The organism is Streptomyces sp. NPDC055815 (genome assembly GCF_053616475.1).
Genome location: NZ_JBSHDU010000002.1, coordinates 142088 through 196735, shown reverse-complemented (window position 1 = coordinate 196735; position 54648 = coordinate 142088). Strand labels below are relative to the sequence as shown.

The following is a 54648-nucleotide window of genomic DNA, read 5'->3' as shown; positions in this document are numbered from 1 at the left end:
CACCCCGGTGCGGCGCAGCCGCGCCACCCGGTCCAGGCAGGTGGAGGGTGCGACGCCGACCTCGGCGGCGAGTTCGCGGTAGGTGCTCCGGGCGTCGTTCTGCAGGAGGCGAAGAATGTGCAGATCGACCGCGTCCAGTACGACAGAATCAGCCATCTGGCGAACGTAGCACGGCCGATTCGCACTACCTTCCGGTATCCGTTCACAGTGCCGCCATGGACGCCATGGATCACGGCCTCTCGGTCACCCCGAGGGCCCTTGCCACCGAAGCCGTGCACGCGGGCCGCGAAGACCTCGCCGGACTCGGGCTGCACGCCCCGCCGCTCGACCTGTCGACCACCTACCCCTCGTACGACGCCCGGGCCGAGGCCGCGCGCATCGACGAGTTCGCCACCACGGGCGCCCGGCTCGACGGGCCGCCCGTCTACGCCCGGCTCGACAACCCGACCGTGGCGCGCTTCGAGGAGGCCCTCGCCCGCCTGGAGGGCGCCGAGGCCGCCGTCGCCTTCGCCAGCGGCATGGCCGCCCTCACCGCCGTGCTCCTCGCCCGCGCGAGCCAGGGCCTGCGCCACGTCGTCGCGGTCCGCCCGCTGTACGGCTGCAGCGACCACCTCCTCGAGGCGGGGCTGCTCGGCACCGAGGTGACCTGGACCGACCCGGCGGGCATAGCCGACGCGATCCGGCCCGACACCGGGCTCGTCATGGTCGAGTCGCCCGCCAACCCGACCCTCGCCGAGGCCGACATCCGGGCCATCGCCCACTCCTGCGGCTCCGTCCCGCTGCTCGTCGACAACACCTTCGCCACGCCGGTGCTCCAGCGCCCCGTCGAGCAGGGCGCCCGCATCGTGCTGCACAGCGCCACCAAGTACCTCGGCGGCCACGGCGACGTCATGGGCGGTGTCGTCGCCTGCGACGAGGAGTTCGCCCGTACCCTCCGCCAGGTCCGCTTCGCCACCGGCGGGGTGCTCCACCCGCTCGCCGGCTATCTGCTCCTGCGCGGCCTCTCCACCCTTCCGGTACGGGTCAGGGCGGCGTCCTCGTCGGCCGCCGAGCTCGTCCGGCGGCTCGCCACCGACCCCCGGATCGCCCGCGTCCACTACCCCCGGATCGGCGGCGCGATGATCGCCTTCGAGGTGTACGGGGACCCGCACGACGTGATCGCCGGCGTACGGCTCATCACCCCGGCGGTCAGCCTCGGCAGCGTCGACACCCTCATCCAGCACCCGGCCTCCATCAGCCACCGGATCGTGGCCGAGGGAGACCGGCGTTCGGCGGGCGTCAGCGACCGGCTGCTGCGCATGTCGGTCGGCCTGGAGGACGTCGAGGACCTGTGGCGCGACCTGACCCAGGCGCTCAGTGCTCCGCCCGGCGCGCCCCTTCGTGCGGCTGCTGCTGCGTCCGGGCGGCCGGTCGCGGTGCCGGGGCCAGCCGGGCGGTGATGACCAGCGTGCCCTCCTCGATCTGGTAGTCGAGGGGGAGGTTCAGCGCCCGCATCGCGGCCACCATTCCCGTGTTGGAGGACTGCGTCACGGCGTACACGCTGTCGCAGCCGGTCTCCTCGGCCATCGCCACCAGTCGGCCGAGGAGCTCGGAGCCGATGCCGCGCCGCTGCCAGTCGTCCTCGACGAGGAGGGCGACCTCCGTCTCGTCGCCGTCCCACAGCAGGTGGCCGAGGGCGACGAGCCGGCCCGAGGCCGTCTGGACGGCGAGGGTGCGGCCGAAGCGGGGGCTGAGCAGGTGGTCGAGATAGCGCTCTGCGTCGCCGACCGGGCCGTGGTAGCGCAGGCCGAGCGTGCGGGCCGAGCAGCGGTCGTGCATGGCGCGCGCGGCGGCCAGGTCGCGCTGGTCGGCCCGGCGGACGGTGATCTCGTTGCCCTCGGGCAGGGTCAGCACGTCCTGGCTGCGCGGGACACGGGGGCCGAGCCGGGCGTCGAGCTCGACGAGGGCGCGGGCCCGGGCGAACTCGGTCGGGGTGAACGGCAGATAGGGCCGCTCGATGATGAGGGTGCCGCCGTGCGGGTCGCGCAGTCGCATCACGGTCTCCTCCAGGACGCCCTCGACCGGGGCCTGTTCGCCCGTGGGGCGACCCGTGAGGGAGACCGCCGGCACCGAGTGGAGGGTGCAGCGGCCCAGGAGCTGGCGCAGCGCGAGCGGGAGTTCGGCCGCGTCGAGGGCGGTACGGGTGGCCAGGCCGAGGACCCGGGTGGGGGTGTCCACCAGGTCGTGGGCGTCGGCCCGCTCGGTCCAGGTGTCGCGGCCACCGGCGGCCGCCGTCTCGCGGGCGAGTGCCTGCGCGGAGAGGTCGGCGGGGGCGCGCAGCAGGAACTCGTCGACCGTGCCGTCGCCGAGCGGGTGGGTCTGGAGGGTGAGGATGTCCACGCCCAGGCGGGCGAGGACCGTGCACAGCGCGGCGAGGCTGCCCGGGGTGTCCGCGACGGTGGTCCGCATCCGCCACAGCGTCGTCTCGGCGGGCGGCGCCGGCTCCTCCTTCTTGTGGTCTACGGGTGAGGTCACGGCCTCCGTGGTGGGGCGCCCGCCGGTGTCACGGGCGGGCGGGGCATGGCTGGCATGGCTGTGCCGCCGTGCCCACCAGGTGTGGAACCCGGCGGTGGCGATCAGCGCGATCGCCGAGAAGACCAGGAGGTAGGGGCCGTCGGGGCCCTTGGCGATGGTCTTGGCGATCGTGTCCGCCACCACCACGGCGGTGAACATGGCGGCGAGCTCGATCAGGTCGTGCCGCCAGTGGTGCGGGCGGCGGGTGCTCTTCGAGGACGTCACATCGGTCATGGCTTCACTGTGACCCAGCGGTGTTGCGTGATCACGAACGCTTTGTGACTGACGGGTTAAGCGCCGATCTGGCGGCTTAACGACCGATTCAGACCGTTTCCGTCAGAGGTTGATCGGCTCCCTGGCGGAGTGCGTTCAGCAGCCGCCTGGCCTGCACCACCAGCTGCGAGGAAGCCCGCCCGGAGGCGAGCGCGTCGAGCCCGGCGAGCTCACCGCGGGCCCCGCACCGCTCCACACAGTCGGCGGCGACCGCGAGGACCTCGCCGAGCCCGTGGACCGGTCTCGCCCGGGCCGGCAGCTTCGCGAGCACCGCCGCGAGGATCTCCCAGACCGTCCCGTACGCCCCCGTGACGGCCGCCGTACGGGCCGCGTCCGCCAGCCGGTTCGGCTTGACCGAACCCTCCGCGACCAGCCACGCCAGCTCCTCGCCGAGCCGCCGGGGATTCAGCTCGCCCCGCGCCGCCAGGACGAGCACGGCGTCCACCGCGCGCAGCCGGTCGTCCGCGTCCACACAGCCGAGACCGCACGCCAGGGCCAGCAGCACCGCCCGGCCCACCGGGCCCTCGGCCTCGGCCAGCGCGGTCAGCGGTTCGGTCGCGCCGCGCTCGTCCGCCCCGGCGGAGTGCGCGAGCGTCGGCAGGAGGCAGGCCGCGAGCAGCTCACGGTCGGCCGGCAGTACGGCAGCCCACTGCGCGCGGTCCTCGCTGCCGTGGTGGCAGGGCCAGGGGGTCGCCTCCAGGGCGCCACCGAGCCACTGGAAGGCGGGCGGGAACTCCGCCCGCACCGCCTGGTGCGCGCCGAGGTCGACGACGAGGCGGTCGATCAGGTGGTACCGCCGCAGGGACGTGTCCTCGTCCCGCCGGAGGATCCGTACGGTCGCCCCCACGGCCGCCTCCTCTCTCAGCCAGGCGGCCAGCCGCCGGCCGGCCGGAGTGCCGAGCGCATCCGCCTTCTTGACCGCCCGCCCCGCCGACGGACCGTCCCGCTCCACCCGGAGCAGGGCCTGCGCGAGATCGGCCGGAGCGGGCTCGACGCCCGCCTCCCCGTACAGTCGCAGCCGCTCCACCAGGACCAGCGGGTCGATCGCTCCCGTGTGCCGGGTCGGCGTGGCGAGGAGGAACGGCAGCGCGCCCGTGCCCACCAGGTCGGCGGCCTCCCACAGACGGGCGTCGAGGACCCCCGACAAGGCCTGGTGGAGACAGGAGTCCGCGCCGGGCCCCTTGGCCCGTTGGAAGGCGACGAGCGTCGGGTCCAGCAAGCCGATGACCCCCGCCAGCACCACATGGATCCCCTGCGCGGTGTGAATGAAGTCGTGGGTTCGCTGCTCCCCCCGAGCCGAGGGGAAAGCCTCCCGCACCGCCTCCGCGACCGCCGCCCGGTCCCGGTGCGCGAGCCGCACCAGACCGTCGAGCGCCCGCTCGAACGCCACGGGGTCCTCCGGGAGCCGCTGCACCACCAGCTCCGCCACCAGCGCCTCGATCGTCGTCGCCGGGGGCGGGACCGGCTGCGCCCCGGGCACCGGCGGCAGGATCTCCTCGTACGGAAGTGCTGCCTCCGGCTCCAGGTCCGCACCGAACAGCTCCTCGGCGGCCCGCCGGTGCGTCGGGCTCAGCAGCCCGGCTGCCTCGGCCAGCTCGCGCCGCACGCCCTCGTCCACGGAGTCCAGATGACGGCCCACCAGCTTGAGCGCCCGCTCCTGGATGTCCGTGTCCTCGCTCCCGAACGCCTCCGTCACGGCCGGCAGCAGTTCCCCGGCCGCGCCCGGCTCTCGCGCGAGCACCTTCCCGACCAGCGCCAACTGGGCCCGCACCAGCTTCTTCTCGGTACGGAACAGAACCCCCGACGTCATCTCGGCCAGCGCCCCGACCGGCACCGACCCCGCCGAGGCGAGCTCCACCAGGACGTCCTGGGCGTATCCGGCGACGACCGACGGCGCGTCGGCCGCGATCCCGACCCAGTCCGGGATCCGCGTCCGCAGCTCCTCCGCGTCCGGTGCGAGGAGCTGCACCACCTGCAGCGGGAGGCGCAGGTTCCGGACGGGACCGCCGCGCAGCAGCCGGGACACGCACAGGTCAAGGACCCGCGCACGGTCCAGGACCCCCTCCTCGACGAGGGTCCGCAGCGCCGACGGCCAGTGCCTCTCCGGCCGGCGCCCGACCGGCCGGGACAGCCGCTCGGGCGGCTCGGCCATCGTCAGGGCGTGCGCCACCAGGGCGGGTGTCTGCGGGTCCTCCCGGAGCCGCTCCACGAGCCGGTCGTCGTTCAGGTGCCAGGTCCACCCGGTGACGTAGCCGTCGGTCGGGGGAACGGTGTGTCCGGCGCGGACGATCAGCCCGTGGAGAAGCGGGTAGCTGTTCTCCGCCACGGCCCGGCGCCCGGCCAGCCGCCCCGCCAGGTCCGCCGCCCACTCCGGGTCGGGATCGCCGAGCGCCGCGAGGACCAGGGGCTTGTCCTCCTCCCGGATCTGCAGGTCGCGCGCGCCGAGCCAGCTCGCCGCGGCCACCGGCGTCGGGAGACAGCCGGCGCCCGCCACATACAGCGCGCTGCGGATGCGGCTCGGCACGTACGGAGGCGTCGCCCACTCCCCGGCGCGCACCTCGGCGCGCAGCACCTTCAGCCGTGCGAGCGCGGCCTTGCGCTCGGCGGCGTCCAGCGGCTCCAGAAGTCCAGGCACCCGGTTGGCCTCCCCGGCGAGCACCGCGGCCAGCAGCCCGTCGACACGGGACGGGCGCTCCGCGCCGGTTCCCGAGCCCGGGGACTCCGGCGCGGACGGGCGGACGGAGGAGAGCTCCTGAGCGGATCGCGTCATGGGAACGACGTTAGGACCCGCCACTGACAATCACCCGGTCCGCACCTCCGCCCGCCCCTGACCTGCGGTTACTGCCCGACCCGCCCCGGCTGGAGGACCTTGCTGAACAGCACCGTCCCGCCCTCCGCCCGCAGCCGTACCGTCAGCTCCCCGCTCCCGCCGTCGATGTCGACCTCGCCGAAGTACTGCGGGCTCTCCATCGGCGACAGGTTCGCCCGCTCCGGCGCCCGCACGAAGACCCGCTCCGGACCGAACGTCGCGTCGAGGGCGTTCGCCGGGAACCCGCCCGCCGCCAGCGGACCGGACACGAACTCCCAGAAGGGGGCGAAGTCCTGGAACGCCGCCCGCTCCGGCGCGTAGTGCTGCGCCGAGGTGTAGTGGACGTCCGCCGTCAGCCACACCGTCCCGGTGATCCGCCGGTGCTTCACGAACCGCAGCAGCTCCGCGATCTGCAGCTCCCGGCCCAGCGGCGCACCCGGGTCGCCCTGCGCGATCGCCTCGAAGTTCGCCGCGCCGTCCGTGACGACGAGACCGATCGGCATGTCCGCCGCGAGCACCTTCCACACCGCCCTGGACGCGGCCAGCTCCCGCTTGAGCCACGCCAGCTGCTCGGCCCCGAGGATGCCGGTGGTGTCGTCGGCCTGCCGGCCGGGCGAGTTGGCGTTCCGGTACGAGCGCATGTCGAGCACGAACACGTCGAGCAGCGGCCCGTACCGCACGACCCGGTGCATCCGCCGCTCGCGCCCCTCACCGCGCGGGTGGAGGGTGGAGACCGGGAAGTACTCGCCGAACGCGCGCGAGGCGCGGGCCGCGAGGACGTCCACGTCCTTCTCCGTGTAGCGGGCGTCGTCCAGGATCTGGCCCGGGTACCAGTTGTTCCGCACCTCGTGGTCGTCCCACTGCACCACCGACGGGACCTGCGCGTTGAAGGCCCGGACGTTGTGGTCGAGCAGGTTGTAGCGGAAGTTGCCCCGGTACTCGTCGAGGGTCTCGGCGACCTTCGACTTCTCCGGCGTCGTGACGTTCCGCCAGATCCGCCCGTCCGGGAGGGTCACGCTCGGCTGGATCACCCCGTCGGCGTAGATCGTGTCGCCGCTGCACAGGAAGAAGTCCGGGTCCAGCCGGCGCATCTCCTCGTACGCGCGGAAGCCCCCGATGTCCGGGTTGATGCCCCAGCCCTGCCCCGCGATGTCGCCGGACCACAGGAAGCGGACCCCGTCCCGGCGCCGGTCCGGAGCCGTACGGAAGGTGCCGAGGACCGGCTCGCCCGCCCGGCGCGGGTCGTCCGGGTCGACGAGCGTGACCCGGTAGTGGACCTGCTCGCCGGCGGGCAGGCCGCGCAGGGCGGTCGTGCCGGTGAAGTCCGTGTCCGCGCCGATCAGCGGCCCGAGGTGGCGGCGCGCGTGTCGGAAGGACTCCGTCGCAGAGGTCTCCACCAGCATCCGCGCCGGCCGGTCCGAACGCACCCATACCAGACCGGAGGAGGCCGTGACGTCACCCGCCTGCACACCCCACTCCGCCCGGGGCCGGCCCGACAGCGCGAACGCGGGGGCGGCGAGACCGGTGCCGCCGAGGGTGAGCGCCGCCGACGCGGCCAGCGAGCCGCGCAGGACACTGCGCCGGGCGGGGGAGGGGGAGGAGCCGGGCACGGAAAGGGACATGAAAAGGCCTCCGGGGTCGGGTCGTTCCGGTCGCGGACGGTGCGCCACCCCGTTGCTCACGGCCGGGGCGCCGCGCCGCACCCATGCCTAACGGCCGGGTGCGGCGCCCGCGCGAACCCTGCGTGAACAGAACGTCCTTGGGGGCTGGGGCGTGGATCCAATGTCCTGGATCCAGACATTGGATCCGGGATCCTGGATCCCATCTTCGAATCCCGGATCCTGGATACCGACTTCGAATCCGGGATATTGGATCCCACCTTTGAATCCCGGATCCTGGATCCCATCGTCGAATCCGGGATATTGGATCCCGACCTCGGATCCCGGATCCCGGAGCCAAGCCGGCCCAGTCACCCCCTCCCACACGCCTCCGCCACCAGCCTGACCCCGGTGCCGATCGCCGAAGGCGCCAAGTGCGCATACCCGATGACGAGCCGTACGTCCCCGTCCGCCGGTCGCGCCGTGCCGTACTCCTCCAGGGGGCGCAGCGCCACCCCGGCCTCCGCCGCCCGTGCCAGGAAGCGCTCCGGTGGCCCGAACCGCGCCGGTACGCGCGCGATGACGTGCAGTCCGGCCGCGATCCCGCTCACCCGGGTGCCGGGCAGATGGTCCGCGAGCGCCGCGAGGAGGGCGTCGCGCCGTTCCCGGTAGGCGCGCTGGCAGCGGCGCAGCTGCCGGTCGTACCCGCCGCGCGTCACGAACTCCTCGAGGACGGCCTGGTCGAGTACGGGATTGCCGAGGTCCATCGTCCGCTTGCGTTCGACGACCTCGGCGAGCAGGGCCTCCGGCACGAGCATCCAGCCCAGCCGCAGCCCCGGGGCGAGCGATTTGCTGACCGAGCCCGCGTAGGCGACCCGCTCGGGGTCGAGGCCCTGGAGCGCGCCGACGGGCGCCCGGTCGTAGCGGAAGTCGCCGTCGTAGTCGTCCTCCAGGACGTACCCGTCCACCGCGCGCGCCCAGTCGAGGAGCGCGGCACGGCGTTCCGCCGACCAGCTGATACCGGACGGGAACTGGTGCGAGGGCGTCACGACCACCGCCCGTACCCCGGAGTCGGCGAGCGGCCCCGGGCGCAGCCCCTCCTCGTCGAGCGGCAGCCACACCGTCTCCATGCCGGTGGAGGCGAACAGCCGTCCGTGCTCCGGGCTGCCGGGATCCTCGATCCCCACCTGGCGCAGTCCCCGCGCGCGCAGGACGAAGCCGAGGAGCGTCGACGCCTGCGCCACGCCCGAACAGACCACGAGACGCTCCGGATCGGCGACCACGCCCCGCCGCCGGGCCAGCATCGCGGCCAGTGCCTCGCGCAGCCCGGGGAGTCCGCGCGGGTCCGGGTAGCCGAGCGCCGGGTGGGGGAGCCGCGTGAGCACGGACCGCTGCGCCGCCGCCCACGCGCTCCTCGGGAACAGCGACAGGTCCGGGGTCCCGGGGCGGAAGTCCACCCGGACCCCCGGCGCCCCGGCGGCCAGGTCGCGGGCCGTTGGCACGGCCGCGCGGGCCGCGCCGCCCACCCAGGTCCCCGCGCCCCGGTCGCTGCGCAGGTATCCCTCGGCCGTCAGCTGTTCGTACGCCTCGGTGACGAGCCCCCGCGAGACGCCGAGGTCGGCGGCGAGCTCACGGGTCGACGGCAGCCGCGTCCCGGCCGCGAGCCGCCCCGAACGCACCGCCTCCCGCAGCGCCTCCTGCAACGCCCGCCCCCGCCGCCGCGCCGGAGCCCCGACGGCCGGCAGCAGCAGCTCCCAGGCCGCCTGCCCCTGACTCCCCATGCCGCATGGCCCTTCTCGCCGCCCCGCGCCGGGCCCCGCATTCGGTCCCGGTCGGGACCCATGATGCCGGGGCCGGTGCGGCGGCAGCTACGTCGATCGGGTGCATCGGCGGTGTGGCGTCGGCCCGTTCCGGGGCCGGTCGACTGCCATGGACGGGTGAGGGGACGCACGGGCAGCGGGCTGTTGGCGCGGATCGCGAACCGGCGCGAAGCCCGGCGGCGGCGCCGAGGTGCGCGTGACTCCGGCGCGGGCCGTGCGGGCCGCACGCAGTGGCCCGTGCTCGTGGTGGCCGTGCTGCCCGGTCTGGCCGCGATGGTGGCGCTGCTCTTCACCTGGCGGGAGGTACGGGTCACGGAACAGGGCCAGCTCACGAGCAGGTTCAACGACGCGATCACCAACCTCGGCTCCCCGTCGCTCGACGTGCGCTTCGGTGGCATCTACGCCCTCGAACGCATCATGCAGGACTCGCCGCGCGATCAGCCGAGGGTCGTCCAGGTCCTCTCGGCGTACGTGCGCCGCCATGCGAGCGTCCCGGCGACCGGGTTCGTGAAGGAGCCGGAGGAACCACCGGAGGGACAGGAGACACCCGACCACCGTCGTCCGCCGACGGACGTGACCGCCGTGGTGAACGTCCTGGCCCACCGCTCCGCCCGCCACGACGGCGGCACCCCGGTCGACTGGAGCCGGGTGGACCTCCGGGGTCTGTTCCTGACGAGCTGGGCCGTCAAGGACCTCGCGAAGGTGCCCGAGGGCGGTGCGTTCCCGCGCGAGCGTGCCCCGTTCGCGTACGTCAACCTCGAAGGCGCGGACCTGCGCCATGCCGACCTGTCGGGGATCGACCTGCGGAGCGCGTTCGCGGCCGAGGTCAACCTGAGCCGGTCGACGCTCCTGCGGGTCGACCTCGGCGAGGCCGATCTGAGCCTGGCCGACCTGTCCGAGGCGAATGTGCTGGAGACGAACCTGGTCGGCGCGGACCTCAGCGGTGCCATCCTGCGAGGGACCTTCCTGGGGACGACGGACGATGTCCCGCTGCGCGTCAAGCCGTCCGATCTGTCTCGTGCCGTGCTCTGGGACGCGGATCTCACCGGCGCGTATCTCGGCGGATCGACTCTGACGGGAGCGATCCTGGCCGATGCCGATCTGACGGACGCGTCCCTGGCCGGCGCCCATCTCCGTGGCGCACGGCTCAGCGCGGCCGACCCGTCCCTGCAGGCCGAGGTCGTCGCCGGCGTCGTGGCGGAGAGCGCGAACCTGACCGGCGCCGACCTGCAGGGTGCCGATCTGCACGGCGCCGACCTGCGCGAGGTGAACCTGACCCGTGCGAATCTCGCGGGTGCGGACCTCACCGACGCCGACCTCCGAGGGGCCACGCTGACCGGGGCCAGGCTCAACGGCGCACGCACCGACGGCGCGCGCGGGCTGCCCCGCTCCGCCCCCGCCCCCGACTGATCGTCACCGCCCCAGGTCCAGGGTCAGCTGCCCGGACAGCGCGCGCAGGAAGTCCGGCGCGTCGAACAGCGCGCCGGCCGAGGCGACTCCGGTCGTGCGGGTCCGGCCGGTGAGGATGCGGTGGACCGCCTCCACCGCGAGCGGTGCGCTGACGGCGTAGATGTCCTGGCCGGCGGCGACGGCCCGGCGTTCCGTGCCCCCGGAGCGCACGACGACGTCCACGAGGAAGGTCTGCGCGGACCGGCCGCGCTCGTCGACGGCGGTGGGTGCCGTCGCGTCCGGAGCCGACAGGTCCTGGGCGGCGTCGACCGCCATGTACGTGCGTACCTCGGGCACCTTCAGATGGCTGGGGACGGTCACCACGTCGGCCATGGTGAACTCGCCGATGACGGGCCGCGGGCCCAGCGGAGCGGGGAAGGGCCACTCCACGACCGAGAACGCGTCGTCGTGGTACTCGAGGCGTCCGCCGCTGTAGCGGACGTGCCGGCCGTTCCGCCGTTCCCGGGAGACCTTGCCCGCCGTGAGGGTGCCCGCCGTGGGGTGCCAGCTGCTCAGCCCGTACGCGACGTGCACCTCGTCGGCGGCCGTCCAGTCGCCCATGGCCGTGGTGGCGAGGAGGTCGCCGAGGCCGCCGAAGAAGGCCATCGCCGGGAGGACGACCGTTCCGGCGGCGCGGGCGCGGTCCGTGAAGCGGGCGAAGGTGTCGGCGTTGGCCTCGATCTCGGCGGCCACGTCCACGTACGGGATTCCGGCGCGCAGGGCGGCCTCGATCACCGGGGCGCCGGTCGCGGCGAACGGCCCCGCGCAGTTGATCACGGCCGCCGCTCCGGCCAGCGCGCGGTCGAGCGAGGCCGGGTCGTCGACCGACGCCGGGCGGACGTCGAGGCCTTCGTGCGCCGCGGCGAGCGTCTCCAGCCTGCCGGCGTCGCGGCCGGACAGCACCGGGACGTACCCCCGCTCCAGGAGCTCCGCCACCACGAAGCGCCCGGTGTGGCCGTAGGCCCCGAACACGACGACCCGCTGATCCGATCCCATGACTTCTCCCGCCGTTCCCGGTCATCACAAGTGCCCGGTTGTCGAATGTTGAACTACGTCCATCCTGGCGGTCGTTGGCGGCCACCGCGAGTGTCCGGAACGCCATGCCCCGTACAATTACGGACATGCGTACGCTCGCCCTGGCCGTCACCGACGGCATGCTGCACTTCGAACTCTCCCTCGCGTACGAGGTGTTCGGCTCCGCCCCGGACGCGGTGGACGTCCCCTGGTACGACGTGACCCTCTGCGGGCCGGGCCCCGCGCGCGTGGAGCGGTTCCGCATGGAGCCCGACCAGGGGCTCGACCGGCTCCCGTACGCGGACACGGTGATCGTCCCCGGCTGGGCCGACGTCGACGAGGAACCGCCCGCCGACCTGGTCGACGCCGTCCGCGCCGCCCACGAGGCGGGCGCGCGCGTGGCCTCCCTCTGCACGGGCGCGTTCGTCCTGGCCGCCGCGGGCCTCCTCGACGGCCGGCGCGCCACCACCCACTGGGCGCACACCGAGGCCCTCGCCGAGCGGTATCCCCGGGTGGAGGTGGATCCGGACGTCCTCTACGTGGACAACGGCAGCGTGCTCACCTCGGCCGGCAAGGCCGCCGCGATGGACCTCTGCCTCCACCTCGTCCGCCTCGACCACGGATCGGCGATCGCCAACACGGCCGCCCGCCGCCTGGTCGTGCCCCCGCACCGGGACGGTGGCCAGGCCCAGTTCGTCACCGCTCCCGTACCCACCCGGGAGGACCACCCGCTCACCGAGCTGCTGCCCTGGGCCGTCGCACGGCTCGGCGAGCCGCTGACCGTGGAGGACCTGGCACGCCAGGCGCGGATGAGCTCGCGCCACCTGGGCCGGCACTTCCGGGCGGCGACCGGCACCACCCCGCTGCAATGGCTGCTCACCCAGCGGATCCGCCGCGCCCAGGAGCTCCTGGAGACCACCGACGACAGCGTCGACGCCGTCGCGGAGGCCACCGGCATGGGCACCGCCACGACACTCCGCCGCCACTTCAACCGGACCGTCGGCGTCCCCCCGGACACCTACCGCCGCACCTTCCGCTCCCGGACCCGAACCGCGCTCGACGAGAAGTGGTCCCCGATGCCGTGACGGAAGTGGACCTCAAACGGGGCCGCGCCGGTCCCTAGCGTCGGAGGCATGAACGCGAACGCCTTGCGCGGGGTCTTCCTGGTGACCCTCGCCTACGCCCTCGTCGGTGCCTCCTTCACCGCCAACAGCCTGCTCGGCGCCTACCCGTACGCGGGGGGACAGGCGCTCCGGTACGGCGCCGCCTGCCTGCTCCTGCTCCCGCTGCTCGGCCGCGGCGGGCTCGCCCCGCTGCGGCTCCTGACCGCCCGTCACTGGGTGCGGCTCGCCGCCCTCGCGGCCGTCGGCATGGTCGGCTTCAACCTCGCCGTGCTCGCCGCCGAGCGGACCGCCGAGCCCGCCGTCCCCGGCGTCCTGGTCGGCTGCGCCCCCGTCGTCGTCGCGGTCCTGGTCCCGCTGACCGAGGGCCGCAGGCCCGCACCCGCCGTCCTTTACGGGGCGCTGCTCGTCGCCGCCGGCGCCTTCACCGTGCAGGGCTGGGGGCGGACGGACCCGGCCGGGATCGGCTGGTCGGTGGCGGCGCTCGCCGGCGAGGTGGGGTTCACGGTCCTCGCCGTCCCGGTGCTCCGGCTGCTCGGACCGAAGCTCCTGACGGCCGTCGTCTGCGGGATCGGCGCGGCCGAGGCGGCGCTCGTCGGGCTGCTCGTGGACGGCGCGGGGTTCGTGCGGATGCCGATGGCCGTGGAGGCGGGCGCTCTGGTCTGGCAGGCTGCCCTGGCCACGGTCGTCGGATTCGTCCTCTTCTACATGGGCGTCCAGCGCGTCGGTATGGAGAGGGCCACTCTCTACACCGGGGCCATCCCGATCGCCGCCGCCCTGAGCGCCGCCCTGGTCGGAGGCGGCGCCTTCGGCCTCCCGCAGGCGGCCGGCAGCCTCCTCGTCGGCGCGGGCGCCGCGCTCGGCACCGGCCTGTTCACGCGGAAACCCCGGCCCGTCTCAGCGGCTGCCGTCCAGGATGACGCGTGCGACCAGAGCAGGGTCGTCGTTCATCGGCACGTGCCCGCAGCCGGGCAGCCGGACCAGGCGCGCGGCGGGCAGGGTGTGCTTGGCGCGGACGCCCTGGCGGCGCAGCAGCAGCCGGTCGCGGCTGCCCCAGGCGACGGTGATGGGAACCGCGGGGACGTCGTCGCGGAAGAGGGCGGTCCGGCCCGCCGCGAGGGTCTGGTGGAAGCCGGTGGCCCCGCGCAGCGCCAGCGTCTCGGCGACGACGGCCTCGGGTGACCGGCGGCCGGGCCGCGCGTAGATGGTGCTGGTGAGCACCGTGCGCCCGGCGGCCGTACGGGAGAGGCGCTCGATCAGCGGCACGGGCAGCGACAGGGCGGCGCCGCGCATCGCCCGCAGCGTCCCGAAGGCGTACCGCCGCTCGGCCTCCGACCAGAAGCCGGCGGGGGAGAGGGCCGTGACCGAGCGCACCAGCTTCTCCCGGCCGAGCTCCAGGGCGAGCAGCCCGCCGAGCGAGTTCCCCGCGACGTGCGGCCGCTCGAAGCCGACGGCCTCGCAGAAGGCGCCGAGGACGGGGACGACGGTGGACAGGTCGTAGGGGACGCCTTCCGGCAGCCCGTCGGAGGCCCCGAAACCGGGCAGGTCGGCGGCGATCACCTCACGTTCGGCGGCGAGGACGTCGAGGACGGGTTCCCAGGCCTGCCAGTGGTGCCCGATGCCGTGGAGCAGCAGCAGGGGTTCGCCCGCGCCCCGCCGCTCGTACGTCAGGGACGTGGTGCGAGGACCCGCCGGGGTCTCGATCGTGAACGCGATCCGTGCGGGCATGCGGGCTCCTCGGTTCCTCGTGCAGCGCTTCGTGAACACCGGCAGGCGCCACCTTTTAGACGTCCCGTCAGTAAGAATTACCGCTCAGTAGCCAGGAGTTCAAGACGGGAGCCGGAAACTGGACACGGCCGACGGCGTGGGCTGGGATGGACGCGTGCCCACCGACATCGCAGCAGCCGTTCCCGCCCGCACCGACACCCTCACCGAACTCTTCGAGGAGCACCGCCCGATGCTCCTCGGCGTCGCCTACCGGATGCTCGGCCGCACCGCCGACGCCGAGGACGTCGTCCAGGAGGCCTGGCTGCGCTGGACCGCCGCCGACCGGGACGCCGTCCGGGAACCGCGTGCCTTCCTCGTACGGATCACCACCCGGCTCGCCATCGACCGGCTCCGCCAGGCGCAGGCCCGCCGCGAGTCCTACGTCGGCCCCTGGCTCCCCGAGCCCCTCCTCACCGACTTCGGCCCCGCCGCCCCCGACAGCGCCGAGCGCGCGCTGCTCGCCGACTCCGTCTCCCTCGCCGTCCTCGTGGTCCTCGAATCCCTCTCCCCGCTGGAGCGGGCCGTGTTCGTGCTCCGCGAGGCCTTCGGCTTCCCGTACGGGGAGATCGCCACCGCCCTCGACCGTTCCGAGGCGGCCGTGCGCCAGCTCGCCGGACGCGCCCGGCGCCACGTCGACGAGGGCAGACCGCGCTACGACGTCGACCCGGCCGAGCGCCGCGACCTCACCGAGCGCTTCCTCTCCGCCGCGGCCGGCGGCGACCTCGGCGAGCTCCTCGCGATCCTCGCCCCGGACGTGCGGCTCGTCGGCGACAGCGGCGGCAAGTCCAAGGCGCCGCTGCGGGTCATCGAGAGCGCCGACAAGGTGGGCCGCTTCCTCTTCGCCGTCGCCCGGGACTTCGCGGTCGGGTACGAGCTCCGCTTCCTGGAGCTCAACGGCGCCCCCGCCCTGCTCGTCCTCGCGGACGGGCGGCCCGACACCGTCTTCCAGATCGAGTCGCGCGACGGACTCGTCCAGTGCGTCCACATCATCCGCAACCCCGACAAGCTCCAGGGCCTCGCCGACGCCTGACGTCCCAGGCTCCAGGGTCACGCCATTCGGCTCGATCTCGCCCCGCCTCTCCTCCCGGGAGGCGGGGCCTTTTGCTGCGCGGGCCTCACGAGGGCGCGAACGTCCTGTGAACGATCTAGGTCAGAGGGTCACATTCAGGGGCGTTCGACGGAGGATTGGTCTTGACCAAGGGGGTGGCTCGCCTTATGGTCGCAGAGTTAGTGCAGGAACCTTTAATAAACAAGGGCGCGGAAAAACGCCGCGGGACACGGCGAATTGCGGAGGATCAGGGTGGGGACCACGCAGCTGGCATCGGTACCGGAGCCGAAGTACCAGCACCTCAAGACAGTGATCGGCGAAGCGCTCGACTCGGACTTCGCCGTCGGGGAGATCCTCCCCAACGAGCGCGAGCTCGCGGCCCGCTTCGGCGTCGCCCGCGCCACGCTCCGTCAGGCCCTGGAGCAGCTGGAGCTGGAAGGCCGCCTGCAGCGCCGCCGCGGCGTCGGCACCACGGTCGCCCCGCCCCGCGTCGGCGTCGACGTCTCCACCACCCAGCAGGCCTGGCCCGGCGTCGGCGACGACGTCTGGCAGCCCCAGGACTCCACCGCCGACGCGGCCCCGACCGCCGTCGCCCGCGTCCTGGAGACCGGCACCGACGAGCAGGTGCACGTCGTGCGCCGCATCCGCATCAGTCAGGGCCAGCCGGTCGCGGCCGAGCTGCTCTACGTGCCGGCCGGCTCCGTCCCCGGCCTCAGCGCCATCGACGCGCCCGCCGGCCCCGCCCGCGCCCGCGCCGTCCTGCGCGAACTCCAGCACCTCGCCCTCGACGGCCAGGACCGCTCCGTGGAGCTCGGCTCCGCCCGCGCCGACGACGCCAAGGAGCTCGACCGGCTGCCGGGCGCGCCCGTCCTCGTCGTGACGACCCGCTACCTCTCGGCCGGGCGCACCGCCGCCGTCTCCGTGGCCACCTACCGCGCCGACACCTGCCGCCTCACCTTCGGCGACTCGGTCGACCTGGTCATGGCCTCGTAGCAGCCACGCCTCGGCCCGCGGCCCGTCACCAGGAAGGCACCACCTTCCTAGCGGCGGGCCGTCACCGTTCCGTCGACGGCGAAGAGCTGCTCCTCGACGTGGTCGAGCGCGAGCCGCAGGGCGCCCGTGCCCACGGCGGCCTCGCCGAGCAGGGACAGCACGACCCGGGGCGGCCGCAGGCAGAACCGCGCCAGCTCCTCGCGGAGCGGCTGCAGCACCCCGTCGAGTCCGGCCGCCCAGCCGCCGACGACCACCAGCTCGGGATCGATCGCGAGGACCAGGGCCGCCACGTCGTGGACGAGCCGCTGGATGAACCGCTCCACCGCCGCCTGTGCGCGCGCGTCGCCCTTGCGGGCCAGCGCGAAGACCTCCGCGACCGCCTGCTCGTCCAGCGGGTGCAGCGGCTCGTCCGTGGTCGACAGCAGATGCTCGGGCGTGACGCCCCGGCCGAGCAGGTGCAGGGCGCCGATCTCCCCGGCCGCCCCGCCGAAGCCGCGGTGCAGCCGGCCGCCGATCAGCGAACCGGCGCCGGGGCTCAGGCCGGCCAGGACGAAGACGATGTCGTCGGAGTCGGTCGCGGCACCCTTCCAGTGCTCGGCGACGGCCGCCGCGTTGGCGTCGTTCTCCACGATCACCGGGCAGCGGAAGGAACGCCTCAGCCGCTCACCGAGCGCGAGTCCCGTCCAGCCGGGCAGCGCCGTGCCGAGGCGCACCGTGCCGTCGGCCTCCACGATGCCGGGCGTGCCGACACCGACCGCCCGCAGATTGGACCGGGGGACCCCGGCCCTGCGCAGCACGTCGGCCACCACCGTACGCACCCGGTCGAGACGCTCGTCCTCGGGCGACGTCTCCGACACCTCGCGGGACCCGGCGCCGATGACGCGCCCGTCCAGACCGGACAGCAGGGCGGCCACGCGGTGCGGGCCGATCTCGATGCCGAGCAGATGACCGGCCTCGGCGCGGAAGCGGAACCTCCGTGCCGGACGTCCCTGCCGCCGGGCCTCGCCCTCCTCGGGCGCCGACTCGACGACGAGACCGCCCTCCATGAGGCCCTCGACGACCCCCTCGACCGTGGGCCGCGACAGGCCCGTGATCCGGGTCAGGTCCGTGAGCGTGGGCGCGTCGGCGCCCCGCAGCGCATGGAGTACCACCGCGGAGTTGATCCGCCGCAGCAGAGACGGATCCCCGCCGGTCAGCCGCCCCACCGTGTGTCCTCCCAGCTCGTGCGCTTCTCAGGCGGATGGTACTCAATGGGCCCGGATGCGGCGAGAGCCGCCCCGGCACGGAACGGGCGGGGATCGCTCCCCGGCCTCCTGACGCGACGCCAACTGTCAGTGCCGGCCGCTTTACTGGTCCCATGACCACGGCAGGGCACCTGGCGACCATCGACTTACTCCGCTCGCTCGCCTTCCCGGCGAGACCGGAGCGCTCCGGACCCTTCGACAGCGGTCCGGGTTTCCACATAGGGGAGCTCGCGACGAGCGAGGACTTCTGGGAGGACGACGGCACCCGCAGACTGCTCGTCGAGGAGCAGTACGAGGCGGAGCGCGAGGGGCTCGCCGCCCTGCTCACCGCCCGCTGGGGCCCGCCGGAGGAGGTGAGCCTCTGGTCGGTCCTGGAGCGGAGCATGGACGGCGAGGAGATGCCGGAGCCGTGGTCCACGCTCAGCTGTCACATCCCGGACGTGTGGCTGTGGCGGGCCGACGGCCGCTGGACGGGCCTCGGCGTCTCCCAATGGGACAAGGAGCTTCCGTTCCAGCTCCTCGCCGTCATCACCGACGTGGACCCGCCGGTCCCGGGCCTGCCCGGCGCATCAGGCCCGGACGGACCCTAGGCCTCGGCCGCCGCCCGCAGCCGGGCGAACTCCTCGGCCATCGTCGCCGCCGTCCAGTGCGCGTTGAGACCACTCGGGTTGGGCAGCGCCCAGATCCGGGTGGATCCGATCGTCCGCTCCTGCGGCCCGATCGCGGCCTTCGGCTCCCCGAAGGCCGTGCGGTACGCCGTGACGCCGACGACCGCGAGCCGGCGCGGCGCGAGCCGCTCCACCTTCTCCACGAGCAGCCGCCCGCCCTCGCGGTACTCCTCGCGGCTCAGCTCGTCGGCCCGCGCGGTCGGCCGCGCCACCACGTTCGTGATCCCCAGGCCCGTACGAGAGGAGCTCCTCCTGCTCGTCCGGCCGCAGCAGCCTCGGCGTGAACCCCGACAGGTGCAGCACCGGCCAGAAGCGGTTGCCCGGCCGGGCGATGGGGGTACCCCCGGACGGAGTCTGGGGGAGGTGGCCCGTCGCCGCCGTCATCAGACCCGGGTTGATCCCGCAGAACAGCACGGAAAGGCCGCCCGCCACCACGTCGGGAACGACGCGGTCGCGGGCGGCCTCCAGCTACTCCTGGGTGAACCGGGGAGTCCGGGTCAGAGGATCGCCCCGGGGGTGTAGGCGGCGGCCTCCGGGTGCTGCTTGAGGATCTCCTCGATACGGGAGACCACCGATGCGACCTGGTCGGCGGCGGCGCCCGTGAAGGACAGCTTGTCCGCCATCAGCTCGTCGAGCTGCGCCCGGTCCAGCGGGATCCGCTCGTCGGCGGCCAGCTTGTCGAGGAGCTCGTTCTGCACGGTGCCCTGCTCGCGCATGGCGAGGGCGGAGGCGACGGCGTTCTCCTTGATGGCCTCGTGGGCGACCTCGCGGCCCACGCCGGCGCGGACCGCGCCCATGAGGACCTTCGTGGTCGCCAGGAACGGCAGGTAGCGGTCGAGCTCACGGGCGACGACGGCCGGGAAGGCGCCGAACTCGTCGAGCACGGTCAGGAAGGTCTCCAGGAGACCGTCGAGCGCGAAGAACGCGTCCGGCAGCGCGACCCGGCGGACCACGGAGCAGGACACGTCGCCCTCGTTCCACTGGTCGCCCGCCAGCTCACCGGTCATCGAGGCGTAGCCGCGCAGGATGACCATCAGGCCGTTGACGCGCTCGCAGGAGCGGGTGTTCATCTTGTGCGGCATCGCCGAGGAGCCGACCTGGCCGGGCTTGAAGCCCTCGGTGACCAGCTCGTGGCCCGCCATCAGACGGATCGTCTTGGCGATCGAGGACGGCGCGGCGGCCAGCTGCACCAGCGAGGTGACCACGTCGTAGTCGAGCGAGCGCGGGTAGACCTGGCCGACCGAGGTGAAGGCGTGCGCGAAGCCGAGGTGACCGGCGATCCGCTGCTCCAGGTCGGCGAGCTTGCCGGCGTCGCCGCCGAGCAGGTCCAGCATGTCCTGCGCGGTGCCGACCGGGCCCTTGATCCCGCGCAGCGGGTAGCGGCCGAGGAGCTCCTCAAGGCGGGCGTACGCCACGAGCAGCTCGTCCGCCGCCGTCGCGAAGCGCTTGCCGAGGGTGGTCGCCTGGGCGGCGACGTTGTGCGAGCGGCCGGCCATGACCAGCTCCGCGTACTCGCCGGACAGCTTGCCGAGGCGGGCGAGGACGGCGACCGTACGGTCCCGCATCAGCTCCAGGGAGAGACGGATCTGCAGCTGCTCGACGTTCTCGGTGAGGTCGCGCGAGGTCATGCCCTTGTGCACGTGCTCGTGGCCGGCGAGGGCGTTGAACTCCTCGATCCGGGCCTTCACGTCGTGCCGGGTGACCTTCTCGCGCTCGGCGATGGAGCCGAGGTCGACCTGGTCGAGAACGCGCTCGTAGTCGGCGAGGGCGGCGTCCGGAACCTCGATCCCGAGGTCCTTCTGCGCACGCAGCACGGCGAGCCACAGCTGACGCTCCAGCTTCACCTTCTGCTCGGGGGACCAGAGGACGGCGAGCTCCGCGGAGGCGTAGCGGCCGGCCAGAACGTTGGGGATGCGGGGCTTCGCAGTCACAGCAGTCACGTGCACAGAGTTTACTGGTGGTTTCTGCAGGCCAGCGCCACGGTCCGGTGTGGAGCTTGCTACGAGACGCAGGTCACGCGCACGCGTGGGGGCCCCGCTCCGCCGATGCTAGGGGCCGGCCGGAGGCTCGTACGGCAGCAGCTCCGGACGCTTGGGCGCGCGGCCGTCCCCCGAGGAGCGGCCGGTCAGGCGCCGTCCGATCCACGGGCCCAGGTGCTCCCTGGCGAAGCGGGCGTCCGCGATCCGGCGGCTCGCCCAGCCGGGCGGCACCGCCGGGGGCAGCGGCGTGCGCCAGTCCTCCTCGGCGGCCAGACCGAGCGTCTGCCAGACGGCCTCGGCGACCCGCCGGTGCCCGTCGGCCGTCAGGTGCAGCCGGTCCACGTCCCAGAGCCGGGGGTCGCCGAGCGACGGGGCCCCGTACAGGTCGACGACCAGGGCGCCGTGCTCGGCGGCGAGTGCGTCGATGTGGGCGAACAGCTCCTCCATCCGGGGCCGGAAGCGCTCCATGACCGGCCCGTTGCGGCCGGGGCTGCGCATCAGGACCAGCTGCCCGCAGGAGGGTGTGAGGCGTTCCACTGCCTCGGTCAGCAGGTCCCGCACCCGCACCATGTCGACCTTCGGGCGCAGGGTGTCGTTGAGCCCGCCGACCAGGGTCACCACATCGGCCTTCATGCCTGCGGCCAGGCCGACTTGCTCGTCGACGATCTGGCCGATGAGCTTGCCGCGCACGGCGAGGTTGGCGTAGCGGAAGCCGGGGGAGCGGGCGGCGAGCCGGCCCGCGAGGACGTCGGCCCAGCCCCCGTAGGAGCCGTCCGGCTTCAGGTCCGACATACCCTCGGTGAAGCTGTCCCCGACGGCGACGAGACTGTTGTACGTGGCATTGATCTCCATGGCGGAGCGATCATACCGTGCGGTATGCGCGCGCTGCCCCGGAGAACCCGGGAGGGGAAACCCGATGAGCGACGCGCTCCTGAGCACGCTGGCCGAGGCGCTGGCGGACCTGGTCACGGCGGTCGAGACCTCCGACGACCTCGACCCGGACACGGCCGTGAAGTGGCTGGAGAACACCGGACACACCCTGGGCGGACTCGGTGCCGCCGACCGCCGCACCCTCGACGGCCTCTTCCGCGAGGCCGCGCTGCGGCAGCCGGCGGGCCCGTGGCGGGACGCGCTGATCCGGGCCCCCGAGCGTCTCGGAGTGACCGCAGGACCGCGCGGCACCGCACCGGCCGCGTCCGGCGGGGCCTGCGCGCCCCGCACCGGTTCTCCCGTCGCCGTCCACGCCGCGACCTGCGAGGCCCTCGCCGCGCACGTGCTGCGCTTCGCCGACCTCGTGCGCGACGCCGAGCCCACGGCACCGGTGCCCACCTGCCCCGGCTGGACCCTCGCGGACCTGACACGGCACCTCGGCGCGGTCCACCGCTGGACCGAGCACCTGGTACGCACCCGGGCCACCGTCCGCGTCCGCACGGAGGACGTCCCCCTCGACCTGCCGTCGGACCCCGCCGCGTGCGCCGACTGGCTGACCGCCGGCGCCGAGAGCGTGCTCACGGCCCTGAGCACCGCCGACCCGGACGTCCCGGTCTGGTCGCCGGGGGCGGAGCCGCACGTCCGTCACCACTCCCGGCGTCTGCTCTCCGAGGCGGTCGTCCACCTCGCCGACGCCGAGCTCGCCCTCGGCGGCGACGCCCGGGCGATCGACCCGCGCACGGCCGCCGACGCGATCGACCACTTCCTCACCGACGCTCCGTACATCCCCTGGATCGCCGAACCCCTCGCCCACCTCGACCGCGACGGCGCCGTCCTGCGCCTCGAAGCCCGCGACACGGGCGCCGTCCGGACCCTCGTCCTCGGCGGGGGCGGCTTCGCCTGGAGCCGGGGGAGCAGGGGCCCCGAGCCGACCGCCGGCGTCGTCGCGGCGGACACCGGGGAGCTGCTCCTGCTCCTGCACCGCCGGTACGCGGCCGAGGACCCCCGCTTCACCCGCACCGGCGACCACGACCTGCTGGACGACTGGCTCGCCGCCACCGCCCTCTGACAGGGGGAAGGGGCCCCGGGATCGCTCCCGGGGCCCCTTCCGTCTCTGGGGCCTGTCTTTCGGGTCATGCCGGGCTCGCGGGGCCTGGCACGCACGCGTCACGGCGCCGCCGGGCGGCCCACCAGTTCCCGCAGCACGTCCTCCATCGTCACGAGGCCGGCCGGCTTGCCGTCCTCGTCGAGCACGGCCGCCAGGTGCGTCCGGCTGCGGCGCATCGCGGTGAGGACGTCGTCGAGCGGTGTCGCCGCGCGGACCCGGGCGATCGGCCGCAGCGCCGACACCGGGAACGGCAGATCGCGCGGGGTGACGTCCAGGGCGTCCTTGACGTGCAGATAGCCCAGGATGCGGCGCTCGGCGTCGAGCACGGGGAAGCGGGAGTACCCGGTCCGCGCCGACAGCGCCTCCAGCTCCTCGGGAGTGGTGCCGACCTGCGCGTACACCACCTTCTCCGCCGGCATCACGACGTCCCGCACGGGCCGCCGGCCCAGCTCGAGGGCGTCGTGCAGCCGCTCGGCGGCCCGGTCGTCCAGGAGACCCGCGTGGCCCGCGTCCGTGACCATCCGGGCCAGCTCGTCGTCCGAGAAGGTCGCCGAGACCTCGTCCTTGGTCTCCACCCGCAACAGCTTGAGCAGCGCGTTGGCGAAGGCGTTGATCGCGAAGATCACCGGCCGCAGCGCCCGCGCGAGCGTCACCAGGGGCGGACCGAGGAGCAACGCGGAGCGCGTCGGCTCGGCCAGCGCGATGTTCTTCGGCACCATCTCGCCGAGCAGCATGTGCAGATACGTCGCCAGGGCCAGCGCGATCGCGAACGAGATCGTGGCGGCCACGCCGTGCGGCACGCCGACCGCGTCGAAGACCGGTTCGAGCAGGTGCTCGATGGCCGGCTCGGCGACGATGCCGAGGACCAGGGTGCAGAGCGTGATGCCGAGCTGCGCCGCCGCGAGCATCGCGGAGACGTGCTCCAGGCCCCAGATGACGCTGCGCGCCCGCCGGTTCCCGGAGTCGGCCAGGGGTTCGATCTGGCTGCGGCGGACCGAGATCAGGGCGAACTCGGCGCCGACGAAGAAGGCGTTGACGACCAGCGTCAGCAGACCGATCAACAGCTGGATCGCGATCATCGGCCGGCCTCCCCGTCCTCGTCCTCGCTGTGGTGCCGCGCCGGGGCGTGCAGCAGCACGCGCGCGGCGCGCCGGCCCGAGGCGTCGACGACGTCGAGCCGCCAGCCGGCCAGCTCCACGCTGTCCCCGGCGGTGGGGATGCGGCCGAGCTCCGTCGCGAGGACGCCCGCGAGCGTCTCGTACGGGCCGTCCGGCACCCGCAGGCCGATCGTGGCCAGCTGGTCCGTGCGGGCGGCGCCGTCGGCGGACCACAGCTCGCGGCCGTCCGCGTCCTCGCCCGCCCGCGCCAGGTCGGGCGTCTCGTGCGGGTCGTGCTCGTCGCGCACCTCGCCGACGACCTCCTCGACGATGTCCTCCAGGGTGACGACCCCGGCCGTGCCGCCGTACTCGTCGATGACGACGGCCATCGTCTGCTTGCCGGACAGCCGGTCGAGCAGCCGGTCCACGGTGAGCGTCTCGGGGACGAGCAGGGGCTCGCGCAGCATCTCGCCGATCGGGCGGCGGTGCCGCTCCTCGGCCGGTATCGCGAGGACGTCCTTGATGTGGGCGATGCCGACGACCGCGTCGAGGCTGCCCCGGTAGACGGGGAAGCGGGACAGGCCGGTCGCGCGGGTCGCGTTGGCGACGTCCTCGGCGGTGGCGTGCACCTCCAGGGCGGTGACCTGCACCCGGGGCGTCATCACGTTCTCCGCGTTCAGCTCGGCCAGGTTGAGGGTACGGACGAACAGCTCGGCCGTGTCCGCCTCCAGGGCGCCCTCCTTCGCGGAGTGCCGGGCCAGCGCCACCAGCTCCTGCGGGGAGCGCGCGGAGGCGAGCTCCTCGGTGGGCTCCAGGCCGAGGCGGCGCAGGATCCGGTTCGCGCTGTTGTTGAGGTGGCTGATGAACGGCTTGAACGCGGCCGTGAACACGCGCTGCGGCGTGCCCACCACCTTCGCGACGGCCAGTGGCGAGGAGATCGCCCAGTTCTTGGGGACCAGCTCGCCGACGACCATCAGGACGACGGTCGACAGGGCGGTGCCCAGGACGAGGGCGATGGAGGAGGCGGCCGAGGGGGAGAGTCCGATGGACTCCAGGGGGCCGCTGATCAGCTTGGCGATCGAGGGCTCGGAGAGCATGCCGACGACCAGGTTGGTCACGGTGATGCCCAGCTGGGCGCCGGAGAGCTGGAAGGTGAGGGAGCGGACGGCCTTGAGCGCGCCCGCCGCCCCCCGCTCGCCGCGCTCGACGGCGGCTTCGAGCTCGCCGCGCTCGACCGTGGTCAGGGAGAACTCGGCCGCGACGAACGCGCCGCACGCGAGAGCGAGCAGCAGCGCCACCACGAGCAGAAGCACTTCGGTCATCGGTTCACCTCCGTCCCATGATCAGTCAGCGGGAGAGGGATCGCTCGATGTCGATGGTCGGAACCAGTGCTACTGGGAGGCTCGCCCATGGGCGGACGTTCACACCTTTCGGTCGTCGGGAGGAGACACCATGGTAAAGGATCGGCAAAGTCGGGTGCCGGCCGCCCCCGTGACTACGCCGGGAACGGCTTCACCCACCGGCGCCACTGCTCCTGCCGCTCGTACCCCGCGGCCCCCCACGCGGCGTGCGCCGTCTCGTTCGCCACCAGGACCATCGCGTCGGCCCGGCGCCCGCCGAGCGCGGCGAAACGATCCTCCGCCGCGCGCAGGAGCGCGGTCGAGATGCCCCGCCGCCGGTGCGAGGGCAGCACGGCGAGCCGGTAGAGCGAGGCCCGCCAGCCGTCCCAGCCGGCGATCACGGACCCGACGATCCGCCCGTCGGGCAGCGCGGCCAGGATCAGCGCCTCGGGGTCGCGCTCCAGGAGCCGGGTCACGCCGTTCACGTCGTCGGAGATGGACGTCCCCTCGGCGGACTCCCGCCAGAAGGCCAGGACGGCCTCCGCCTCGTCGGTCAGGGCGGCGCGAATCTTCACATCGATCATGGCCCGATCCCATCACGTCGCCCGGCGGCCCTGCCAGGGTTTACCGCCGGGCCCTGCCCAGCACGCAGGGCGAGGACGGCAGCCGCGGGCCCCGCTCGGGAACGTCGAAGGAGCGGTACGAGACGAGCGCGAAGCCCGCAGCCTCGATCGCCGCCAGTGGGGTACGGGAGGTGTGGCAGCCGCCGAACAGCAGCGGCCAGACCGTGCGGTCCAGACCCCGCTGCACCCGCGCGAGCCCCGGCGTGTCGGCCACCCCGTGCTCGAAGAACCGCAGCTCGCCGCCGGGCCGCAGCACCCGCCGCAGCTCGGCGAGGACCTCCGGCACGTTCCGTACGGTGCACAGCACCAGCGAGGCCACCGCCGCGTCGAAGGCTCCGTCCGGGCCGGGCAGCGCCTCGGCCGTGCCCGGCAGCACGGTCACCGGGACGGCGGCCCGGCCCGCGGCCTCCCCGGCCAGCCGGCGCAGATGGGCCTCCGGCTCGACGGCCACGACCTCGGTGACCCCGGACGGGTAGTGCGCGAAGTTCAGGCCGTTCCCCGCGCCGATCTCGACGACCCGGCCGGAGAGCCCGGCCAGCAGCTCGGTCCGCAGGGCACCGAGCCCGCCGTGCGCGTCGGCCGAGACGCTGAACCGGGCGTAGAAGCGGGCGAACAGAGGGTGGTGGACACGGGGAGGCGCGCCGGGGTGAGTCATCACCGGTCACCTCATCCCGTCACGAAGCAGAACTCGTTTCCCTCCGGGTCCCGCATGACCTGGAAGGAGCCCTGCTCGTCGGTGACCAGGCCGCCGACCGCCACCGCCCCCAGCGGCAGCACCTCCTCGGCCGCCCGCGCCGGATCCGCCACCTCCACGTCGAGATGGACCCGGTTCTTCACGGCCTTGCCCTCCGGCACCCGCTGGAAGGCGATCCGTACGAACCCCGGCGGATCCACGTACGACCAGTCGGCGCTGCGGTCGACGGGCTCGCCGCCGAGGAGGCCGGCCCAGAACCGGACGAGCGCCGCCGGGGCGGCGCAGTCGAAGACGATCTCCTGAACTCGTGCGCGCATACCGTCAGCGTACGGAGACCGGTGCCGCCTACGCCTCCGAGAAAGCCCGCGCGAACGCCTCCGCGTCCCACGTGCCGCCGAGCTCCGGCGCCAGCCAGCCGCCCGCCGCCGCCCGGAAGTCCGCCGGGTCGAGCGCCCCCGAACCCTCCGGTACGGCTCCGAGCAGCGGAGCGCCCGCGGCCAGCGGCAGGTCCGCGAGGTTGCAGCGCGCCGCCAGGTCCGGCGCGTCCGGCCAGCTGCCGACGACGACGCCGAGCTGCTCGATCCCGCGGGCCCGCAGCGCCTCGGCCGTCAGCGCGGTCGAGTTGAGCGTGCCCAGGCCGGCCGGGGCCACCACCAGGACGGGGGCGCCGAGGAGCGCGGCCGCGTCGGCGAGCGTGCCGCCCTCCTCGTCGAAGCGGACGAGGAGCCCGCCCGCGCCCTCCACGAGCACCAGGTCGTGCTCGGCGGCCAGCTTCCGGGCGGCCTCGGCGACCTCCCCGGGCCCCACCGGGGCCAGCCCGGCCCGGCGGGCGGCCGTCCCCGGGGCCAGCGGCTCCGGGAAACGGGCCAGTTCGGCGGAGGTCGGGGCGCCGGAGAGGCGGACGACCTCGTGGGCGTCGCCCTGCTCGTCCGGGCCGACACCGGTCTGGGCGGGCTTGAGGACGGCGACGGACCTTCCTGCCGTGGTGGCGACGGCGGCTACCGCTGCGGTGACGATCGTCTTGCCGATCTCCGTGCCGGTGCCGGTCACGACGATGATGCCCATGGGGGGCGTCCTTCCTTGTTCGGTGCGGCCTTGTCGCGGTGCGGGTTCAGGCGCGGGAGCCTGGGCGCGGCTATGCGCGCCGTTCCGTTGTGCCCACCCGTTCCGCCCTGCGGAACGATTGCCCACAACGGCGGAAGCGCGCCCACAACGGGGGGCGGCGTCAGCCCGCCTGCGCCGCTGCCCTCACCGCTCTGCAGATGCGGGACACGTCCTCGTCGCTCGTCACGTACGGCGGCATCGTGTAGATCAGGTCGCGGAACGGGCGGAGCCAGACGCCCTCGCGGACCGCCGCGCGGGTCGCCGCCGCCATGTCGACCTCGTGGTCGAGCTGGACGACGCCGATCGCCCCGAGCACCCGCACGTCGCGCACGCCGGGGAGGTCGGCCGCCGGGGCGAGTCCGTCCCGCAGGCCCGTCTCGATCCGCTTGACCTCGACCTCCCAGTCCTGCGAGAGCAGCAGGTCGATCGAGGCGAGGGCGACCGCCGACGCGAGGGGGTTCCCCATGAAGGTGGGGCCGTGCGCCAGGACCGGCACCTCGCCGCGCGAGATCCCGTCGGCGACCCGGCTCGTGCAGAGCGTCGCCGCCATCGACAGGTAGCCGCCGGTCAGCGCCTTGCCCACGCACATCACGTCGGGGGAGACCCCGGCCCGGTCGGCCGCGAACAGCGTGCCCGTCCGCCCGAAGCCGGTCGCGATCTCGTCGAAGACGAGCAGCACGTCGTGCGCGTCGCAGGCCTCGCGCAGCACCCGCAGATACGCCGGGTCGTGGAACCGCATGCCGCCCGCGCCCTGCACGACCGGCTCCACGACCACCGCGGCCAGCTCGTGCGCGTGCTCGGCGATCCGGGTCCGGAGCAGTTCGGCGTACGACTCCTCGTACGAGGCCGGCGGCGCGTCCGTGAAGACCTGCCGCTGGAGCACCCCCGACCACAGCTCGTGCATCCCGCCCTGCGGGTCGCACACGGACATCGGCTGCCAGGTGTCGCCGTGGTAGCCGCCGCGCCAGGTGAAGAGCCGCTGCTTCTCGGGGCGGCCCAGGGAGCGCCAGTACTGCAGGCACATCTTGGCCGCCACCTCGACGGAGACCGAGCCCGAGTCGCTGAGGAAGACGTGCCGCAGCGGCTCCGGGGTGATCTCCACGAGCCGGGCGGCGAGCCGGACGGCCGGCTCGTGGGTGAGCCCGCCGAACATGACGTGGCTCATCTTCTCCAGCTGGCCGCGCACCGCCTCGTTGAGCACGGGGTGGTTGTAGCCGTGGATCGCCGACCACCACGAGGACATGCCGTCGACCAACTCGTCCTGTCCCTCGACGGGTTCGGCGAGCCGGAGGCGCACCCCGGACGCGGACGCGACGACCAGCGGCTCCGCGCGGCCCGGCATGGGGCCGTACGGATGCCAGACGTGCGCCCGGTCCAGGGCGAGGAGTTCGTCGTTACGCATTCGGCGCGAGGTCCGTGCCGGCGCCCCGGCGGCGCACGGCCACCAGGTCGGTGCGGGCCTCGTTCACGGCGGGAGCCGCCGGAGCGTGACCGCCGCAGGGGCCGCAGCCGGCGCCCTCCTCCGCGTGCGAGCCGCAGCCGGAAGAGGCCTCCGAGCCGCAGCCCGCCGAGGCCGTCGAGCCGCAGCCGCCGATGGCGCCGGCCGCCGCGAGCGCGTCCGCGCGGTGCTTGGGGAGGGTGGTCGTGCCCGCGCCCTCCACCTCGAAGCCCGCGTCCGCGATCATGTCCAGGTCGGCCTGGCCGGCCTGGCCCTCGCTGGTCAGGTAGTCGCCGAGGAAGATCGAGTTCGCGATGTTCAGCGCGAGCGGCTGCATCGTGCGCAGGTGCACCTCGCGGCCGCCGGCGATCCGGACCTCGACGTCGGGGCAGACGAACCGGACCATCGCGAGGATCCGCAGGCAGCGCTGCGGGGTGAGGTTCCACTCCTTGGCGAGCGGCGTGCCCTCGAAGGGGATGAGGAAGTTGACCGGCACCGAGTCCGAGTCGAGCTCGCGCAGCGCGTACACGACGTCGACGAGGTCCTCGTCGCTCTCGCCCATGCCCGCGATCAGACCCGAGCACGCCGACAGGCCGGCGGCGTGCGCCTTCTGCACGGTGTCCACGCGGTCCGCGTAGGTGTGGGTCTTGGTGATGTCCCCGTACGTCGCCTCGGACGTGTTCAGGTTGTGGTTGTACGCGTCGGCGCCGGCCTCCCGCAGCCGCTCCGCCTGGCCGTCCGAGAGCAGACCGAGACAGGCGCACACCTCGACGCCCTCGTTCTGCTCCTTGATCGCCTCGATCGTCTTCCCGACGCGCTCCACGTCCCGGTCCGTCGGACCGCGGCCGCTGGCCACCAGGCAGACCCGCTTGGCGCCGCCCGCGACACCCGCCGCCGCGGCCTGGGAGGCCTCGTCCGGCTTCAGCCAGGTGTACTTGAGGATCTCGGCCTTCGAGCCGAGCCGCTGCGAGCAGTACGAGCAGTCCTCGGGACAGAGACCGGACTTCAGGTTGACCAGGTAGTTGAGCTTCACCCGGCGCCCGAACCACTGACGGCGCACCTTGCCGGCCGCCGCCACCACATCGAGCAGTTCGTCGTCGGAGGTCGCCAGCACGGCGAGCGCTTCTTCACGGGTCGGCAGCTCGCGCCGCAGCCCCTTCTCCACCAGGGTGTTCAGCAGGTCCATAACCGCAGATCCTTGCCTACCGCCCACCCCCGGGCCAAGGAGGATCCGAACAAACGGCCCGGATAGAGGTGTGTGGATGACCACATCCCGACCTCGGCATCCTGCGGTTAGGGTCTGTGCGCTGCCTACAAAAGGATCGCCGCATGCCACGGGACGAGGACGCACGCGCCGCAGGCGCCGACGACGTACGGGCCGCGGACCCGAGCGCCGACGACGTACGGGCCGCGATCCCGAGCGCCGACGACGTACGGGCCGCGGGCCCGCGCCGCACCGCCTTCGACTGGACCGACGCCGAGGCGCGCCGCCGGGCCGAGGCCGGTCTCGTCCGGACGCTGCGGCCCCGGGCGGCCGAGTCGGACCTCCTGGACCTGGCGAGCAACGACTACCTCGGCCTCACCCGCCGCCCCGAGGTCACCGAGGCGGCGGCCGAGGCGGCCAGGCGCTGGGGCGCCGGCTCCACCGGTTCACGGCTCGTCACCGGCACCACCCGGCTGCACACCCGCCTGGAGCGCGAACTCGCCGAGTTCTGCGGCTTCGAGGCGGCCCTCGTCTTCTCCTCCGGCTACACCGCCAACCTCGCCGCGCTCACCGCGCTCGGCGGCCGGGACGCGCTGATCGTGTCCGACGCCTCCAACCACGCCTCGATCGTGGACGGCTGCCGTCTCGCGCGCGCCGAGACCGCCGTCGTCCCGCACACCGACCCCGAGGCCGTCGCCAAGACCCTGGACGCGCACCCGGGGCGCCGGGCCCTGGTCGTCAGCGACTCCGTCTTCTCCGTCGACGGCGACAAGGCGCCGCTCCGGGAGCTCGCCGAGGCCTGCCGCGCGCACGGCGCCGGACTGGTCGTCGACGACGCCCACGGTTTCGGAGTCCTCGGCGAGGGCGGCCGGGGCGCCCTGCACGAGGCCGGGCTCGCGGGCGACGAGGACGTCGTCGCCACCCTCACGCTCTCCAAGTCCCTCGGCAGCCAGGGCGGGGCCGTGCTCGGCCCGGCCCGGGTGATCGAGCACCTGGTGAACGCGGCCCGCACCTTCATCTTCGACACCGGGCTCGCCCCGGCCGCCGCCGGCGGCGCGCTCGCGAGCCTGCGGCTGATCGCGGCCGAACCGGGCCTCGCCGAGCGGGCTCGTACCGTCGCGGCCACGCTGCACCGGCTGCTCACGGAGGCGGGTCTCACCGCGGCCCGGCCCGACGCGGCCGTCGTCTCGGTCCACGCCCCCTCCCCGGAGGCGGCGCTGCGGTGGGCGGCGGACTGCCGCGAACAGGGCCTGGCGGTCGGCTGCTTCCGGCCCCCGTCGGTCCCCGACGGCATCTCGCGGCTGCGGCTCACGGCCCGGGCCGATCTGACGGACGCGGAGATCGCCCGCGCGGTGGAGACGATCCTGCGGACCGCGCCGAAGATCTGACGGCCCGTCGGGAGGTCCAAGGGCGGTCAGGGGCAGCAGAGTTCACCGCTTCGGGCGACAGATGGGGACATATCTTGGTGGAACGCCTGCCGGGGCGGCACGATCGGTGGGATTCTGACGCGAAGCGCGATCCGGGGCGGTAGTCCCGGCGGGAAAGGGACAGCGTCGCCATGGCAGACCATCAGGAAGCATCCGTCACTCTGCCGAGCGATCCCGCGTCGGTCCCCACGGCCCGGCGGTTCGTCGCGGAGGTCCTCGACGGCTGGGGCCTCGACGGTGCGGACGACCTGGCGGACGCGATCCGCCTGATGGTCTCGGAACTGGCCACCAACGCCGTCCTGCACACCTTCGGGCAGTCGCCCACCTTCACGGTCGACGTCCGTCTGGAGCGCGAGGAGCGGCTCCACATCGGTGTCACCGACAGCCATCCGCGCTGGCCCCGCAGGCTCCCGGCGGCGGTCCAGCAGGACAACGGCCGGGGCATGGTCATCATCCGCTCCCTGGCGGCGGAGGCGGGCGGCCGGCTCTCGGTCACGCCGACCGAGGAGGGCGGCAAGACGGTCTGGATCACGCTGCCCTGGACGGCCGCCCCGGTCCCGATCTCCTAGGGCCTCCAGGGCCTCTCCGGATCGAGCGCGTGTCCGGTCGTCGCGTCCACGTGGTCCGGGATCTCCTCGTGCCGGTCGCCCACGGTCGGTGTCCCCGTGGGTTCGAACATGAGGATGGCGGCGCCGGACGGAGCGTACGGCTTGTGTTCCGTGGCTCGCGGGACGGTGTAGACCGAGCCCTTCGGGAGCACGACCGTGCGCTCGCCTCCGGGCTCGCGCAAGGAGATGTGCAGCTCCCCGTCGAGGACGAGGAAGAACTCGTCGGTGTCGTCGTGGACGTGCCAGATGTGTTCGCCCTCGACCTTGGCGATGCGGACGTCGTAGTCGTTGACGCGCGTGACGATGCGGGGGCTCCACAGGGCGTCGAAGGAGGCCAGAGCCGTGGCGAGGGGGATGGGTTCGTCGCTCATGCGCTCATCGTGGGCCGTTTCGTACGGCCGGCGTGAGTGCTAGGAATCGCATATGGCGAAAGAATCCTCGCAGGCGGCGGACGTCCACCGGGTCGTCGTGATCGTGGACGCGAACTCGAACCCCTTCGAGCTCGGCTGCGCGACCGAGGTCTTCGGTCTGCGCCGACCGGAGCTCGGTCGTGACCTCTACGACTTCCGGCTCTGCTCCCCGGAGCCCCGCACCCTGATGCGGGACGGGTTCTTCACGCTCACGGGCGTCGCCGGTCTGGAGGCGGCCGACTCGGCGGACACCCTGATCGTCCCCAACCGCCCCGACGTCGAAGTGCCCCGGCGGCCCGCCGTGCTCGACGCCGTCCGACGGGCGCACGCGCGCGGTGCGCGTCTGGTCGGTTTCTGCAGCGGCGCCTTCACCCTGGCCGAGGCCGGGGTCCTCGACGGCCGCAGGGCCACCGCGCACTGGCAGTGGGCGGATGCCTTCCGGGCCCGCTTCCCCTCCGTCCGCCTCGAACCGGACGTGCTGTTCGTGGACGACGGCGACATCCTCACCGCCGCGGGCAGCGCGGCCGCGCTCGACCTCGGGCTGTATCTGGTCCGCCGTGACCACGGCGCGGAGGTGGCCAACTCGGTGAGCCGGCGGCTGGTCTTCGCCGCGCACCGGAGCGGCGGGCAGCGGCAGTTCGTGGAGCGCCCGATGCCCGACCTGCCGGACGAGTCCCTGGCGCCGGTCCTGGCCTGGGCCAAGCAGTGCCTGGACGCACCGCTCACGGTCGCCGACCTCGCGGCACGTGCGGCGGTCAGTCCGGCGACGCTGCACCGTCGCTTCCGGGCCGAGGTGGGAACGACACCGCTGGCGTGGCTCACGGGGGAACGGGTCGCCCTGGCGTGCCGGTTGATCGAGCGGGGCGAGCACCGCTTCGAGGTGGTCGCGCGGCTCAGCGGACTCGGCACCGCCGCCCATCTGCGGACGCTGATGCGCCGTGAGACCGGGATCTCCCCGTCGGCGTACCGGGCCCGGTTCGGGCCACAGGCGAGTTGAGGCCCGGACGGGCGGGGTGGGGCGGCGCCACCGCACCCCGCTCGTCCGGCTCAGTGCCCGGCGGGCGTCATCAGACTCGGCCGTAGTAGACCTTCGACGTCCAGATCTTGTCGAGCTTCACCCAGGATCCCGTCTTGGGCGAGTGCCAGATCTTGCCGTCGCCGGCGTAGATGCCCACGTGGTAGACGCTTCCACCCGAGTGGAAGAAGACCAGGTCCCCCTTCTGTCTGCCGGACGCCGAGATGTGCCGGGTCTTGTTGTACTGCTGCTGCGCGGTGCGGGGCAGCGACTTGCCCGCCTGCTTGTACGCGTAGAGCGTCAGACCGGAGCAGTCGAACCTGGAGGGTCCGGCGCTTCCGTACCGGTACGGGGCTCCCTTCTTGGACGCGGCGACGCTCAGTGCCTTGTTCGCGTATGTGGTGGCTGCCTGGGCCTCGGTCGCCGCACCTGGTGCGAGCAACGTGCCGCCGACGGCGGCGAGGGTGAGAGCCGAGACGGCTCCGGCCCGGGACAGCAGGGACGGGACGTGCATCTGCGCAGTCATGCGCAACCCTTCGTCAGCCGCCTGCGAAGGATGACCTGTCGGGTTCGGACTGGCGAAGACGCCCGGCCGCGGCTGCGGCTTCACCCCAAGGGACGGCCCCGCTGCGAGAAACAGCGCGTACGTCCCGTACTGCTCGGGTCCTCCACTCCTGCCGATCCACTCCTGTCGACCAGACGTCCGGGACAGCGGCAGGACTCGGCGTCCGCCCGGACCGCCCCGCCTCGGATGGCGGGGGCTTGTCGTCGACAGGGATCTTGACCCACACCCAGGGTGAAATCCGAGCTGAAACGGCGATATGTGAGGCTCCTCACGACTGATCCATTCGGGTGGACAGGCTGCTTTCGTGATCGTCGGAGGTTTGGCTGACGAGCCTCGCACCAGGGGTGGAACGTCCCATTCCGCCAGATGCGTACACCTGTTGCGCAACTCACCCGCCGCATATGTCGACTCGTCGACTACGCCGAACGGGGGAGCGATTCTGCGATCCGTGTCGGCCGACCGGACCTCGACACGACATGCCGGAATGTCAACTCGCGCGTGTGCGGGGGACGGTGACGCGGTGGGCGCGGCGCTCGCCGTCCAACACCCGCAGGGCGCGCGCCAGAGTGTCCGCGTGGACCTCGCTCTCGCCCCGCATATGCATGAGCGTCAGGGCCTCGCGCAGCGCCACCGCGCGTCCCACCAGGGCCTGAGCCGCGCGCAGTGCCCCATAGGTATGCGTGCCCCTGGATGGGTTGATCTTCCCAAGGAGGTCGACGACTTCGAGGTAGGCGTCGATCAACTCGCCCTCGGCGCGGGTCAGCGCGGGCAGGGGTGGCAGCTCGGGCACCACGGCCGGCTCACCACGCCGCGCCGGCGTCGCGCCGGCTCGTGAGCACGTGGTCCACCAGTCCGTACGCGAGGGCCGCCGGCGCGTCCAGGACGGTGAGGCGGTCGATGTCCGCGTCGATCCGCTCGCGGTCCTGCCCGGTGTACTCGGTGAGCATCCCGGCCACCAGGGCGCGCAGCCTGAGCAGTTCGCGCGCGTGGATGTCGAGGTCGCTCGGCTGTCCCTGGAGGGGCTCCTCCATGGCCGGCTGCCGGAGGGTGATCCGGGCGCCGGGGAGGGCGTGCCGCTTGCCGGGGGTGCCGGCGGCGAGCAGGACGGCGGCGGTGGACGCGGCCTGGCCCAGGCAGGTGGTCGCCACGTCGGAGAAGAGCGTCCGCATCGTGTCGTGGATCGCGGTCATGGCGGTGATGGAGCCGCCGGGGGAGTTGATGTAGAGCGCGATGTCCTGGCCGGGGGAGGCGTGGTCGAGGTGCAGGAGCTGGGCGATGACGTCGTTGGCCGCGGTCTCGTCGATGGGTGTGCCGAGGAAGACGATCCGGCCTTCGAGGAGCTTCGAGTACGGGTCGAGGGTGCGGGTTCCGAAGCTGGTCCGCTCCGTGAACTCGGGCAGAACGTAGCGGGCGTCCATGGCTGAGCACCTCCAGTTGCGTCTGTAAAAAATGTACAGGACGTACAGACCGTAAGATGTGGAGCATGACCTACGAGATCCCGGTGACGCAAGCGCGGGCTGAGCTCGCCGACCTCATCAACCGCGTCGTGTACGGCGGTGAGCGCGTCGTGGTCACCCGCCACGGGAAGCCGCTCGTCGCCCTGGTGTCCGCCGCTGACCTGGAAGAACTCGAAGCGGCGGAGAAGCCGGCCGACGAGCAGGTGGTCAGCTCGCTCTCCCGCCTCCACCCGGTCGACTCCGCTCCGGGCGAACAGCGCCGCTTCGGCATCGCCGCCCACCACCAGGAGCCCGGCACCTCCTGACCGCACCTCCTGACCGCACCCCCTGCCCGGCACCTCCTGACCCGCCTCTTCCGGTGGACAGCGCGAAAAGCCGCGTACCCCCGTCCGCTACAGCGGGGGTACGCGGCCGTCTTGGGGCGCGGGCCTCAGCCAACCGGCACCGGTGCGGGCTCCGTCGAAGGGGCCGCCGCCACCGGGCGCCGCCGCCCGCCGAACGCGGTCGCGGCCAGGCCCGCCACCGCCCAGAGGGAGAGGACGAGGAGCGGACCGCCCGCCGCCGCGCCGTCGAAGGCGGAGACGGACCGCAGGGCCGAGCCCCCGGCGCCCGGCGGCAGCCACTGGCCGAGCGCCCCCACCCCGGTGGGCAGCAGCTCCGGCGCGCTCGACATCCCCGAGAACGCGTTGCCGAGCAGGATCGTCAGGGCGGCCCCGAGTCCGAAGCCCGGCTTGCCGAGCAGCGTCGCGAGCCCCGCGAAGGCCGAGCCGATCGCCAGGACGGTCAGACCGAGGACCCCGGCCTCGGCCCACCAGTCGCCGGTCAGCGCGCCGAGCCAGCTGTCGGCGAGCGCCGCGCCCACGAGTCCCCCGAGCGCCGAGGCGCCCACCAGGGTCGCGACCGCCCTGGCCCCGCGCAGACCGAGCAGCACGGTGAGCACCCCGGTGGCCGCCCCGACGAGGGCGAGGGGCAGCAGGCTCGCGCCGAGCACGGCGCCCCGGGGGTCGCCGACCGGTGCGGCGACCACGTCCGTGACCGTGACCGGTGTCCCCGCCGGGGCCTGGGCGGCCACGGCCTCGCGCAGCAGTCCGGCCACGACCGGGCTGCCCGCCGAGGCCGTCAGGAGTTCCGTACCGCCCGGGGTGATGACCACGGCTCCGTATACATCACGGTCCTCGATCGCGGCCCGGGCGGCGCCGCCGTCCGCGTAACGGTGGATCTCGAAGGCCCCCTCGTGCCGCCCGAGCTGCTTCTCGACCGCGTCGGCCGCTGCGGCGGGCCCGGCCACGCCGATCGGCAGGTCGCGCGGGGCGATGCGGGCGGCGGGCCAGGCGAAGACCGCGAGGGCCAGGGCGGCGACGACCGGTATGAGGAGGAGCACCGCGAGGGTTCTGCGCCCCGCGGCGGCCGAGGGGGCGGTGGCGGCGGACATGGGCGGCCTCGATTCAAAGAGAAGGATCGTTCGTTTTACGTCGGCCCCAGCGTGCGCCGCCCCGGGGAAGTTGTCAAGAATGAACATTCGTTTTAGGTTCTGACCATGGCACGTGTCTCCCAGGAACACCTCGACGCCCGCCGCCGCCAGATCCTCGACGGCGCCGCGCGCTGCTTCGCCCGCAACGGCTTCCACGCCACGTCCATGCAGGACGTGCTCGCCGAGGTGGGCCTGTCCGCGGGCGCGGTCTACCGCTACTTCCGCGGCAAGGAGGAGCTGATCGCGGCCATCGCGACCGAGGCCTTCGCCGGCATCCGGGGCGCCTTCGAGGAGGCGTCCCGCGCCACCCCGCCGCCCACCCCCGACGTCCTCCTCGGCGCGGTCCTCCGGCTCTTCCTGGAGGAGCGGATCGAGGGCGCCGACCGGCAGGCCTTCGCGCGTCTGATCATCCAGGTCTGGACGGAGACGCTGCGCAACGAGCAGCTGGCCGCGACCCTCGCCCAGGGCTACGACGGGATGCGCCTCGCGTGGACGAGGCTCGTGACCGCCTACCGGGAGAACGGCCTCCTCCATGCCGACGTCCCCGCCGACCATGTGGCACGCACCCTCATCGCCACCGCCCAGGGTTTCATCGCCCAGCAGGCGCTCTTCGGCGACGTTTCCGTCGAGGTCCTGGAGGACGGACTGCGCGGCCTGATGTCGATGTCCGTGCCCGGGGACGCTCACTCGATCGGATGATCATGCGAACGCAAAGCCGTAGTTAACGAGCCGGAAAAACTTCCGCCCTAACGTGCAATGTCTGGCCGTGCAGCGCATCTCTGCAGTTCAACAGAGTGTTGACGGTCGGTAGGGTCCGCAGCTGTCCGGGTGCCGTCCCGGTCGACGACTGTGAGGTGGAAGAGTGCAACTGAGCCCGCACGAGCAGGAGCGCCTGCTCATTCATGTGGCGGCCGACGTGGCCGAGAAGCGCCGGGCCCGGGGTGTGCGACTCAACCACCCCGAGGCCGTCGCGCTCCTCACGTCCCACATCCTGGAAGGCGCCCGGGACGGCCGTACCGTCGCCGAGCTGATGGCCTCCGGGCGCAAGGTGCTCACCCGCGACGAGGTCATGGACGGCATCCCGGAGATGATCCACGACGTCCAGGTCGAGGCCACCTTCCCGGACGGCACCAAGCTCGTCACCGTCCACGACCCCATCGTCTGACGGGCGGCCGCCGATGATCCCCGGAGAGATCCTGTACGCGGACGGCCCCGTCGCCCTCAACGAAGGGCGCCCCGTCACCCGCCTCACCGTCCTCAACGCGGCCGACCGGCCCGTCCAGGTCGGCTCCCACTACCACTTCGCCGAGGTCAACCCCGGCCTGGAGTTCGACCGCGCCGCCGCCCACGGGCAGCGGCTGCACATCGCCGCCGGGACCGCCGTCCGCTTCGAGCCCGGCATCCCCGTCGAGGTCGAACTCGTCCCCGTGGCCGGCCGCCGGATCGTGCCCGGCCTGCGCGGCGAGACCGCCGGCCCCCTCGACCTCTCCGCACCCGACAAGGACGGCGACCGTGCCTGATCTCCACCGCGCCGTCTACGCCGACCTGTTCGGCCCCACCACCGGCGACCGCATCCGCCTCGCCGACACCGACCTCCTCGTCGAGATCGAGGAGGACCGCTGCGGCGGCCCCGGCCGCGCCGGCGAGGAGGCCGTCTTCGGCGGCGGCAAGGTCGTCCGCGAGTCCATGGGTCAGGCCCGCACCACCCGCGCCGAGGGCGCCCCCGACACCGTCATCACCGGTGCCGTGGTCATCGACCACTGGGGTGTCGTGAAGGCGGACATCGGCATCCGGGACGGCCGCATCACGGCCCTCGGCAAGGCCGGCAACCCCGACACCATGGACGGCGTCCACCCCGGCCTCGTCATCGGCCCCGAGACCGAGATCATCGTCGGCAACGGCCGGATCGTCACCGCCGGCGCCGTCGACACCCACGTCCACTTCATCTCGCCCACCGTCGTCGAGCAGGCCCTCGCCACCGGCGTCACCACCCTGGTCGGCGGCGGCACCGGCCCCGCCGAGGGCACCAAGGCGACCACGATCACCCCCGGCCCCTGGCACATGGCCCGGATGTTCGAGGCCCTGGACACCTTCCCCCTCAACATCGGCCTGCTCGGCAAGGGCAACACGATGTCCCGCGAGGCGATGCACTCCCAGCTGCGCGGCGGCGCCCTCGGCTTCAAGATCCACGAGGACTGGGGCGCCACCCCCGCCGTCATCGACGCCTGTCTGAGCGTGTGCGAGGAGACCGGCGCCCAGCTCGCCATCCACACCGACACCCTGAACGAGGCGGGCTTCGTCGGCGACACCCTCGCCGCCATCGCCGGACGCACGATCCACGCGTACCACACGGAAGGCGCCGGCGGCGGGCACGCCCCCGACATCATCACGGTCGTCTCCGAGCCGTACGTGCTGCCCAGCTCGACCAACCCGACCCGGCCGCACACCGTCAACACCATCGAGGAACACCTCGACATGCTGATGGTCTGCCACCACCTCAACCCGGCCGTCCCCGAGGACCTCGCCTTCGCGGAGTCCCGCATCCGGCCCTCCACCATCGCCGCCGAGGACGTCCTCCACGACCTGGGCGCCATCTCGATCATCTCCTCCGACTCCCAGGCCATGGGCCGGATCGGCGAGGTGATCATGCGGACCTGGCAGACCGCCCACGTCATGAAGAAGCGCCGCGGCGCCCTGCCCGGCGACGGCCGCGCCGACAACCACCGCGCCCGCCGCTACGTGGCCAAGTACACGATCAACCCGGCCGTCGCCCAGGGCATGGACCACCTCATCGGCTCGGTCGAGCCCGGCAAGCTCGCCGACCTGGTCCTCTGGGAGCCCGCCTTCTTCGGCGTGAAGCCGCTCGTCGTCGTCAAGGGCGGCCAGATCGCGTACGCGCAGATGGGCGATGCCAACGCCTCCATCCCCACGCCCCAGCCCGTCCTGCCCCGCCCGATGTTCGGCGCGCTCGGCCGGGCCGCGGCCGCCGGCTCGGTCAACTTCGTCGCGCAGGCGGCCATCGAGGACGACCTGCCACGGAAGCTCGGGCTGCACAAGGAGTTCACCGCCATCGGCTCCACCCGGCGGGTCGGCAAGGCCGACATGCGCGAGAACGACGCCCTGCCCCGGGTCGAGGTCGACGCGGACACCTTCTCGGTCTCCATCGACGGCGAGACGGTCGAACCGGCACCGGCGGCCGAACTGCCCATGGCCCAGCGTTACTTCCTCTTCTGATGTCGCGCTCCGCCCTCCTCGTGCTCGCCGACGGGCGCTTCCCCGCCGGCGGGCACGCCCACTCCGGCGGCGCCGAGGCCGCCGTCAGGGCCGGCCGCATCAAGGACGCCGCCGGCCTGGAGGCCTTCTGCCGGGGCCGCCTGCACACCACGGGCCTCACCTCGGCGGCCCTCGCCGCCGGGGCCGCGCACGGACTCGACCCGTACGAGCTCGACGCGGCGGCCGACGCCCGCACGCCCTCGCAGGCCCTGCGCGCCGCCGCCCGCAAGCTCGGGCGGCAGCTGATGCGGGCCGCGCGCGCCACCTGGCCGAGCCCCGAACTCGACGCGCTCGCCGCCGCGTTCCCGCGCGGTGCCCACCAGTCCGTCGTCCTCGGCACCGCCGCACGGGCCGCCGGACTCGGCCCCGAGGACGCGGCCCACTGCGTCGCGTACGAGACGGTCGGCGGCCCGGCGACCGCCGCCGTCCGCCTCCTCAGCCTCGACCCCTACCAGGCCACCGCCGTCCTCGCCCGTCTCGCACCGGAGATGGACCAGATCGCCGAACGCGCCGCCGCGGCCGCCCGGCAGGGCGTCGACGCCCTGCCCGCCGCCTCCGCCCCGCTGCTCGACCTCACCGCCGAACAGCACGCGGCCTGGCCCGTCCGCCTCTTCGCGTCGTAGCACGCAGACCCCCCAGGAGCCCCCATGCACCTCGACCACGCCCACACCCACCACGGCGCCGTCTCCGCCGACGCCCACCGCCCGGACGGCACCCGCCGCGCCCTGCGCATCGGCCTCGGCGGACCGGTCGGCTCCGGCAAGACCGCCACCGTCGCCGCCCTCTGCCGGGAGCTGCGCGACACCCTCTCCCTCGCCGTCGTGACCAACGACATCTACACCCGCGAGGACGCCGAGTTCCTGCTCCGCAACGCCGTCCTGCCGCCCGAGCGCATCCAGGCCGTGGAGACCGGCGCCTGCCCGCACACCGCCATCCGCGACGACATCTCCGCCAACCTCGAAGCCGTCGAGGAGCTGGAGGACACGGTGGGCCCGCTCGACCTCATCCTCGTCGAGTCCGGCGGCGACAACCTCACCGCCACCTTCTCCAAGGGGCTCGTCGACGCCCAGATCTTCGTCATCGACGTGGCCGGCGGCGACGACATCCCCCGCAAGGGCGGCCCCGGCGTCACCACCGCCGACCTCCTCGTGATCAACAAGACCGACCTCGCCCCGCACGTCGGCTCCGACCTGGACCGGATGGCCCGCGACGCCGAGGAGCAGCGCGGCGAACTGCCCGTCGCCTTCACCTCGCTGCGCGGCGAGAACGGCGTCGCCCCCGTCGCCGACTGGGTCCGGGCACAGCTCGCGGCGTGGACCGCGTGAGCCTGCGCGCCACCGCCCGGATCGCCGCCGACGCCGACGGCGGACTGCCGCTCCTGGTGAGCGACGGCCCCCTCGCCCTGCGCCGCACCCGGGCCGCCGGACCGTACACCCGGGTCACCGTCGTCGGGGCGATGAGCGCACCGCTGGGCGGCGACCGGCTCGCGATCGAGACCGAGGTACGGGACGGGGCCCGGCTCCTGGTCGACTCCGCCGCCGCCACCCTCGCCCTGCCCGGCCGGAGCGCCGAGCCCGCCGCGTACGACGTCAGGATCACCGTCGGCGAGGACGCGGTGCTCCGCTGGCTGCCCGAACAGCTCGTCTCCGCCGCCGGCTCCCACCTGCGGATGCGCACCACCGTCGACCTCGCGCCCACCGCCCGGCTCGTCCTCCGCGAGGAACAGGTCCTCGGCCGCCACGGAGAGGAGCCCGGCACCCTCAGCACCCGCCTCACCGTGCGCCGCGCCGGCCGGCCCCTTCTCGACCAGGAGCTGGCCTTCGGGCCCGGTGCGCCCGGCGGCTGGGACGGCGGCGCGGTCCTCGGCGGCCACCGGGCCACCGGGCAACTGCTCGTCGTCGATCCGGCGTTCGCCGAGAAGCCGGTGGAGGCGCGCCGGTACGGGGAGGGCGCCGTGGTCAGCCCGCTCGCCGGGCCCGCCGCGCTTGCCACCGCCGTCGCCCCGGACGCGCTCGCGCTGCGCAGGCTCCTCGACGAAGTACTTGCCGGAATCGTCCCGTTCTGACCGTCTCCGCACGTTCACCGCTCAGCGGTACACCTGTCACCGGTTATTGGTTCGGCAAAGAAACAGGCGTTCGCTCTTTCATCGCGAGCCCCAGGGACGAAAGGATCCCCCGGACACACAGACTCCTTCTGGGGGAGGACCATTGAGACGCACAGCAGTGCTCGGCTCGGCCGGCACTCTGATAGCGGGCACGCTCATGGCGACCGCGCTCGCGGCGCCGACGGCCGGTGCGGTCACCGGCCAGGACCGTGACGAAGAGGCGTGGGGCGCGTCCGTCGCCGCCGCCCAGGCCGCGAAGGCCGGCATCGACTGGCAGGACTGCCCGGCCGACTGGGGCTTCGCCAAGCCCATCCAGTGCGGCTGGGTCACCGTCCCGGTCGACTACGCCAAGCCGAACGGCAAGAAGATCAAGATCGCCGTGGACCGCGTCAAGTCCACCGGCACGCCCGCCGAGCGCCAGGGCGCGCTGCTCTACAACCCGGGCGGCCCCGGCGGCTCCGGCCTGCGCTTCCCGCGCCGGGTCACCACCAACAACCCGCTCTGGGTGAACACCGCGAAGGCGTACGACTTCGTGGGCTTCGACCCGCGCGGTGTCGGCCACTCGGCGCCCATCTCCTGCGTCGACCCGACCGAGTTCGTCAAGGGCCCGAAGCTCGACCCGGTCCCGGACACCGAGGCGGACAAGCTCGCCCAGCGCAAGCTGGCCGCCGAGTACGCCAAGGGCTGCGCCGAGAAGAGCGGCGACATGCTGCCGTACATGACGACGCGCAACACCGCCCGTGACCTCGACGTCATCCGGGCCGCGCTCGGCGAGAAGAAGCTCAACTTCATCGGCGTCTCGTACGGCACCTACCTGGGCGCGGTCTACGGCACGCTGTACCCGAACCACGTGCGCCGCATGATCGTGGACAGCGTGGTCAACCCGGCGAAGAGCAACATCTGGTACCAGGCCAACCTGGAGCAGGACATCGCCTTCGAGGGTCGCCTCGAGGACTGGATGAACTGGGTCGCCCAGAACGACGCCACGTACCACCTCGGCGACACCCTGGCGGAGGTCCAGCAGCAGTGGGTGACCCTGCGCGCCGCCGCCAAGAAGGAGCCCCTGGGCGGCAAGGTCGGTCCGGCCGAGCTCATCGGCTTCTTCCAGAGCGCCCCGTACTACGACTCCTCGTGGGCCCCGGTCGCGGAGGCCTGGAGCGCGTACGCCGCGGGTGACCCGCAGCCGCTCATCGACGGTGCCGCCGCAGACCTCACCGACACCGCCGGCAACACCGCGTCGGAGAACGGCAACGCCGTCTACACCGCCGTCGAGTGCGCCGACGCGCCCTGGCCGACGAACTGGAACAAGTGGGACCGGGACAACTCCGCGCTCCACGAGAAGTACCCGTTCATGACCTGGGCCAACGCCTGGATGAACCTGCCGTGCGCCACCTGGTCCGCGCCGCGCCAGAAGCCGACCCAGGTCAAGACCGGCAAGGGCCTGCCGCCGGTGCTCATCGTCCAGTCCGAGCGTGACGCGGCGACGCCGTACGTCGGTGCGGTCGAGCTGCACAAGCGCTTCAAGGGCTCGCGTCTCATCACCGAGCAGAACGCCGGCTCGCACGGCGTCACCGGCCTGGTGAACCCCTGCATCAACACCCGGGTCGAGACGTACCTGCTCACCGGCAAGGTGGACAGCCAGGACGTGACGTGCGCGCCGCACGCCACGCCCAAGCCGTAACGCTCATCGCGGTGTGAAGGGAGGGGCGGCCGTCCGACGGCCGCCCCTCTCGTCATGCCCGGGACGCCAGCCAGACGTCCTCGGCCGCGTAGTCGAACCAGTCCTGCCCGTACTTGGCGAGGTTCGGGAACGCCTCCAGCCACTCCCGGCCGGCGAGCCGCTCCGTCAGGTACTCCACCGTCGCCGGCAGCGACTCGGCGTACCCCACCACCGGCCGGTAGCCCAGCTCCCGTTCCGCCGCGCTCATGTCGTACACGATCGGCGCGTCCAGACCCCACGGCGTCTCACCCACGATGCCCACCGGCGGCGGCCCGTCCACGAGCACGAGCTCGCTCTCCACGCCCACGACCGCGTCCACCGCCGCGGAGATCTCCGCGGTCGTCGGCACCTCCGGATCACCGGCGTTGAGGACCCGCGTGCCCGGCCGCCCCGCCGCGAGCCGGATCAGCTCGGCCAGATTGTCCACGTTCGCCGGATGGAACTGCGACAGGCCGTTGTACGCGAGCACCCGCACCGGCCGCCGGTCGAGGGCCCGCTTCACGAAGAACAGCTCGCGCGGCGACCGGCAGTGCGGGCCGTGGATCGAGCCCGCGCGCAGCAGCGTCGTCGGCAGCAGCTCCCCGGCCGCCGTCAGCGCCTGCTCCAGGGCGACCTTCCGGGTGCTGTACGTGCCCTCGCCCGGGGCCACCGTCGCCAGGGACTCCGGGATCGGCACCGGATAGCGCGGGAAGCCGTCCGGCCGGTCCTGGGTGTCGAAGCTGCGCCCCTGCTCGTCCTCGTACACCGCACCGCTGGAGATCACCACCGCCGAGCCGATCCGGTCCGCGAGCCCGGTCAACTGGGCGGCGTGCCCGGCGTCGTACGCCACGACGTCCACCAGGACGTCGGTGCCCTCGCCGAGCGCCGCCGCCAGCGCGCCCTCCTCGTCCCGGTCGAGCCGGACCGACCGGACCTCCTCCGGCCACCCCTCGTCCCTGGCGCCGCCCCGAGAGGCGGCCGTCACCTCCCAGCCGTCCGCGGCGAGCGCCCGCACGGCCGCCCGCCCCACCTGTCCCGTCGCACCCAGCACGAACGCGTTTCCCTTGGTCATGCCGGGGACGCTACGGGTGCCCGGGGCGCCGGCCCAGGGGATTGCGCCGTGCGCGGATCCGCCCTCAGCGTTCCCCGTCCGGGAACTTCTCCGAGGGTGCCTCCGCCGCGGCCTTCACCACCGCCGCGTACTCGTCCACGTACTCCTGTCCCGACAGGCGCAGGATCTCGTACATGATCTCGTCCGTCACCGCGCGGACCACGGCCTTCTCACCCGCCGACCCGGCGAACCGGGAGAAGTCCAGCGGGTCCCCGAACCGGATGGTCACCCGGCGGATCCTCGGCACGACCTTCCCCGGCGGCTGGATCTCGAAGGTCCCCACCATCGCGCACGGCACCACCGGCACCCCGGCCGTCAGTGCCATCACCGCCACCCCCACCTTGCCCTTGTAGAGCCGGCCGTCGTGCGAACGCGTCCCCTCCGGATAGATCCCGAGCAGCTCCCCCCGGTCGAGGACGCCGAGACCCTCCCGGATCGCCGCCTTCCCGGCCTCCTTCCCCGAGCGGTCCACCGGGATCTGCCCGGCGGCCCGGAAGAAGGCGGCCGTCAGCCGGCCCTTGAGCCCCGGCCCCGTGAAGTACTCCTGCTTGGCGAGGAAGGTGATCCGCCGGTCGAGCACGACCGGCATCAGGAAATGGTCGGAGAAGGAGAGGTGATTGCCCGCGACGATCGCGGCCCCCTCCTCCGGGATGTGTTCGAGCCCCTCGATCCGCGGCCGGAAGAGCAGCCTGAGGAGCGGTCCGAGCAGGACGTACTTCATCAGCTGATAGAACACGCGCGACCCCCGTTCGTCGTCCGTCACGCCCGTTGTATCCCCGCGGGCGCCCGTGGTCCACTGGTGGGGGAGCGTCACATGACAGGCGAGCGCGGGGTCAGGCGCCCCGGCCGCGTCCTCACCGCGCTGCTGTGCGCGCTGACGGCGGCCGGGCTGTACGGCTGCTCCGGCTCGGGCCCGTCGGAGCCCAGCCCGACGCCGACGACCGCGCCCGCCACCCCACCGGCCACAACACCGCCCGTCACCACGCCCACAGGCCTCTCGCCCTTCACCGGACTCCCCGCCCGGCCCGCCCCCGTCCTGGCCGTGAAGCTCGACAACGTGCCGGCGGCCCGCCCCCACACGGGACTCGGCGCGGCCGACCTCGTCTACGTCGAACAGGTCGAGGGCGGCGTGACCCGGCTCATGGCCGTCTACTCCACCCACCTCCCCGCCCTCACCGGCCCCGTCCGCAGCGCCCGCGAATCGGACATCGCCCTGCTCGGCGACTTCGGCCACCCGGTCCTCGCCTACTCCGGCGCCCAGTCCGCCCTCGAACCGCTGCTGCGGGCCGCGCCCCTCCACCTCGTCACGGAGGCCACCACCCCCCAGGCCTTCCGGCGCTCGGCGGACCGCCCCGTCCCGCACAACCTCTACCTGCGTCCCGGCCGCGCGCTCGCCGCCGCCCCGAAGGCCGACAACCCCCGGGACATCGGCTTCCGGTTCGGGTCCGCTCCGCCCGGCGGCACCCCGGTGAAGACCTCGACCGTCCGCTACCCGGCGGCCCGCTACGCCTTCACCTGGTCCGCCGCCGACCACGCCTGGCGGGTGGCCATGGACGGCCGCGAGGCCCGTGCCACCGACACCGGCCCGCTCACCCCGGAGACGGTCGTCGTCCAGCGCGTCACGATCCGGCCCTCCCGCTTCCACGACCGCTTCGGCTCGGTCTCCCCGTACAGCGAGACCGTCGGCAGCGGCACGGCCCTCGTCCTGCGCGACGGACGCGCCCACGAGGCCCGCTGGTCCCGCCCCTCTGCCGCGTCCGGCACCACCTTCACCACCCCGGCCGGAAAGCCCCTGCCCTTCGCCCCGGGCCAGACCTGGATCGTCCTCGCCCCGCGCGCGTAGCGGCGCACAGGCCCCGGCGGGTGCCGCCGGTCAGGACGTGCTGCCCGGCGGGCGGGAAGGCGGAGAAGGTGGTACGGAGCTGTCCGCCGCCGCCATCCCGATCGTCGCCACGATCAGGACCACCAGACCGAACCAGAGCCAGCCGCTGCTGCCGAGCGCCACCGTGTAGGCCGTCGTCAGCAGCAGCGCGGCGCACGTGAGCACCGTCATCGTCTTCGTGGGACCGGACATCAGCCCGCCCTCCTCCCGACCGGGGCCGCGGAAGCCCTTCAGCCCATCGTGACCCCCCGAGAGGGGCGCGCGCTACTCCCCGGACGCTCCGGCGTGCGCCGGAACGCGAACGGGCCCGGCGCCGCAAGCGGCACCGGGCCCGGAGGCGGTGTGCAGGGGGCGCGTCAGCGACCGCGCGTCTGCAGCGAGGCCAGGTAGGCGTTGTACGCCTCCAGCTCCTTGTCCCCGTTCCGGTCGGCGGCCCGGTCCTTGCGGACCGCCTGCCGCTGCTCGGAGTGGTACCACTGGTAGACCAGCGCGATCAGCACGAGCACGGACGGGATCTCGCTGAACGCCCAGGCGATGCCGCCCGCAGCGTTCTGGTCGGCGAGGGCGTCGATCCCCAGCGAGGCCGGCGGGTTCTTGTACGCCTCCACCATCGGCTGCGTCGCCATCATCATCGCGATGCCGAAGAACGCGTGGAACGGCATGCCCGCGAACAGCTCCAGCATCCGCATCACGTACCCCGGCCGGTGCGGGCCCGGGTCCACGCCCATGATCGGCCAGAAGAAGACCAGGCCCACCATCAGGAAGTGCACCATCATCCCGATGTGCCCGGCCTTGGACCCCATCAGGAAGTCGAAGAGCGGCGAGAAGTACAGCCCGTACAGGCTCGCGATGAACATGGAGATCGTGAACGCCGGGTGCGTGATCACCCGCATGTACCGGCTGTGCAGCAGCTTCAGGAGCAGCTCGCGCGGCCCCGTCGAGCCCCGGCCCGCCACCGGCAGCGCCCGCAGGGCGAGGGTCACCGGAGCGCCGAGCAGCAGCAGGATCGGCGACAGCATGGAGATCACCATGTGCTGCACCATGTGCACGCTGAACATGACCATGCCGTAGTCGTTGAGCTTGGTGCACATCATCAGGGCCACGCTCAGCACGCCGACGGTGAAGAGCACCGTCCGGCCGACCGGCCACGCGTCACCGCGGCGCCGCAGCCGCGCCACGCCCCACCCGTACAGACCGAGCGCCGTGAGGCATCCGATCAGGAAGAAGAGGTCGGGAGAGAACTCCAGGCCCCGCCCCAGCGTGAACGGCGGCAGATCCGTGGTCATGCCGTGCCCGCTGTGATCCATCCGTACACTCCTGGAGCCCGATTCGCGCTTGTTGTCCGCACCAGACTAGAACCGCCCCCGGCCGCGACTGCGACCGGGGGCGGATGTCACGGACGGGAGCCGTCAGAGCACGCACTCCGCCTCGGCGTAGCGGTCGGCCGGGACCGTCTTGAGGGTCTCGACGGCCTGCGCCAGCGGGACCATCGTGATCTCGGTGCCGCGCAGCGCGGTCAGCATGCCGAACTCGCCGCGGTGCGCCGCCTCGACGGCGTGCCAGCCGAAGCGGGTGGCGAGGACGCGGTCGTACGCGGTCGGGGTGCCGCCGCGCTGGACGTGACCCAGGATGACCGGGCGGGCCTCCTTGCCGAGGCGCCCCTCCAGCTCGGCGGAGAGCTGGTTGGCGATGCCGGTGAAGCGCTCGTGGCCGTAGATGTCGGTGCCGGCGGTCTTGAAGTCCATCGAGCCCTCGCGCGGCTTCGCACCCTCGGCGACGACCACGATCGCGAACCGCTTGCCGGCCTCGAAGCGCTCGCCGACCCGGGCGGTCAGCTCGTCGATGTCGAAGGGGCGCTCGGGGACGACCACGGCGTGCGCGCCGGCGGCCATGCCGGAGTGCAGCGCTATCCAGCCGGTGTGGCGGCCCATCACCTCGACGACGAGGACCCGCTGGTGCGACTCGGCGGTGGTCTTCAGCCGGTCGAGTGCCTCGGTGGCGACGGTGACGGCGGTGTCGAAGCCGAAGGTGACGTCGGTGGAGGCGATGTCGTTGTCGATCGTCTTCGGGACGCCGACGATCGGGAGGCCCGCCTGGGAGAGCAGGTTGGCCGCCTTGAGGGTGCCCTCGCCGCCGATCGGGATGATGGCGTCGAGGCCGAGGTCGGCGACGTGGCCCTTGGCCCGCTCGACGCCGTCGACCAGGTGCGCGGGCTGGACCCGCGAGGAGCCGAGGATGGTGCCGCCCCGGGCCAGGATGCCGCCCACCGCGTCGAGATCGAGCTTGCGGTAGTCGCACTCCAGGAGGCCCTTCCACCCGTCGTGGAAGCCGATGACCTCGTCGCCGTGATCGACGACGGCGCGGTGCACGACGGAACGGATGACAGCGTTCAGACCGGGGCAGTCTCCGCCGGAGGTGAGCACGCCAATGCGCATAGCCCAAAAACCTTTGCAACGTGGGCCGACTCCCGGACCACGTCGTCCGGCTGGATCCCCGCCACCCTATCGTCGCAGGGTGACGGGGCCGAACCGGATGTCCGCACAGTGGACAACGTACGTTCGTACGAGGGACCAACTGGGGTGCGCGGATTGACCCGGGCGGGCTGGGTCGGCACCGCTCGGGCGGGCTGGGTCGGCACCGCTCGGGCGGGCTGGGTCGCCGCCCCTCAGGCGGGCTGGGTCGCCGACGCGATGCGCTCCGCGCGCAGCGCCTCGTACCAGCGGTCGTCGGTCGGCGGCAGCGCGTTCACGTCGAGGGCCAGCTTCAGGAGCAGGTCCGCGATCTGCGGGTTCCGCGCCATGACGGGGCCGTGCATGTACGTGCCGAAGACGGTGTCGTTGTACGCGCCCTCGGTGCCGTCGCCGGTCCCGTTGCCGTTGCCGAACACGGTCCGGGCGAACGGCCGGGCCGTCGGGCCGAGATGGGTGATGCCCTGGTGGTTCTCGAAACCGGTCAGCTGGGGGAGGCCCAGGCGCGGGTCGATGTCCGCGAGGACGTCGCCGACGCAGCGGGCGCCCTCGCCGCGGGTCGAGATCACGTCGATGAGCCCGAGGCCGGCCTCGCGCTCGCCGAGGTCGTTGATGAACTCGTGGCCCAGGATCTGGTACCCGGCGCAGACCGAGAAGATGATCGCGCCGTTGGAGGCGGCCCGGCTCAGGCCGCCGTCCCGCCGCAGCCGCTCGGCCGCGAGCCGCTGCGGACGGTCCTCGCCGCCGCCGATCAGGTAGATGTCGCCCGAGGTCGGCACCGGCTGGTCGCTGCGGACGTCGACGCGCTCGACGCTGAGGCCGCGCTGTTCGGCACGGCGCTGGACGACGAGGACGTTGCCCTGGTCGCCGTAGGTGCTGAGCAGGTCCGGGTAGACCCAGACCAGGCGCAGGCTGCTGTCACTCATGCTGCAAGTCCTCTACGGGTCAGTTGCCGACGCGGCGGCGGACGTCCTGGAAGGCGGTGTAGTTGGCGATCAGCTCGATCTGCCCGGGCGGGGCCATCGCGACGGCCTCGTCGAGCGTCTCGCAGACGCGGAAGTCCACGCCCGCGACCTCCAGGCGGACCGCGAGGTCCAGCTTCCGGTCGCCGATCACCATGATCGGGTGGCCGGCGAGCCGGCCGTAGTCCACGTCCCACAGCCAGGAGGTGTCCGTACCGTCGGCGCCGCGCGCGTTGACGGAGAGGATCACCGGGGCGGGCGGCCCGTCGATGAGGGAAAACGTTTCGAGCCAGCCGGCCGGGTTCTTCGCCAGGAGCAGCCGCAGGTCACGGTTCTGGAAGGAGACCACGTCGTAGCGTCCGGCGACGGCCTGCACCTGGTACATGCGCTCCAGGGCCACCTGCGGCGGCACTCCGAAGACGGCGGCGACGGCGGCCGAGGTCGCGGCGTTCGCCTTGTTGGCGCGGCCGGGCAGCTGGAGCCGGATCGGCCAGGCCGAACCGTGCGGGTCGAGCACGTGGTCGCCGCTGAGCGCCCAGCTCGGCGCGGGGCGGCGGAAGCCGCACTCGCCGCAGAACCAGTCGTCGCCCGGGCGCTGCATCACACCGCCGCAGGCGGGGCAGGACCAGGCGTCGTCCTTCCACTCCTGGCCGGCGGCGACCCACACCACGTTCGGGGAGGAGGAGGCGGCCCACACGATGAGCGGGTCGTCGGCGTTGGCCACGACCACGGCCTTGGTGCCGTTGAGGCCCTCGCGCCACTTCTCGGCGAGCATCCGGGTCTCGGCCGCGCGGTCGAGCTGGTCGCGCGAGAGGTTGAGCAGCGCGATCACCTTGGGCGTGGTGTCCCGGGCGACGCCGGCGAGGTACTTCTCGTCGACCTCGATGACGCCGAACTTGGACTCCGAGCCGCCGGCCAGGGCCGAGGTGATGCCCGCGGGCATGTTGGCGCCCAGGGCGTTCGAGACGACCGGACCGCTGGCGCGCAGCGCCTCCGCGATCAGCCGCGTCGTCGTGGTCTTGCCGTTCGTCGCCGACACCAGGACGACGTCCAGATGCTGCGCGAGCCGGCCCAGCAGGTCGGGGTCGAGCTTCAGCGCCACCCGGCCGCCGATCACCGATCCGCTGCCGCGTCCCGCCGCACGCGACACCGCGGCCGCGGCCTTGCCCGCCGTCACGGCCAGCTTGGCGCGCGGCGACAGCGGCTCTGGATTACCGGGGTGTCCTGACATCGTTCTTGTTCCTCCTTGCGTCGGTCCGGGCTCAGCCTATCGAGATCCGGCCAGGAGCCCGAACAGCGGCACCGTGCAGCGGCCGCACGAAACAGGGAGGTCACAGTGGACCGTACCCTTACGGCCATGCGAAACCGCCCCATCCCCGGCAGTTCCGGCCTCGTCCGAGCGATGACGCTCCTCGGCGACCCCGTGCTGCACACCCCCTGCGCGCCCGTCACCGACTTCGGCCCCGAACTGGCCCGGCTCGTCGAGGACATGTTCGCCACGATGTACGCGGCGCACGGCGTGGGCCTGGCGGCGAACCAGGTCGGCGTGGGCCTGCGGGTCTTCGTGTACGACTGCCCCGACGACGAGGAGAACCGCCACCTGGGCCATGTGGTGAACCCGCGTCTGGTGGAGGCGGACGGCGACGAGATCCGGGGCCCCGAGGGCTGCCTCTCCCTGCCGGGCCTGGAGGCGCCGACGCCCCGCTTCGACCGCGCGGTGGTGGAGGGCGTCCGGATGGACGGCACTCCGATACGGATCGAGGGCACGGGTTTCTTCGCCCGCTGCCTCCAGCACGAGACGGACCACCTGGAGGGCGGGGTCTACGCGGACCATGTCACGGGGTGGCGCAAGTCACGCCTGCTGCGCACGATCCGCAAGCAGCCGTGGGGGAGCGGAGCGGACCGGATCGCCTAGAAGGCCGTTTAGAAGCCGGGGCCGCCCGGGCGGTCGTCGGCCTCCGCGAGCCGGCCCCACAGCAGGTCCGCCAGGCTCTTCACGAGGTCCGCGCGGGAGCAGGGGCGTTCGCCGAGCCACCAGTCGCCGGCCGCGTGCATCATGCCGACGATGCCGTGGCCCCAGATCCGGGCCTGCGCCTCGGCGGCCGGGCCCAGGTCGACGCGCTCGGCGATGACCTGGCCGAGCTCCTCGCCCATGCGGCGCAGCAGCGGGGCCGAGTGACGGCCGACGTCGAAGCCCTGCTCCGTCTGGTGCGGCTCCTCCGCCGGGTGCATGAGGAAGCGGTAGACCTGGGGCATCGCCTCGATGGACGCCAGGTACGTGTCGAGGGTGGCCTCGACGCGGCGGCGCCGGTCGGCGGGGGCGTCGAGGGAGGCCCGCAGCGAGGCGAGGAGCGCGTCGGTGTGCCGGGTGGCGAGGGCGCGGTAGAGCCCGCCCTTGTCGCCGAAGTGGCGGTAGAGGATCGGCTTGGTGATCCCGGCCTCGGCCGCGATCGCGTTCATGGACGCCTGGGGGCCGTCCCGGAGCACCACCCGGTCCGCCGCCTCCAGCAGCTCGCGGCGCCGCTGCTCGGCGGGCGTCTGCTGGTCGGTGGCCCGGTGTGCGATGTCCATGTGCGTGTCTCCCCGCCCGTGCGATTCGTGAGGCTGTCGCAACGTAACACCCGTCCGGGATCCGATGTCGGTCGGGCCGAACCGCTCCACCGCAGGTTGACAGCCTCTACCCACCGGTAACAGACTGCTGTTACCGCAAGTAACGTCATGCTGGGAGGGAACATGGGCGAGTTCACGCTCGAACTCAACGAGGACCAGAAGCAGGTCCGCGACTGGCTCCACGGCTTCGCCGCCGATGTGATGCGCCCCGCGGCCGCCGAGTGGGACGAGCGTGAGGAGACTCCCTGGCCGATCATCCAGGAAGCGGCCAAGCTCGGCATCTACTCCCTCGACTTCTACGCCCAGCAGTTCTTCGACCCGACCGGCCTCGGCATCCCGATGGCGATGGAGGAGCTCTTCTGGGGCGACGCCGGCATCGCCCTCTCCATCGTCGGCACCGGCCTCGCCGCCGTCGGCGTCCTCGCCAACGGCACCGAGGAGCAGATCGGCACCTGGGTCCCGCAGATGTACGGCGACGCGAACGACGTCAAGGTCGCCGCCTTCTGCTCCTCCGAGCCCGACGCCGGCTCGGACGTCGCCTCCATGCGCACCCGGGCCGTGTACGACGAGGCCAAGGACGAGTGGGTCCTCAACGGCACCAAGACCTGGGCGACCAACGGCGGCATCGCCAACGTCCACGTCGTCGTCGCCGTCGTCGACGCCGAGCTCGGCTCCAAGGGCCACGCCTCGTTCATCGTGCCGCCGAACACCCCCGGCCTGTCGCAGGGCCAGAAGTTCCAGAAGCACGGCATCCGCGCCTCCCACACCGCCGAGGTCGTCCTGGAGGACGTCCGCGTCCCCGGCTCCTGCCTGCTCGGCGGCAAGGACAAGCTGGACGAGCGGCTCGCCCGCGCCCGCGAGAAGGCCAAGGCGGGCGGCGAGCGCGTGAAGAACGCCGCCATGGCCACCTTCGAGGCCTCCCGCCCGGCCGTCGGCGCCATGGCCGTCGGCACCGCCCGCGCCGCGTACGAGGTCGCCCTCGACTACGCGAAGACCCGCGTCCAGTTCGGCCGCCCGATCATCGAGAACCAGGGCGTCGCCTTCCAGCTCGCCGACATGGCCACCCAGATCGACGCCGCCCGCCTGCTCGTCTGGCGCGCCTCCTGGATGGCCACGGCCGGCAAGCCCTTCACCGCGGCCGAGGGCTCGATGTCGAAGCTGTACGCGAGCGAGGTCGCCAAGAAGGTCACCGCCCAGGCCATCCAGATCCTCGGCGGCAACGGCTACACCCGCGAGTACCCGGTGGAGCGCATGCACCGCGACGCCGCCATCTACACGATCTTCGAGGGCACGAGCGAGATCCAGCGCATGGTCATCAGCCGCGCGCTCGCCAAGTAGCGGCCGCGCCCGCGCGCGGCTCACACGATGCAGAACTCGTTGCCCTCCGGGTCCTGCAGGACCACCGCGTAGTAGTCCATGCCGTTCGGCTCGTCCATCGCGTACAGGACGGTCGCGCCGAGCGCCGTCAGCCGGGCCACCTCGCCGTCCACGCGCTCGCGCCGGACGGCGAGGGGCACCTCGCGACCGCCGCCGACCTTGAGGTCCAGGTGCACGCGGTTCTTGACGGTCTTCGGCTCGGGGACGTGCTGGAACCAGACCCGGGGGCCCACGCCCTTCGGGTCGACGATGGACTCCGGGAGCTCCCCGGCGTCCTCGCCCAGCTCGTCCTCGGGCACGCCGATCGCCTCCCAGTACGCCCGCCAGGTGGCATG

General features: G+C 73.3%; 54 protein-coding genes, 1 pseudogene and 1 riboswitch (2 of these 56 only partly in view). Of the genes and pseudogenes, 22 read left to right on the top strand and 33 right to left on the bottom strand.

Translation table 11 applies throughout. The features are described from left to right. A protein-coding gene (locus ACWGN5_RS02660) for an Lrp/AsnC family transcriptional regulator (protein WP_388849479.1) crosses the window boundary here: on the bottom strand, positions 1-156 show its 5' portion. The gene continues 342 nt to the left of window position 1, outside the view; only the first 156 of its 498 coding nucleotides appear in the window; it begins with the start codon at positions 154-156; the stop codon falls past the left edge of the window. A 59-nt stretch (positions 157-215) separates the two neighbouring features. On the opposite strand from ACWGN5_RS02660, the gene ACWGN5_RS02655 reads away from it, so the two are divergent. Then, positions 216-1439, top strand: a complete 1224-nt coding sequence (locus ACWGN5_RS02655) for a trans-sulfuration enzyme family protein (protein ID WP_453510784.1) — start codon at positions 216-218, stop codon at positions 1437-1439. On the opposite strand, the gene ACWGN5_RS02650 is transcribed toward ACWGN5_RS02655, so the two are convergent. The 4 genes from ACWGN5_RS02650 to pdxR all read right to left on the bottom strand — a co-directional run bounded on the left by ACWGN5_RS02650 (position 1354) and on the right by pdxR (position 9014). Beyond that, on the bottom strand, positions 1354-2787 hold the full coding sequence (locus ACWGN5_RS02650) for a GNAT family N-acetyltransferase (RefSeq protein ID WP_453510783.1): 1434 nt from the start codon (positions 2785-2787) through the stop codon (positions 1354-1356). The genes ACWGN5_RS02655 and ACWGN5_RS02650 overlap by 86 nt on opposite strands. Positions 2788-2875: 88 nt before the next feature. Next, positions 2876-5596 (bottom strand): DUF7825 domain-containing protein, encoded by a 2721-nt coding sequence (locus ACWGN5_RS02645; RefSeq protein WP_453510782.1) that lies wholly within the window; start codon positions 5594-5596, stop codon positions 2876-2878. A gap of 68 nt (positions 5597-5664) precedes the next feature. After that, entirely contained in the window at positions 5665-7257 is a 1593-nt protein-coding gene (locus tag ACWGN5_RS02640) for an alkaline phosphatase D family protein (protein ID WP_453510781.1), read from the bottom strand. A gap of 347 nt (positions 7258-7604) precedes the next feature. Then, the gene (gene pdxR, locus ACWGN5_RS02635) at positions 7605-9014 is read right to left on the bottom strand and encodes a MocR-like pyridoxine biosynthesis transcription factor PdxR (RefSeq protein WP_453510780.1); all 1410 of its coding nucleotides are present in this window, start codon (positions 9012-9014) and stop codon (positions 7605-7607) included. Between the two features lie 156 nt (positions 9015-9170). On the opposite strand from pdxR, the gene ACWGN5_RS02630 reads away from it, so the two are divergent. Continuing rightward, a complete protein-coding gene (locus ACWGN5_RS02630) occupies positions 9171-10463 on the top strand; it encodes a pentapeptide repeat-containing protein (protein WP_453510779.1) in 1293 nt (430 codons plus the stop codon). A 3-nt stretch (positions 10464-10466) separates the two neighbouring features. On the opposite strand, the gene ACWGN5_RS02625 is transcribed toward ACWGN5_RS02630, so the two are convergent. Beyond that, on the bottom strand, positions 10467-11498 hold the full coding sequence (locus ACWGN5_RS02625) for a saccharopine dehydrogenase family protein (protein ID WP_453510778.1): 1032 nt from the start codon (positions 11496-11498) through the stop codon (positions 10467-10469). A 125-nt stretch (positions 11499-11623) separates the two neighbouring features. On the opposite strand from ACWGN5_RS02625, the gene ACWGN5_RS02620 reads away from it, so the two are divergent. Then, positions 11624-12601 (top strand): helix-turn-helix domain-containing protein, encoded by a 978-nt coding sequence (locus ACWGN5_RS02620; protein ID WP_453510777.1) that lies wholly within the window; start codon positions 11624-11626, stop codon positions 12599-12601. 933 nt (positions 12602-13534) lie between these two features. On the opposite strand, the gene ACWGN5_RS02615 is transcribed toward ACWGN5_RS02620, so the two are convergent. Then, the gene (locus ACWGN5_RS02615) at positions 13535-14365 is read right to left on the bottom strand and encodes an alpha/beta fold hydrolase (protein ID WP_453510776.1); all 831 of its coding nucleotides are present in this window, start codon (positions 14363-14365) and stop codon (positions 13535-13537) included. 154 nt (positions 14366-14519) lie between these two features. On the opposite strand from ACWGN5_RS02615, the gene ACWGN5_RS02610 reads away from it, so the two are divergent. Together ACWGN5_RS02610 and ACWGN5_RS02605 are read left to right on the top strand one after the other, a co-directional pair. Beyond that, a complete protein-coding gene (locus ACWGN5_RS02610; RefSeq protein WP_453510775.1) occupies positions 14520-15434 on the top strand; it encodes an RNA polymerase sigma-70 factor in 915 nt (304 codons plus the stop codon). A gap of 270 nt (positions 15435-15704) precedes the next feature. Beyond that, on the top strand, positions 15705-16445 hold the full coding sequence (locus ACWGN5_RS02605; RefSeq protein WP_453510774.1) for a GntR family transcriptional regulator: 741 nt from the start codon (positions 15705-15707) through the stop codon (positions 16443-16445). 47 nt (positions 16446-16492) lie between these two features. On the opposite strand, the gene ACWGN5_RS02600 is transcribed toward ACWGN5_RS02605, so the two are convergent. Beyond that, a complete protein-coding gene (locus ACWGN5_RS02600) occupies positions 16493-17650 on the bottom strand; it encodes an ROK family transcriptional regulator (RefSeq protein ID WP_453510773.1) in 1158 nt (385 codons plus the stop codon). Between the two features lie 152 nt (positions 17651-17802). On the opposite strand from ACWGN5_RS02600, the gene ACWGN5_RS02595 reads away from it, so the two are divergent. Further along, a complete protein-coding gene (locus ACWGN5_RS02595) occupies positions 17803-18279 on the top strand; it encodes a hypothetical protein (protein ID WP_453510772.1) in 477 nt (158 codons plus the stop codon). On the opposite strand, the pseudogene mug reads toward ACWGN5_RS02595, so the two are convergent. The 3 genes and pseudogenes from mug to ACWGN5_RS02580 all read right to left on the bottom strand — a co-directional run bounded on the left by mug (position 18276) and on the right by ACWGN5_RS02580 (position 21188). Then, a pseudogene (gene mug / locus ACWGN5_RS02590) lies at positions 18276-18741 on the bottom strand (G/U mismatch-specific DNA glycosylase). The gene ACWGN5_RS02595 and the pseudogene mug sit on opposite strands and share 4 nt — an antisense overlap. A gap of 113 nt (positions 18742-18854) precedes the next feature. Then, the gene (purB, locus tag ACWGN5_RS02585; protein ID WP_453510771.1) at positions 18855-20297 is read right to left on the bottom strand and encodes an adenylosuccinate lyase; all 1443 of its coding nucleotides are present in this window, start codon (positions 20295-20297) and stop codon (positions 18855-18857) included. Positions 20298-20405: 108 nt separating this feature from the next. Then, positions 20406-21188, bottom strand: a complete 783-nt coding sequence (locus ACWGN5_RS02580; RefSeq protein WP_453510770.1) for an SGNH/GDSL hydrolase family protein — start codon at positions 21186-21188, stop codon at positions 20406-20408. A 64-nt stretch (positions 21189-21252) separates the two neighbouring features. Between ACWGN5_RS02580 and ACWGN5_RS02575 the strand changes: the two genes are divergently transcribed. Beyond that, positions 21253-22335, top strand: coding sequence for a maleylpyruvate isomerase N-terminal domain-containing protein (locus ACWGN5_RS02575; protein WP_453510769.1), 1083 nt, complete (start codon positions 21253-21255; stop codon positions 22333-22335). 98 nt (positions 22336-22433) lie between these two features. Here the strand turns inward: ACWGN5_RS02575 and ACWGN5_RS02570 are convergent, their stop codons facing one another. From ACWGN5_RS02570 to bioB, 8 genes are all read right to left on the bottom strand, one after another. Then, the gene (locus ACWGN5_RS02570; protein ID WP_453510768.1) at positions 22434-23453 is read right to left on the bottom strand and encodes a hemolysin family protein; all 1020 of its coding nucleotides are present in this window, start codon (positions 23451-23453) and stop codon (positions 22434-22436) included. Beyond that, positions 23450-24793: a hemolysin family protein gene (locus ACWGN5_RS02565; protein WP_453510767.1), complete on the bottom strand. Its 1344-nt coding sequence runs from the start codon at positions 24791-24793 to the stop codon at positions 23450-23452. Before ACWGN5_RS02565 ends, ACWGN5_RS02570 begins: the two co-directional genes overlap by 4 nt. A 173-nt stretch (positions 24794-24966) precedes the next feature. Next, entirely contained in the window at positions 24967-25395 is a 429-nt protein-coding gene (locus ACWGN5_RS02560) for a GNAT family N-acetyltransferase (protein ID WP_453510766.1), read from the bottom strand. A gap of 40 nt (positions 25396-25435) precedes the next feature. Continuing rightward, a complete protein-coding gene (locus ACWGN5_RS02555; protein ID WP_453510765.1) occupies positions 25436-26089 on the bottom strand; it encodes a class I SAM-dependent methyltransferase in 654 nt (217 codons plus the stop codon). A gap of 11 nt (positions 26090-26100) precedes the next feature. Beyond that, positions 26101-26445, bottom strand: a complete 345-nt coding sequence (locus ACWGN5_RS02550) for a VOC family protein (protein ID WP_453510764.1) — start codon at positions 26443-26445, stop codon at positions 26101-26103. Positions 26446-26473: 28 nt separating this feature from the next. After that, complete coding sequence (gene bioD / locus ACWGN5_RS02545; protein WP_453510763.1) at positions 26474-27193, bottom strand: dethiobiotin synthase; 720 nt, start codon at positions 27191-27193, stop codon at positions 26474-26476. A 160-nt stretch (positions 27194-27353) separates the two neighbouring features. Continuing rightward, positions 27354-28634, bottom strand: coding sequence for an adenosylmethionine--8-amino-7-oxononanoate transaminase (locus ACWGN5_RS02540; protein WP_453510762.1), 1281 nt, complete (start codon positions 28632-28634; stop codon positions 27354-27356). Next, the gene (gene bioB / locus ACWGN5_RS02535; protein WP_453510761.1) at positions 28627-29856 is read right to left on the bottom strand and encodes a biotin synthase BioB; all 1230 of its coding nucleotides are present in this window, start codon (positions 29854-29856) and stop codon (positions 28627-28629) included. The genes ACWGN5_RS02540 and bioB overlap by 8 nt, the downstream gene beginning before the upstream one ends. Before the next feature lie 227 nt (positions 29857-30083). On the opposite strand from bioB, the gene ACWGN5_RS02530 reads away from it, so the two are divergent. Together ACWGN5_RS02530 and ACWGN5_RS02525 are read left to right on the top strand one after the other, a co-directional pair. Beyond that, positions 30084-31262, top strand: coding sequence for an 8-amino-7-oxononanoate synthase (locus ACWGN5_RS02530; protein WP_453510879.1), 1179 nt, complete (start codon positions 30084-30086; stop codon positions 31260-31262). A gap of 170 nt (positions 31263-31432) precedes the next feature. After that, complete coding sequence (locus ACWGN5_RS02525) at positions 31433-31870, top strand: ATP-binding protein (protein WP_453510760.1); 438 nt, start codon at positions 31433-31435, stop codon at positions 31868-31870. On the opposite strand, the gene ACWGN5_RS02520 is transcribed toward ACWGN5_RS02525, so the two are convergent. Beyond that, a complete protein-coding gene (locus tag ACWGN5_RS02520) occupies positions 31867-32280 on the bottom strand; it encodes a cupin domain-containing protein (protein ID WP_453510759.1) in 414 nt (137 codons plus the stop codon). The genes ACWGN5_RS02525 and ACWGN5_RS02520 overlap by 4 nt on opposite strands. A gap of 52 nt (positions 32281-32332) precedes the next feature. Between ACWGN5_RS02520 and ACWGN5_RS02515 the strand changes: the two genes are divergently transcribed. Beyond that, positions 32333-33316, top strand: coding sequence for a GlxA family transcriptional regulator (locus ACWGN5_RS02515; protein ID WP_453510758.1), 984 nt, complete (start codon positions 32333-32335; stop codon positions 33314-33316). 70 nt (positions 33317-33386) lie between these two features. On the opposite strand, the gene ACWGN5_RS02510 is transcribed toward ACWGN5_RS02515, so the two are convergent. The 3 genes from ACWGN5_RS02510 to ACWGN5_RS02500 form a co-directional block, all read right to left on the bottom strand. After that, complete coding sequence (locus ACWGN5_RS02510) at positions 33387-33860, bottom strand: C40 family peptidase (RefSeq protein ID WP_453510757.1); 474 nt, start codon at positions 33858-33860, stop codon at positions 33387-33389. Between the two features lie 3 nt (positions 33861-33863). Next, positions 33864-33986: riboswitch (cyclic di-AMP (ydaO/yuaA leader) on the bottom strand. A gap of 400 nt (positions 33987-34386) precedes the next feature. Then, entirely contained in the window at positions 34387-34692 is a 306-nt protein-coding gene (locus ACWGN5_RS02505; RefSeq protein ID WP_453510756.1) for a hypothetical protein, read from the bottom strand. 7 nt (positions 34693-34699) lie between these two features. After that, positions 34700-35317, bottom strand: coding sequence for an ATP-dependent Clp protease proteolytic subunit (locus tag ACWGN5_RS02500; protein ID WP_453510755.1), 618 nt, complete (start codon positions 35315-35317; stop codon positions 34700-34702). A gap of 65 nt (positions 35318-35382) precedes the next feature. Between ACWGN5_RS02500 and ACWGN5_RS02495 the strand changes: the two genes are divergently transcribed. After that, positions 35383-35661 carry a type II toxin-antitoxin system Phd/YefM family antitoxin gene (locus ACWGN5_RS02495; protein ID WP_453510754.1) on the top strand — a complete coding sequence of 93 codons (279 nt, stop codon included), beginning with the start codon at positions 35383-35385 and terminating at the stop codon, positions 35659-35661. A gap of 125 nt (positions 35662-35786) precedes the next feature. Here the strand turns inward: ACWGN5_RS02495 and ACWGN5_RS02490 are convergent, their stop codons facing one another. Beyond that, the gene (locus ACWGN5_RS02490; protein ID WP_453510753.1) at positions 35787-36788 is read right to left on the bottom strand and encodes an ABC transporter permease; all 1002 of its coding nucleotides are present in this window, start codon (positions 36786-36788) and stop codon (positions 35787-35789) included. Between the two features lie 105 nt (positions 36789-36893). Between ACWGN5_RS02490 and ACWGN5_RS02485 the strand changes: the two genes are divergently transcribed. The 8 genes from ACWGN5_RS02485 (at position 36894) to ACWGN5_RS02450 (ending at position 43885) form a co-directional block, all read left to right on the top strand. Further along, positions 36894-37526 (top strand): TetR/AcrR family transcriptional regulator, encoded by a 633-nt coding sequence (locus tag ACWGN5_RS02485; RefSeq protein ID WP_453510752.1) that lies wholly within the window; start codon positions 36894-36896, stop codon positions 37524-37526. Positions 37527-37689: 163 nt separating this feature from the next. After that, on the top strand, positions 37690-37992 hold the full coding sequence (locus ACWGN5_RS02480; protein ID WP_033201785.1) for an urease subunit gamma: 303 nt from the start codon (positions 37690-37692) through the stop codon (positions 37990-37992). Positions 37993-38005: 13 nt separating this feature from the next. Beyond that, positions 38006-38347, top strand: coding sequence for an urease subunit beta (locus tag ACWGN5_RS02475; protein ID WP_453510751.1), 342 nt, complete (start codon positions 38006-38008; stop codon positions 38345-38347). Continuing rightward, complete coding sequence (locus ACWGN5_RS02470) at positions 38340-40061, top strand: urease subunit alpha (protein ID WP_453510750.1); 1722 nt, start codon at positions 38340-38342, stop codon at positions 40059-40061. The genes ACWGN5_RS02475 and ACWGN5_RS02470 overlap by 8 nt, the downstream gene beginning before the upstream one ends. Beyond that, a complete protein-coding gene (locus ACWGN5_RS02465) occupies positions 40061-40723 on the top strand; it encodes an urease accessory protein UreF (protein WP_453510749.1) in 663 nt (220 codons plus the stop codon). The genes ACWGN5_RS02470 and ACWGN5_RS02465 overlap by 1 nt, the downstream gene beginning before the upstream one ends. 24 nt (positions 40724-40747) lie before the next feature. After that, the gene (gene ureG / locus ACWGN5_RS02460) at positions 40748-41425 is read left to right on the top strand and encodes an urease accessory protein UreG (RefSeq protein WP_453510748.1); all 678 of its coding nucleotides are present in this window, start codon (positions 40748-40750) and stop codon (positions 41423-41425) included. Further along, positions 41422-42165, top strand: a complete 744-nt coding sequence (locus ACWGN5_RS02455) for an urease accessory protein UreD (RefSeq protein WP_453510878.1) — start codon at positions 41422-41424, stop codon at positions 42163-42165. Before ureG ends, ACWGN5_RS02455 begins: the two co-directional genes overlap by 4 nt. Before the next feature lie 142 nt (positions 42166-42307). Further along, the gene (locus tag ACWGN5_RS02450) at positions 42308-43885 is read left to right on the top strand and encodes an alpha/beta hydrolase (protein ID WP_453510747.1); all 1578 of its coding nucleotides are present in this window, start codon (positions 42308-42310) and stop codon (positions 43883-43885) included. A 52-nt stretch (positions 43886-43937) separates the two neighbouring features. Here the strand turns inward: ACWGN5_RS02450 and ACWGN5_RS02445 are convergent, their stop codons facing one another. Together ACWGN5_RS02445 and ACWGN5_RS02440 are read right to left on the bottom strand one after the other, a co-directional pair. Then, positions 43938-44975 carry an NAD-dependent epimerase/dehydratase family protein gene (locus ACWGN5_RS02445; protein WP_453510746.1) on the bottom strand — a complete coding sequence of 346 codons (1038 nt, stop codon included), beginning with the start codon at positions 44973-44975 and terminating at the stop codon, positions 43938-43940. A 64-nt stretch (positions 44976-45039) separates the two neighbouring features. After that, the gene (locus ACWGN5_RS02440) at positions 45040-45750 is read right to left on the bottom strand and encodes a lysophospholipid acyltransferase family protein (protein WP_453510877.1); all 711 of its coding nucleotides are present in this window, start codon (positions 45748-45750) and stop codon (positions 45040-45042) included. A 78-nt stretch (positions 45751-45828) separates the two neighbouring features. Between ACWGN5_RS02440 and ACWGN5_RS02435 the strand changes: the two genes are divergently transcribed. Continuing rightward, the gene (locus tag ACWGN5_RS02435; RefSeq protein WP_453510745.1) at positions 45829-46857 is read left to right on the top strand and encodes a DUF3048 domain-containing protein; all 1029 of its coding nucleotides are present in this window, start codon (positions 45829-45831) and stop codon (positions 46855-46857) included. Positions 46858-46887: 30 nt separating this feature from the next. Here the strand turns inward: ACWGN5_RS02435 and ACWGN5_RS02430 are convergent, their stop codons facing one another. From ACWGN5_RS02430 to ACWGN5_RS02410, 5 genes are all read right to left on the bottom strand, one after another. Continuing rightward, positions 46888-47088, bottom strand: coding sequence for a hypothetical protein (locus tag ACWGN5_RS02430; protein WP_453510744.1), 201 nt, complete (start codon positions 47086-47088; stop codon positions 46888-46890). 164 nt (positions 47089-47252) lie between these two features. Beyond that, positions 47253-48203: a cytochrome c oxidase assembly protein gene (locus ACWGN5_RS02425; RefSeq protein ID WP_453510743.1), complete on the bottom strand. Its 951-nt coding sequence runs from the start codon at positions 48201-48203 to the stop codon at positions 47253-47255. A gap of 102 nt (positions 48204-48305) precedes the next feature. Beyond that, a complete protein-coding gene (locus ACWGN5_RS02420) occupies positions 48306-49331 on the bottom strand; it encodes a 6-phosphofructokinase (protein ID WP_369142899.1) in 1026 nt (341 codons plus the stop codon). A gap of 230 nt (positions 49332-49561) precedes the next feature. Beyond that, positions 49562-50290: a type 1 glutamine amidotransferase gene (locus tag ACWGN5_RS02415; protein ID WP_453510742.1), complete on the bottom strand. Its 729-nt coding sequence runs from the start codon at positions 50288-50290 to the stop codon at positions 49562-49564. Positions 50291-50309: 19 nt separating this feature from the next. Further along, on the bottom strand, positions 50310-51557 hold the full coding sequence (locus ACWGN5_RS02410; RefSeq protein WP_369142898.1) for a Mur ligase family protein: 1248 nt from the start codon (positions 51555-51557) through the stop codon (positions 50310-50312). A gap of 126 nt (positions 51558-51683) precedes the next feature. Here ACWGN5_RS02410 and def point away from each other — a divergent pair, with 126 nt between their 5' ends. After that, entirely contained in the window at positions 51684-52241 is a 558-nt protein-coding gene (gene def, locus ACWGN5_RS02405; protein WP_453510741.1) for a peptide deformylase, read from the top strand. Positions 52242-52249: 8 nt separating this feature from the next. Here def and ACWGN5_RS02400 read toward each other — a convergent pair whose 3' ends face one another. Further along, positions 52250-52897, bottom strand: coding sequence for a TetR family transcriptional regulator (locus ACWGN5_RS02400; protein ID WP_369142896.1), 648 nt, complete (start codon positions 52895-52897; stop codon positions 52250-52252). A gap of 162 nt (positions 52898-53059) precedes the next feature. Between ACWGN5_RS02400 and ACWGN5_RS02395 the strand changes: the two genes are divergently transcribed. Further along, a complete protein-coding gene (locus tag ACWGN5_RS02395) occupies positions 53060-54274 on the top strand; it encodes an acyl-CoA dehydrogenase family protein (protein ID WP_189803863.1) in 1215 nt (404 codons plus the stop codon). A gap of 20 nt (positions 54275-54294) precedes the next feature. Here the strand turns inward: ACWGN5_RS02395 and ACWGN5_RS02390 are convergent, their stop codons facing one another. Beyond that, positions 54295-54648: the 3' portion of a VOC family protein gene (locus tag ACWGN5_RS02390; RefSeq protein WP_453510740.1), read on the bottom strand. 117 nt of this gene lie beyond the right edge of the window; 354 of the gene's 471 nt are visible here — the last part of the coding sequence; its start codon lies beyond the right edge, outside the window — the gene reads right to left on this strand; the stop codon is at positions 54295-54297.

What these genes read in the sequence shown, in the direction of transcription:
- ACWGN5_RS02655 (WP_453510784.1), top strand. Translation starts at nt 216, where the DNA reads ATGGACGCCATGGATCACGGCCTCTCGGTCACCCCGAGGGCCCTTGCC.
- ACWGN5_RS02650 (WP_453510783.1), bottom strand. Translation starts at nt 2,787, where the DNA reads ATGACCGATGTGACGTCCTCGAAGAGCACCCGCCGCCCGCACCACTGG.
- ACWGN5_RS02645 (WP_453510782.1), bottom strand. Translation starts at nt 5,596, where the DNA reads ATGACGCGATCCGCTCAGGAGCTCTCCTCCGTCCGCCCGTCCGCGCCG.
- ACWGN5_RS02640 (WP_453510781.1), bottom strand. Translation starts at nt 7,257, where the DNA reads ATGTCCCTTTCCGTGCCCGGCTCCTCCCCCTCCCCCGCCCGGCGCAGT.
- pdxR (WP_453510780.1), bottom strand. Translation starts at nt 9,014, where the DNA reads ATGGGGAGTCAGGGGCAGGCGGCCTGGGAGCTGCTGCTGCCGGCCGTC.
- ACWGN5_RS02625 (WP_453510778.1), bottom strand. Translation starts at nt 11,498, where the DNA reads ATGGGATCGGATCAGCGGGTCGTCGTGTTCGGGGCCTACGGCCACACC.
- ACWGN5_RS02620 (WP_453510777.1), top strand. Translation starts at nt 11,624, where the DNA reads ATGCGTACGCTCGCCCTGGCCGTCACCGACGGCATGCTGCACTTCGAA.
- ACWGN5_RS02615 (WP_453510776.1), bottom strand. Translation starts at nt 14,365, where the DNA reads ATGCCCGCACGGATCGCGTTCACGATCGAGACCCCGGCGGGTCCTCGC.
- ACWGN5_RS02595 (WP_453510772.1), top strand. Translation starts at nt 17,803, where the DNA reads ATGACCACGGCAGGGCACCTGGCGACCATCGACTTACTCCGCTCGCTC.
- ACWGN5_RS02580 (WP_453510770.1), bottom strand. Translation starts at nt 21,188, where the DNA reads ATGGAGATCAATGCCACGTACAACAGTCTCGTCGCCGTCGGGGACAGC.
- ACWGN5_RS02575 (WP_453510769.1), top strand. Translation starts at nt 21,253, where the DNA reads ATGAGCGACGCGCTCCTGAGCACGCTGGCCGAGGCGCTGGCGGACCTG.
- ACWGN5_RS02570 (WP_453510768.1), bottom strand. Translation starts at nt 23,453, where the DNA reads ATGATCGCGATCCAGCTGTTGATCGGTCTGCTGACGCTGGTCGTCAAC.
- ACWGN5_RS02565 (WP_453510767.1), bottom strand. Translation starts at nt 24,793, where the DNA reads ATGACCGAAGTGCTTCTGCTCGTGGTGGCGCTGCTGCTCGCTCTCGCG.
- ACWGN5_RS02560 (WP_453510766.1), bottom strand. Translation starts at nt 25,395, where the DNA reads ATGATCGATGTGAAGATTCGCGCCGCCCTGACCGACGAGGCGGAGGCC.
- ACWGN5_RS02555 (WP_453510765.1), bottom strand. Translation starts at nt 26,089, where the DNA reads ATGACTCACCCCGGCGCGCCTCCCCGTGTCCACCACCCTCTGTTCGCC.
- ACWGN5_RS02550 (WP_453510764.1), bottom strand. Translation starts at nt 26,445, where the DNA reads ATGCGCGCACGAGTTCAGGAGATCGTCTTCGACTGCGCCGCCCCGGCG.
- bioD (WP_453510763.1), bottom strand. Translation starts at nt 27,193, where the DNA reads ATGGGCATCATCGTCGTGACCGGCACCGGCACGGAGATCGGCAAGACG.
- ACWGN5_RS02540 (WP_453510762.1), bottom strand. Translation starts at nt 28,634, where the DNA reads ATGCGTAACGACGAACTCCTCGCCCTGGACCGGGCGCACGTCTGGCAT.
- bioB (WP_453510761.1), bottom strand. Translation starts at nt 29,856, where the DNA reads ATGGACCTGCTGAACACCCTGGTGGAGAAGGGGCTGCGGCGCGAGCTG.
- ACWGN5_RS02525 (WP_453510760.1), top strand. Translation starts at nt 31,433, where the DNA reads ATGGCAGACCATCAGGAAGCATCCGTCACTCTGCCGAGCGATCCCGCG.
- ACWGN5_RS02520 (WP_453510759.1), bottom strand. Translation starts at nt 32,280, where the DNA reads ATGAGCGACGAACCCATCCCCCTCGCCACGGCTCTGGCCTCCTTCGAC.
- ACWGN5_RS02515 (WP_453510758.1), top strand. Translation starts at nt 32,333, where the DNA reads ATGGCGAAAGAATCCTCGCAGGCGGCGGACGTCCACCGGGTCGTCGTG.
- ACWGN5_RS02510 (WP_453510757.1), bottom strand. Translation starts at nt 33,860, where the DNA reads ATGACTGCGCAGATGCACGTCCCGTCCCTGCTGTCCCGGGCCGGAGCC.
- ACWGN5_RS02500 (WP_453510755.1), bottom strand. Translation starts at nt 35,317, where the DNA reads ATGGACGCCCGCTACGTTCTGCCCGAGTTCACGGAGCGGACCAGCTTC.
- ACWGN5_RS02495 (WP_453510754.1), top strand. Translation starts at nt 35,383, where the DNA reads ATGACCTACGAGATCCCGGTGACGCAAGCGCGGGCTGAGCTCGCCGAC.
- ACWGN5_RS02490 (WP_453510753.1), bottom strand. Translation starts at nt 36,788, where the DNA reads ATGTCCGCCGCCACCGCCCCCTCGGCCGCCGCGGGGCGCAGAACCCTC.
- ACWGN5_RS02485 (WP_453510752.1), top strand. Translation starts at nt 36,894, where the DNA reads ATGGCACGTGTCTCCCAGGAACACCTCGACGCCCGCCGCCGCCAGATC.
- ACWGN5_RS02475 (WP_453510751.1), top strand. Translation starts at nt 38,006, where the DNA reads ATGATCCCCGGAGAGATCCTGTACGCGGACGGCCCCGTCGCCCTCAAC.
- ACWGN5_RS02465 (WP_453510749.1), top strand. Translation starts at nt 40,061, where the DNA reads ATGTCGCGCTCCGCCCTCCTCGTGCTCGCCGACGGGCGCTTCCCCGCC.
- ureG (WP_453510748.1), top strand. Translation starts at nt 40,748, where the DNA reads ATGCACCTCGACCACGCCCACACCCACCACGGCGCCGTCTCCGCCGAC.
- ACWGN5_RS02445 (WP_453510746.1), bottom strand. Translation starts at nt 44,975, where the DNA reads ATGACCAAGGGAAACGCGTTCGTGCTGGGTGCGACGGGACAGGTGGGG.
- ACWGN5_RS02435 (WP_453510745.1), top strand. Translation starts at nt 45,829, where the DNA reads ATGACAGGCGAGCGCGGGGTCAGGCGCCCCGGCCGCGTCCTCACCGCG.
- ACWGN5_RS02430 (WP_453510744.1), bottom strand. Translation starts at nt 47,088, where the DNA reads ATGTCCGGTCCCACGAAGACGATGACGGTGCTCACGTGCGCCGCGCTG.
- ACWGN5_RS02425 (WP_453510743.1), bottom strand. Translation starts at nt 48,203, where the DNA reads ATGGATCACAGCGGGCACGGCATGACCACGGATCTGCCGCCGTTCACG.
- ACWGN5_RS02420 (WP_369142899.1), bottom strand. Translation starts at nt 49,331, where the DNA reads ATGCGCATTGGCGTGCTCACCTCCGGCGGAGACTGCCCCGGTCTGAAC.
- ACWGN5_RS02415 (WP_453510742.1), bottom strand. Translation starts at nt 50,290, where the DNA reads ATGAGTGACAGCAGCCTGCGCCTGGTCTGGGTCTACCCGGACCTGCTC.
- ACWGN5_RS02410 (WP_369142898.1), bottom strand. Translation starts at nt 51,557, where the DNA reads ATGTCAGGACACCCCGGTAATCCAGAGCCGCTGTCGCCGCGCGCCAAG.
- def (WP_453510741.1), top strand. Translation starts at nt 51,684, where the DNA reads ATGCGAAACCGCCCCATCCCCGGCAGTTCCGGCCTCGTCCGAGCGATG.
- ACWGN5_RS02400 (WP_369142896.1), bottom strand. Translation starts at nt 52,897, where the DNA reads ATGGACATCGCACACCGGGCCACCGACCAGCAGACGCCCGCCGAGCAG.
- ACWGN5_RS02395 (WP_189803863.1), top strand. Translation starts at nt 53,060, where the DNA reads ATGGGCGAGTTCACGCTCGAACTCAACGAGGACCAGAAGCAGGTCCGC.